Here is a 57,671-nt window from a genome sequence, read left to right as displayed (position 1 = left end):
GAGAACAACGGGTCTGGAACCGCGGCCCCGCTCGATGCGGCAGCCGCCGCAAAGGCAGCGTTTGCCGAGGTCACAGGCGAGCCCTTCCCCACAGACATCTACACGGCGCCGCAGCTCTCCTGGGCGGTCATCGGTTGCGGCGTGATTGCCAACCAGATGGCGACCTCGCTTGCTCTCTCCGGCCGCCACCTCCGCGGCGTTGCCAACCGCACGCGTGAGAAGGCCGAGGCCTTCGCCGAGCGCTACGGCGTGGAGCGCGTGTATAACTCGGTCGAGGAGCTCTACCAGGACCCCGACGTGGACGCCATCTACATCACCACGCCGCACAACACGCACATCCGCTACCTGCGCGGCGCCCTCGCGGCGGGCAAGCACGTCCTCTGCGAGAAGTCCATCACGCTCAACTCCGAGGAGCTCGACGAGGCCCGTGCGCTTGCACGCGAGAACAACGTGGTGCTCATGGATGCCACGACCATCCTGCACATGCCGCTCTACCAGGAGCTTCTCCGCCGCGCCAACGCGGGCGAGTTTGGTGCTATGAACCTGGCGCAGCTCAACTTTGGCAGCTACAAGGAGTACGGCGACCTCACCAACCGCTTCTACAACCCAAAGCTGGCGGGCGGCGCGATGCTTGACATCGGTGTCTACGCGCTCTCGCTCATGAGACTCTTCATGGCTAGTCAGCCCACGGAGGTTGTCTCTCTCGCCAACTTGGCGTCGACGGGCGTGGACCAGACCTCGGGCATCGTGTGCCGCAACAAGGAGGGGCAGATGGGCGTTCTTTCGCTCACGCTCCATTCTAAGCAGCCCAAGCGCGCGGTCCTGAGCTTTGATTGCTGCTATGTTGAGGTTATGGACTATCCCCGCGCCGACGTCGCGACCATCGTGTGGACGGAGGACGGCCGCCGCGAGGAGGTGCACGCGGGTCGCTCGGGCTATGCGCTGTGCTACGAGATCGCCGACCTCGAGCGTGCGGTTGCTGGCGACGCCCGTTCGGCTGGCCTCATCGACTATGCCGCGGACGTCATGCAGATCATGACCCGCCTGCGCCGCGAGTGGGGTGTGGTCTACCCCGAGGAGCGCGCATAGGTGCTGGCTGCAGAAATGCGCCCTTCGGCGAGAAAATGCCGCCTGAGCGAAGGTTTTGTACGGAATCCCGTCCAAAACCCATGCTCGGGCGAGAATTTCTCGCCCGAGGGGCGATTTCGTACGAAGTAGCTGCGATAACGTGCCTTCCGGCGCCAATTCCGCGCCGGAAGGGCGATTTCGTACGCAATCTCTGCGGTAACGCTGCTTCCGGCGCCCCGGACCCCCCGGACCAGCGGACCCCCGGACCCCCGGACCCCCGAGACCCCCCGGACCAGCGGACCCCCGGACCCCCGGACCCCCGGACCCCCGAGACCCCCCGGACCAGCGGAGAATAGCTCCTTTTCTTAAACGGCGGTTGCGTTTGCCCAGGTGGCGGCCAACTGGATTAAGAAAAGGAGCAAAACTCCGCGAGGCGAGATGGACCAAAGGCGGGGAGAGACACGCTATCCCCATCCAGAACGCCGCCATTAGCGAGAGCCCCTTATCAAAAGCGCGTCTCTAAGGACGGCACTGCTGCATCTCGGCAATTTATTGCGCGTTTCTCCTCGGCCTAAGTACGTTTGCCCAAATAAGCCCAAAATTTCCAAGAAATATCGCGCAATAATTTCGGAACAGAGGAACATGAAGTTAGGGTTTGGGATCGGACGAGAGCAATCGGGCGCTGAAGGCAAAGGCTCCATCTCCAATATGGATTCACACTCTCAGCGAACGCCATGTCTGACCTGGGCACATGTTGGCAACGGGCACCATTTCAACCCATGGCACTTCTCTGCGGCAGAACTTATTGCACGTTTTTCCTAGGTCTGAGCATATTTGCCCAGATAAGCTCAAATTTTCGAGAAATAACGCGCAATAATCCCGCGCGAGAGCTTCGATGGTGAGGCGTGCGCCCCGCCCGCCGAGAACCCTTGGACGAGAACCCCGCCCGCCGAGAACCCCTGGACGAGAAGCGCGGACCCGGGGGAGCAACGGCACCCAGACCGCCACCCCAGCCGGGCGTCAACCCCTATACTTGATGCAGTTGTCACCAAGAGCGAAGGAGGGACGAATGCCAGACGAGACCACCGGCCAGACCATGCGGGACGCCGAGAGCCGCGACCGCGTCCCCGACATCGTGATCATCACGGGCATGTCCGGCTCGGGTCGCACCCAGGCTCTGCACTGCTTCGAGGACATGGGCTACTTCTGCATCGACAACCTCCCTCCGCGTCTGGTCCCACAGCTTGCGGACCTCGTGGGCATCAACTCTGGTGTGGGCCGCCACCTGGCCGTGACCTGTGACCTGCGAAGCCAGGGCCTCTTCGACGAGCTCACGGACACCATCCGTCAGCTCGGCGAGCACGAGCTCTCCTGCAAGCTCCTCTTTCTGGACGCCTCCGACGAGGTCCTCATGCGCCGCTACAACGAGAACCGCCGCCGCCACCCGCTTGCTGTGCCCGGCGAGTCCGTCGAGCACGCCATCAAGCGCGAGCGCCGGCAGCTCAAGGACGCCCGCACGATGGCCGACCTCGTCATCGACACCAGCCGCATGCGCACCGCATCCCTCAGGGCCCGCCTCAACGCGGCCTTCTCCGAGCTCACCGAGCAGCAGCTCCTCGACGTGAACGTCTTCTCGTTTGGCTTCAAGCACGGCATGCCCTCCGAGGCGGACCTCATGATCGACGTGCGCTTCCTGCCCAACCCCTTCTACGACCCAGAGATGCGCCACCTCACGGGCAATGACGAGAAGGTCGCGCGCTTCGTGATGGACAACAAGATTACGCGCGACTTCATGGACGCATGGCTGCGCCTGCTCGACGTGGCCATGCCGGGCTACGTCGCCGAGGGTAAGGCGCGCCTGTCCATCGCCGTTGGCTGCACGGGCGGCCAGCACAGAAGCGTTGCCATCGCCAATGCCACGGCAGCCCACCTCAAGGCGCAGGGCTATCGCGTGAACCTCTTTCACCGCGACCTTCCGGAGGCGGTCGCTGCGGCTGCGCAGGACGCGGCCACAGGCGAGAGGTAGCCCATGTCCTTCACCGCCCAGGTAAAAGACGAGCTCTCGCGTATCGAGCCCACCACGCGCATGGCCGAGCTTGCGCAGCTCTCGGCACTCGTCCGCGTCTGCGGCACCATGAGCTTCCACGGCTCGGGGCGCTACTCCATCCGCATTGCCACCGAGACGGGCGCCGTGGCCCGCACCGTCATCAAGCTCACGCACCGCGTGTTCGACCTCGAGACCTCGCTCACCGTGCGCCGCTCGGTTCTCCACAAAACGAGAAATTACCTCATCGAGATGCCCGAGCAGGACCGCCTGGCCAACGACCTCACCAGCCTGGGCATTCTCGTCCCCGGCCATGGCATTGCGCTTGGGGTTCCCGAGGGGCTTCTCAAGACGCGAGAGGCGCGCTGCGCTTTTGTGCGCGGTGCCTTCATGGCGGGCGGCTTCATAGCCGACCCCCGCGGCGACTTCCACCTCGAGATTGCGGTGACGGGGGAGGAGTTCGCCCGCGGCCTGGCAGACGTCATCTCCACGCTGGGCGCCTCCGTCCGTATTAACCGGCGCCGCGGCGCGTATGCGCTCTACCTCAAGAGCTTCGACGATGTGCTGTGCCTCCTGCGCGTGATGGGCGCCCAACGCATGGCGCGCGTGGTCGAGGTGGCGCGGGCGAGAAAGTCGGTCAAGAACGACGTCAACCGTCGTGTCAACGCCGAGGTTGCCAACCAGGCGCGCTCGTCTTCGGCTGCCGTGGCGCAGCTCGAGCTCATCGACCGTGCGGACGAACTTGTGGGTATCTCGCACCTCCCCCCTGCGGTGCGCGAGTTCTGCACCGCGCGCAGAGAACATCCCGAGCTCTCGCTTGCGGCGCTTGGCGAGACCTTCGACCCGCCTGCGTCAAAGTCTGCCATGTACCACCGGTTGCTCAGGCTGGAGCAGATCGTGGGAGACGAGGGGGCTTCCGAGAAGAACTGAGAACGTTTCCACATCAGAAAATCGACGTTCTATCTCATAAAAGCCAAGGTAGATTGCATCCCATACTATATTTTGCGCAGGAAAGCTTCCACAATTTTGCCAGCGTTGCGGATTAGTCGTTTTAGATTGGCAAACGTGCGGTAGAATGTCCCTAGCAATGACGTTTCGGCGTTGTTACATGGTCAGTCGGGGGGAGGCCCCGTCGGCCACTCGAAAGGAGAAAGCATGGCAGTTAAGGTTGCAATCAACGGCTTCGGTCGCATCGGTCGCCTGGCGTTCCGTCAGATGTTCGGTCACGAGGGCTCCGAGATCGTCGCCATCAACGATCTTACCTCTCCCGAGATGCTCGCCTACCTGCTGAAGTACGACTCCACGCAGGGCAACTACTCCCGCGATCACGAGGTCACCGCTGGTGAGGACTCCATCACCGTCGACGGCAAGACCATCAAGATCTACAAGGAGGCAGACGCCAACAACCTGCCTTGGGGCGAGCTCGGCGTCGATGTCGTCCTCGAGTGCACCGGCTTCTACACCTCCAAGGCCAAGTCCCAGGCCCACCTCAACGCTGGCGCCAAGAAGGTCGTCATCTCCGCTCCCGCGGGCTCTGACCTCAAGACCATCGTCTACAACGTCAACCACGAGACGCTGACCGCCGACGACGACATCATCTCCGCCGCTTCCTGCACCACCAACTGCCTCGCTCCTATGGCCAAGGGCCTGAACGACTACGCCCCCATCGTCTCTGGCATCATGACCACCATCCACGCCTACACCGGCGACCAGATGATCCTCGACGGCCCGCAGCGCAAGGGCAACTTCCGTCGTAGCCGCGCCGGCGCGGAGAACATCGTCCCCAACACCACTGGTGCTGCCAAGGCCATCGGCCTCGTGCTCCCCGAGCTCAACGGCAAGCTCATCGGCGCCGCTCAGCGCGTTCCTACGCCCACCGGCTCCCTCACCAACCTCTACGCCGTGGTCAACAAGGAGGTCACCGTCGAGGGCGTTAACGCCGCGATGAAGGCCTACTCTGAGCAGATCCCCGAGACCTTTGGCTACAACGAGGACCAGATCGTTTCTCGCGACATCGTCGGCATGACCTACGGCTCGCTCTTCGACGCCACCCAGACCATGGTCAACCCGCTTGGCAACGGCCAGAGCCTCGTCCAGGTCACCTCTTGGTACGACAACGAGAACTCCTTCACCTCTCAGATGGTCCGCACCATCAAGTACTTCGAGAAGTTCGTCGCCTAGTCGACGCTTCGGTGAGGTAACTATGGGGCGCGGTTTGCAGCTTTCGGGCCGCGGCCGCGCCCCTATTTTTTGCACGTATCGACAATAAGGAGTGAACATGGCTTTCACCAAGAAGACCGTTCGCGACATCGACGTCGAGGGCAAGCGCGTCCTCGAGCGCGTCGACTTCAACGTGCCCCTGAAGGATGGCGTTGTCACCGATGACACGCGCATCAAGGCCGCCATCCCCACCATCAAGTACCTCAAGGAGCACGGTGCTGGCATCGTGCTCATGAGCCACCTCGGTCGCCCCAAGGGCGACGGCCCCGAGCCCGAGCTCTCGCTCAAGCCTGCCGCCGAGAAGCTCGCCGAGCTCACCGGCTATGACGTGAAGTTCGTCGACGACACCTACGGCGAGAAGGCCGCTGCTGCCGTGGCCGCGGTCAAGCCTGGCGACATTCTGGTGCTCGAGAACGTCCGCTTCGACAAGCGCGAGAAGAAGAACGACCCCGAGATCGCCAAGAAGCTCGCCTCCTACGGCGACATCTTCGTGCTCGACGCCTTCGGCACCGCGCACCGTGCGCAGGGCTCCGTGGTCGGTCCCGCCGCCTACATCCCCGCTGTCGCCGGTTTCCTGCTCGAGAAGGAGGTCGACACCCTCACGTCGATCTTCGCCGAGCCCGAGCGTCCGTTCGTCGCCATCGTGGGTGGCTCCAAGGTTTCCTCCAAGATTACCGTGCTCGATCGCCTGATCGACTCCGCCGACACCCTCATCGTGGGCGGCGGCATGGCCTACACCTTCTTCCTGGCCAAGGGCTACACCGTGGGCACCTCGCTACAGGAGCCTGACTACGTCGACGAGGCCAAGAAGCTTCTCGATAAGGCCAAGGACAAGGGCGTCAAGCTGCTTCTGCCGCTCGACAACGTGGTCACCGACGACTTCGACAACCCCACCGTTAAGGAGGTTGTCGACTCCGACAAGATTCCCGATGACCGCATGGGCATGGACATTGGCACCAAGACCCGCGAGCTCTACGCAGATGCCATCAAGGGCGCCAAGACCGTCTTCTGGAACGGCCCCATGGGCGTCTTCGAGAAGGACGAGTTCGCTGACGGCACCAAGGCCGTTGCCGAGGCCGTGGCAGAGGTCAAGGCCAACGGCGGCACCTCCATCATCGGTGGTGGCGACTCCGTGGCCGCAATCAACAAGTTTGGCCTGGCTCCTAAGATGAGCTGGATCTCCACGGGCGGCGGCGCCTCGATGGAGCTCGTCGAGGGCAAGGCTCTTCCTGGAGTGGAGGCGCTTCTCGATGCGTAACAGGATGATCGCTGGCAACTGGAAGATGAACAAGACCTACGACGAGGGCGTTGTTCTCGCGCAGGGTCTGGTCGACGAGCTCAAGGACGGCACCGGCTCGGTGGACGTTGTTGTCTGCCCGCCTGCCATCGACGTCAAGGGTGTCGCCGAGGTCATCCAGCAGGCCAATGCCCCCATCGCCGTGGGCGTCCAGAACGTCTACTGGGAGGAGAAGGGCGCCTACACGGGCGAGACCGCTCCCGACATGATCACTGCCGTGGGTGCCACCTACTGCATCATTGGCCACTCCGAGCGTCGCGGCTACTTTGGCGAGACGGACGATGACATTAACAAGAAGGCTAAGGCCCTCATGGCCCACGGCATTGTCCCCATCTCCTGCTGCGGCGAGTCCCTCGAGGTCCGCGAGGCCGGCAAGCACGTCGAGTTTGTGGTCGAGCAGATCAAGAAGGACACCGAGGGTCTCACGATCGATGACCCCTCCAAGTACGTTGTTGCCTACGAGCCCATCTGGGCCATCGGCACTGGTAAGACCGCCACGGCTGACGACGCCGAGGAGGTCTGCGGCGCCATCCGCAAGACCCTGGCCGAGATCTTTGGCCAGGAGACGGCCGACGGCATCCGCATCCTCTACGGCGGCTCCGCCAAGCCCGAGAACGTGGGCGGCTTCCTTGAGAAGGAGGACGTTGACGGCGCGCTCGTCGGCGGTGCTTCGCTCAAGGCCGACAGCTTCGCAGCCATGGTCCGCAGCGCCATGGCGTAGTGAGACAAAGGGAGTTTCCCTTTGTCTCATTCAGCCCCGGTGCGCCTGTCGCGCCGGGGCCTTTTCTAGATAGGGTGGTTCTTGTCCCGAAAGGTGGCTGAAGTTGCTTCTCGAGAAGTCGACATGGCCTGCAGTCGAGATGTACTTTGCAAGCAATGATCTGGTAGTCCTTGGGTTTGGCAGTACGGAGAACCACGGACGACACAACCCACTTGGAACCGACTGGATGGCCCCCCAGAGGATATTGGACCTCATGGATGAGCGCAGGCCCAAGTTTCTCTACGGGCCGACGCTTCGCCTTGGGTCTGCTGATCACTTCATTGACTACCCCGGAACGCTCTCGCTTGGGGATGACCTCCTCCATCAGGTGACCGCACGAATCTGCGGGCAGCTCTACCACTACGGCGCTCGGCACTTCTGCTTTGTCAACGGTCATGGGGGAAACACCCGAGCCCTCACCATGACCGGCTATGACCTCAACGACCGTGGCTGCCAGGTGGCGCTTCTCAACTGGTGGAAGCTGGCGGGCGAGCTTAACCCTTCGTGGGGTGGAGGCCACGGCGGTGCTCAGGAGACCTCAGCCAACCTCTGGATAGACCCAAGCTCCGTGGACACTTCCGCATTGGGCCCCATGGACCTTGTAGATGACGGCGGTAGCGATATCAAGACAAAGGGATTTGATGTCGTCGAGTTTGAAGGGGTTCACCCTTCGCTAATCCGTCGCGCTCGCAGGTATGCCTCGAACGGATGGATAGGGAAAGACGATCCCAAGCAGGCGTCTGCAGAGTGGGGAGAGCAGATGCTCACCTCCTTTGCGGATTGGGCCGTAAAGTTTCTCGACGCCTTCGCTCAGTCTCCGCTGCCGGGCCAGATAGAGCGCTAGGCGAGAACGTCGAGGCTTCTCTCCACGATTGCACGGAGACCTTCTCTGCAGAAATGCGCCTTCCGGAGAGAAAATGACTCCCGAGCGGTTGTTTCGTGCGGAATCCCGTACGAGATACGCCCTCCGGCGCCCTTTTAGCGCCGGAAGGGTCGTTGCCGCAACTATCGCGTACAAAAGAGTTCTTCCGGCGCCGTTTTGGCGCCGGAACGTGAGATATGGCAGCGCATGTGTCTGCGGTCTTCTCGTAGAAAATGATCTGGGCCCATCGGCATCAACCGGTGGGCCCAGGACTACTACATGATGACAAATGCAACTACTGCGCGGGCGTTGCGTCCCTTAGCTCGGGCAGGCGTGCGGCATCGACCTTGATGCCGGTGAACTTGTTCGAGGTCACCTTGTTCAGGGTCTTGTGGAGCATGGGGATGATGGGCATGTCCTCGGCAGCAATGGCGTCCGCCTCGTGCATGAGCTCGACGCGCTTGTCCTCGTCCACGGTCTTTCTCGCCTCGTCCAGCTTGGCGTCGAACTCGGCGCTGGAGTAGTGGGAGACGTTGTCGCCCACGCCGGTGTACATGAGTGGCTGCAGGAAGTTGTCCATGATGGGATAGTCTGCGGTCCAGCCACGAGATCCAAGCTGGAAGGTGCCGGCAACGTAGTCGTCGAGCATCGACGCGTATTCCTTCTGGTCGATGGTCACGTTGATGCCCACGGCCTTCCAGTCGCCCTGCAGGACCTCGAACTCGTTTGTCTTGTTGGACGAGGAAACCATGATGGTGAGGTCGATGCCGCGCATACCGTCTGAGCCGGCAGGATAGCCTGCCTCGTCGAGGAGCTGACCAGCCTTGTCAACGTCATAGGCGCAGTACTGCCACGTGGTCTCGTCGTTGCCCTTGATTCCCGGCGGGACAATGTCGCCTGCGGGCTGCGCAAATCCTTCGTAGAGGGTGTCGCAGAGGTTCTGGCGGTTGATGGCAAGAGACATTGCCTGGCGTACCCTCTTGTCGGAGAGGATGGGGTCGTTCACGTTGTACGCAAGGTACTCCGTATACAGAACCTCGCCAACCATCGTCTGCTTGTTGGGGGTGCCGGTGTAGCCGTCGTCCGACTGCCCGTACTTCTCGACCGTCTCCTTGACGCGCCCCGCGGGAATGTCGCAAAGGTCGAGGTTGCCGGCCTCAAACTCTCGGAATGCCGTGTCGGTGTCCTTGTAGATGTTGAAGTGTACGGCGTCGACCTTGGCGGGGTTGTCACCGGCATAGTCCTCGTAGCGCTTCATGTTGATGTACTGGCCATCGTTCCAGGTACCATCCATCTGGAAGGGGCCGTTGCCAACCGGTGCCTTGGAGTAGGTGTCGTAGTTGTCCTTCGCGCAGTCCGGGATGGGCGAGAGGGGCGTGCAGCACACCACAAAGGGGAAGTCTGCGTAAGGGCCGGTGAGCTCCACCTTGAGGGTGTAGTCGTCGGGGCAGGAAAGCCCCTCAAGCTCTTCGACGTTTCCGTTGACCACGTCGTCATAGCCCTTAACCATGGCAAGGTGGTACGAGACCACAGACGGCGCCGTGGTGGTCTTGGGGTTGCAGATGCGGTTCCAAGCGTACTGGAACGACTTGGCCGTGACGTCGGTGCCATCGTGGAACTTGAGGCCCTGCTTGATGTGGAAGGTCCACGTCGCGGCGTCGTCAGATGACTCCCAGGACTCGGCAACGCTGGGCTTCAGCTCCTCTGTGTCGTAGTCGTAGACCGTGAGCTGGTCAAAGAGCTGAGAAGCAACAGCCGCGCCGTTGAACTCCTCGATATCAAAGGGGTCGATTGACGTGGGGTTCGTGATTGCATAGTTGATGGTTCCTCCCGACGCCGCCTCCCCACTGGATGACTCTCCGCTGCTGGACGAGCGCTGTCCGCAGGCACCAAGTCCTGCGGCTGCCATCGTGGCAGCTCCGCCCTTGATGAAGGTGCGACGATCCATCGAATGACCCATCTTTTCCTCCCGCCGTCTGTCCCCATGCGGACACGGCATGACCGCAGCGTCCGCTTTTCGAGAAAGATGTTCGTCCTGTTGGAGGAAAGTGGCGGAGGACTGAAACACGCCTGAAGCAAATTTTTGCAGTATTGATACTCCTAGCCTGATTTGCCCACCGCTCGCCGACTGCAACTCGAAAGTCGCATGGTCGCACCTCGCTCGCGAACCTCACAAGAATGGGTGCGAGCATGACTGCCCGCACCCATCAAGAGGCACTGTCTCCAATGACGAGAAGCCCCATCCGTTCTGTGCGCTATTCCAGCGCAAGGAAGGCGCAATAGCCCTTATAGGCCTCCCAGATGTCCGCCTTGCTCGTGACCTCCCAGGGGGAGTGCATCGAGAGCACGCCAATGCCGGAGTCAATCACGTTCATGCCATAGGTGGCCAGGATGTAGGCGATGGTGCCACCGCCACCGGCGTCAACGCGGCCGAGCTCGGCGGTCTGGAAGCGGACGTCTGCGTCATCCATCACGCGACGGATGAGGGCAACGTACTCGGCGTCGGCATCGTTGGAGCCAGACTTGCCGCTGCCTCCCGTGTACTTGTTGAAGGTGAGGCCGCGCCCAAGGAAGCACGAGTTCTTTGCCTCGAAGACCGAGGAGTAGTTGGGGTCGAAGGCTGCGGAGACGTCACTCGAGAGCATGCGAGAGCGCTCGAGGCAACGGCGCAGCGCCAGGGGAGTACCCTGTCCGGCTGCCTCGATAAGCTCGGCCATGACATCCTCAAAGAAGCGGCTGCTCATCGAGGTAGCACCGCGGCTGCCAATCTCCTCCTTGTCAACAAGGATGGTGACGGCGGTGCGCTTGGGCGCCTCGCACGCAAGCTGGGCAAGAAGCGAGGGATAGGCGCAGGAGCGGTCATCCTGGCCATAGCCCAGGATCATCGAACGGTCCAGGCCCATGTCGCGCGCCTGGCCTGCGGGCACAATCTCAAGCTCGGCGGAGAGCAGGTCCTCCTCGGTGATATCGTACTTCTCGGCGAGAATATCAAGGACGGTTGCCTTAACCGCTTCTTTGTCTTGGTCCTTCTCGGCGCCGTCGCTAGCTGCCCTGGGGCGGTTGCCCACAATCACGTCGAGAAGCTCGCCCTCAATGAGCTCGGACGCCTTCTTCTGCATCTGCTCACGGGCAAGGTGGGGGAGAAGGTCGGAGACGCAGAAGACGGGGTCCGAGGGGTCCTCGCCAATCACGACCTTGATGACACTCCCATCCTTCTTGGCAACAACGCCATGGATTGCCAGAGGCAGGGTTGCCCACTGGTAGGTCTTCACGCCGCCGTAGTAGTGCGTGTCAAGCGTGGCGATGTCGTTTCTCTCCTCGAGCGGGTTCTGCTTGACGTCAAGGCGGGGCGAGTCGATGTGAGCACCAAGGATGTTGACGCCCTGCTCGAGAGGCTCCGTGCCCAGTTCGATGAGCATGAGGCTCTTGCCGCGAACCGACGCGTAGACCTTGTCGCCGGCCGATAGCTTCTCGCCTGCCTTGACAGCCTCCTCAAGCGGGCGATACCCATGTGCCTCCGCAAGCTCGATGGCGGTTGAGCAGCACTCTCGCTCCGTCTTATTCTCAGAGATGAACTTTCGGTACCCCTCGCAGAATTCAGTGAGCTGCGCCAGGTCCTTCTCGCCGTAGCCCTTCCAGGCATTTGGTCTCTCCATTCCTGCTCCCTTCCAGAGTCCTCGGGTAAGCTCCGGAGAAGACTGTATCACCCATGGAACTCGCGCCGTTCATCGCGCCGCTCGCCGGATGTCATCTGAGTTGTGAAATGAGAAAAACGATAAAACGCTCGTATCACCATATGCTATGCTAAATAGCATTGCGTACAGCCCATCCGCTCTCGAAGGAGCCAGAATCCGTGAACGTCCTCAACGTCATTCTCCTTGTCCTGCTGTTCATCTCCGGCCTGCTCACCGTGGCTCTTGTCCTTATGCACTCGGGCAAGGGCACGGGCGTCTCTGACATGATTGCCTCCTCGCTCTACAACGCCTCCGCCGGTTCGGGCATCTGGGAGAAGAACCTCGACAGGCTCACGGTCATCACCTCCGTCATCTTTGTGGCGTGCGTCATCGTGATGGCGGTGACCTTCCCCACGGGAACCATCGGCTTGGCCGGCTAGGCCTTCTCGAAAAAGCGCTTTCATGCGGGACGGAGTGGCGTGTGCCCCCCGTCCTTTTTTGTCTGCATGCAAGGGTTTGGTTAACAGGTGGGACATTGAACCATCGAGTTGGCATCCTTAAACGCTTGCAAGCCTATGCTGGTGACATAAAGGCTTGTCGCAAGGAGGATGCCACATGTACATGGAGAGAAGCACCTGGACGCAGGTTCGTGACTACTTCAAGGAGCACGACCTGGTGATTATTGGAGTTGGCTCGACGGAGTGCCACGGCAGGCACAATCCGCTGGGCACCGATACTATGGCGCCAGACAAGATCCTTGAGCTGCTGGAACAGCGCGACGGGACGTATCTTGTGGCACCAACACTTCCCTATGGCGCAACGGACGACCTCGTTGGGTACCCTGGCACGGTGAGCCTTGGTGTCCAAGGGCTCTACGACGTCCTGTCGAGCATCACGAGGCAGCTACGTGCCTACGGTGCGCGCCGCTTTGTCTTCCTCAATGGCCACGGCGGTAACGTCAAATCTCTCTCTATGGCGTCGATGGACCTAAACGATTCCGGTTGCCTTGCGGCTGTTGTCAACTGGTGGAGGTTGGCCCCGCAGCTTAATCCCGCGTGGGGAGGCGGGCACGGTGGTGCCATGGAGACCAGCGCCAATCTCGCCATAGACCCGGCCTCCGTTGACATGTCGCAGGTGACAGACGAGAACCTGCTCCCCGACATTGGGGATGACATGCCATCCACGGGATGGAACAGCGTGAGCTTTGGCGGTGCCGAGGTGGAGTTCCCGCGAAGGCTCGCCCGGTTTGCAAGCTCCGGCTGGGTTGCCGAAGGCCACGAGGACCATCCGCGCGGCGCAAGCGCCGAGCTTGGGAAGGCGATGCTCGAGGGCACTGCGGCGTGGCTACAGGAGTTCACGCATGCCCTCGAGGCGGAGACGCTGCCCAAGCCAATCGACTTCTCTCGGGCAACGGAGCACCTCGACCAGTAGCGCAAACGCGCCGCACGGCTGCATCTATACCAGACGCTCCCGCCCTGCCGAGGACGGGGGGCAACAAGGAGGAGAAATGCGTATCGAGCTGAGTACCTGGCCTGCTGTGGAAGACTACTTTGCGCGGGGAAACGACCTCGTCGTCATGGCCATTGGAAGTACGGAGGAGCACGGAAGGCACAACCCGCTGGGAACAGACACCCTTGCACCCAATCTTCTGCTGGAAAAGATTGATGCTGCCCTTGGCGAGGACGTGCTCATTGCGCCCACGATTCCCTTTGGCAACGCGGATGACCTCCTGGGGTTTCCGGGAACGCTCTCGATAGGCTATGACCTTCTCCGTTCGCTTGTCCGGACGCTCAGCATGCAGCTCTACGACTATGGAGCAAGAAGGTTCCTCTTCATCAACGGCCACGGCCCCAACATCAAGCCCATCTCAAGCGTGTGCGAGGAGCTCAATAGGCGAGGGTGCCTTGCAGCCAGGGCGGATTGGTGGCTCATGGCAGGCGAGCTCAACCCTGCGTGGGGCGGTGGCCATGGCGGGGCAGAGGAGACGGCTGCCGTGATGGCGGTTGACCCCTCGCTCGTTGATGCCTCCGAGCTTGGCCCCATGGCGCTTGCAAACGACATCTCGGACGAGCTTCCCACCTCGGGATGGGACAACGTGGAGTTCAAGGGAGCCCATGTTGCCATTCCGCGTGACGCCTGCCGCTATGCCGGTAACGGTTGGATTGGCCCCGATGACCCAGCGAACGCCAACCCGGAGTGGGGAGGCCAGATGATGGACGGTGTGGCCAGCTACCTCATCGACTTCATCGGTGCCCTCAGGCGTGCCCCGCTTCCAGCACCCATGCCCGTCCGCACCATCAAGGCGTATGGCGGCAACAGCGACAAGTAACGCTAGCTCGTTTTCGATTCAACTCCTAGGAGAGAGGCAAGTGGCAATGGATTTCAATGACGGCGAGGTTGTGGAACTTCTCGGCAGGCTTTCTAACGCAAAGTCCCCCTCGGGCTTTGAGGACGAGACCATAGACGTCGTGCGCGACTTCTGCCAGGGGTGGGGAAAGGTAGAGACCAACAGCGTCCACGACGCCCTTATCACCCCCAAGAACTTCACAGGCGAGAAGCCCGTGCTCATGTTCGATGCCCACGGCGACGAGGTTGGAGGCATGGTCAAGTCCATCCGCTCCAACGGCACGATGACCTTCGTTGAGCTTGGACGCTTCTCTCCCAACGTGCTCACCGGCCAGGATGTGCTGGTGAGAAACACGCTTGGCGAGTGGGTCCATGGCGTGATTGGCGTGAAGCCGCCCCACTTCATGAGCGCTGTCGAGCGCGCCTCCGGAGAGCTGCAGCTCATCCTGGACGTTGGCGCCACCTCCAAGGAGGAGGCGGTAAACGTCTTCCATATGGGTATGGGCGAGCCTTTTGTCCCGGCCACCAAGTTCGTGTACAACGAGAAGACTGGCGTTGCGTTGGGGAAGGCATTCGACTGCCGCGCAGGAGTCACCGCAGAGCTCCTCGCTCTGCGCGAGCTTTCTAGCCGCACGGATCTACCCTTTGACGTTGTTGCCTCGGTGAGCTCGATGGAGGAGGTGGGGGAGCGCGGCGTGCTGGCAGCGGCGCTGCACTTCGATCCCATGGTCGCCTTCATGTTTGAGGGCTGCCCGGCAGATGACACGTTTACCATCCCCGATGACGTCCAGACTGCCTTTCGCCATGGCCCCATGTTTCGCTACTTTGACTGCTGCATGATTACGAACCCTCGCTACCAGCGCTTTGTCCTCAAATGTGCGGCGGAGGCGGGACTTGTCTGCCAAACGAGCGTGCGGGAGGGCGGCGGCACCGACGGCGGCCCCACCCACATGCTTGACATTCCCTGCGTGGTCGCTGGCGTTCCCAGTCGCTACGTCCACTCGGGAACCGCGCTGTGCACGCTCTATGACGTAAAGATGACGGCGGAGGTTGCGGTTGCCGTGGCCGAACGAATGACCCCCGAAGACGTTCGCACCTTCTAGGGGAAGAGAAGAATCTTGTGGCTGCCCTGAAGATATTAACGGTACGTTACGGTGCTCTTACAGAATCATTGCCAGATGCGTTCCCAACGTTACATATGGTCCGTTCGGCCATAACGAACATTAATTAGAAACAATAGCCCGCTACCCTGTTTCACAACATCAAGGTGGGACTTGATGCTTTGACAGTCAAATTGGTGTGGAAGAGGAGGAGCATATGGAAGACAGATTTGGCGGAGTCTCTCGTCGAGGCTTCATCAAGGGTGGCGTTGCAGCCGCCGCACTGGCCGGTCTCGCGGGATGCGGCAAGAACAGCTCTGGAAGTGCGACTTCGGGTGGCTCTTCTTCTGATGCGGGAGCCAGCACGGGCGGCGTGTTGAAGTACTACATCAACGACCCCGTTGCCATCGACCCCTACAACACGCAGGAGTCCGAGGGCACCCAGGTCGCGAAGTGCCTGTTCGATTCCCTCACCAAGTACAACTACGACACCAAGGAGCTTGAGCCGGCGGCGGCCGAGTCCTGGGAGTCCAACGACGACGCGACCCAGTGGACCTTCCACATCCGCAAGGACTGCAAGTTCCACAACGGTGACACCGTGAAGGCAGAGGACTTCAAGCGCGCCTTTGAGCGCATCTGCGACCCAACGATGAAGACCCCCTCGGACGTTGCCTACCACCTCGACCCCGTCAAGGGCGCCAAGGAGATGCAGGCGGGCGAGGCAGACGAGCTTTCTGGTGTCACCTGCCCGGATGACTACACGCTCGTTTTTGACCTGACCACGCCCATGTCCGAGTGGCCGCTCGTCTGCGCCCACCAGGCACTCGTGCCTGTTCCCAAGGCGGCGCGTGACGATCCCGACAGTTTCCTCGTTGCCCCCATCGGCAACGGCCCCTTCCAGATGGACGGCAGCTGGGTCTCCGGCCAGTACATCAACGTCAAGAAGTTCGACGGCTACTATGGCACCCCCGCCAAGCTCGATGCCGTGAACTTCTCCATCCAGAAGGACCCGGACACCGCCTTCAAGGAGTTCCAGGCCGGCAACATTGACTTCTGCTCCGTGCCCTCCGGCCGTCTTGCCGAGGTTGAGCAGCAGTATGGCACCTCTGACGACGGCTATACCGTGACCCCCAAGAAGCAGGTCCTTACTGGTGCTGAGGCCGCAACCTACTGGCTCATCTGCGAGATGGGCGACGAGAACCTTGGCAAGAAGGAGGTCCGCCAGGCGCTCAGTCTTGCCATCAACCGCCAGAACATCTGCGACACGCTCTTCGAGGGCTCCCGCAAGCCTGCCACAAGCTGCTTCCCGCCGCTTATTGATGACTCCTCTGATTCCACGTGGGAGTACTGCGACTACGACCCCGAGAAGGCCAAGGAGATTCTTGATAGCGCCGGCTACACGGCAGACGCGGACGGCAAGCGCAACCTCACGGTTAAGCTCTCCTACAACTCCGGTGGCGGCCACGAGGACATCATGTCCATCATCCAGGGCGACTTCGAGGCCATCGGCGTGACCGTTCAGCAGAACTCCCTGGAATGGGCTGCCTACCTCACCGCGCTCGATGACGGTGGCTTCCAGCTCGGCCGCATGGGCTGGATCGCCGACTACCCCAACATGGACAACTTCCTGTACCCCAACTTCTACAGCACCTCGTCGAACAACTACGGCAAGTACTCCAACCCTGAGTTCGACAAGCTGGTCGAGGACGCCCGCAAGGTCACCGACGAGGAGGAGCGCAAGTCCGAGTATCGCAAGGCCTGCAAGCTCCTGGGCGAGGACATGCCGGTCATCCCCATCATGTTCTACGCGCACGACCACATTGGCTCCGAGAGGATTCAGAGCCTGTACTACGACCCGGCAGGCATTGCCCACCTAGGCGAGGCTAGCGTCCAGGCCTAGTCCCCACGAGCTCGTGCGGGGCATCGGGTTTCCGGTGCCCCGCCCTGTCTTAATATCGGCATCTATTCGCTCGTCCCATGTGGTGGCAGGGGAGTGACCATGGGAAAATACATCATCAAGCGCGTTTTGCAGTTCATCCCGGTGTTCTTGGGAGTCACACTGATTCTGTTCTCCCTCGAGAACATCGTCCCGGGAGACCCAATCAGGTTGATTGCCGGCGACAAGAAGCTCGACCCCGTCACCGAGAACAACCTGCGCGCCTCGTTCCACCTCATCGAGACGAACGATGACGGAACCATTAAGTACGACGAGAATGGCAACACCATCGAGACCCCCATGTGGGAGAGGTACTTCCTCTACGTTGGGGGCCTTCTCCACGGCGACCTTGGCGTGAGCTACCAGAAGTCTGGCCAGTCGGTCTCGAGCATTCTGGCAGACAAGTACCCCTACACCGTGAGGCTTGCCATTGTGGCCATCATCCTCGAAGCCGTACTTGGCATAGGTGCCGGCATAGTGAGCGCACTCAAACGCTACTCATTCTGGGACATATTTGTCACGTTCCTCTCGGCCCTGTTCGTCTCCATGCCCGCATTCTGGTTAGGTATGCTCTTACAGCTGTTCTTTGGCGTGTTCCTCAAGGATGCCACTGGCGGCGCCTTCTACCTGCCAATATCTGGCGCCGGTGGCCCGTATGCCGAGTTCCAGGACTGGGTGTACTACATACTCCCCGCGTTCACCCTGGCCGCAATCTCGATGGCATACACGGCCCGCATCATGCGCTCTCAGCTGCTTGAGGTCATGAACCAGGACTACATCCGCACGGCCAAGGCAAAGGGCCTCTCGCGCAAGGACATCGTCATTCATCACGCACTCAAGAATGCGCTCATTCCCGTGGTCACCTACATTGGCATGGACTTTGGCGGCCTTCTTGCCGGTGCCATCCTCACCGAGACGGTCTTCAACTGGCCGGGCGTTGGCTACGAGACCTATCGCGCCATCACCCAGCGAGACTGGCCGCTGGTGCTTGGCTCGGTGACGGTCATCGTTGTTGTGGTCATGGTCATCAACCTGATTGTCGACGTGAGCTACGCCTTCCTTGACCCGCGCATCCGCTTTGGCGCACCCAAGAACGAGAGGTAGGCAGGCATGGCTGATAACACCGCACAGACGCAAGAGAAAGCCAATGACGAGAACACCCTGGGCATCTTCTCGGCAAAGGCTGCCGCCGCAGCCGTCAATGCCCAGACGTCGTCTCGCACTATGTGGGGCGATGCTTGGAAGAGGCTGAAGCGCAACAAGCTTGCTATGATCGGCATGATCTGGATTGGCTTCGTCATCGTTGTTGCCCTGACGGCAGACCTTTGGGTTCCGGGCACGCTTGGCAGCCCAACCGAGACCGACTCGGCAACTATGGCGCAGAACTCTAGGCTTGCGCCATCGGCCGAGCATCCCTTTGGCACCGACACGCTTGGTCGTGACGTCCTCTGCCGCGTCATCTACGGTTCGCGGATCTCGCTCGCCGTTGGCGTTCTTGCGACGGCCATCTCCACCGTGCTTGGCCTCATCATGGGTGCACTTGCCGCCTACTACGGAGGCATTTGGGACACGATCATCATGAGGCTGGCTGATATCTTCTTAGCCTTCCCCTACACGCTCTTCGTCATAGCCATGCTTGCGGTGATAGGGCCGGGCATCCAGAACGTTTTTATCGCCATCGGCATCCTGGGCTGGCCGTCGATTGCCCGCGTGTTCCGCTCTGCCATCCTTACCGTCAAGGAGAACGACTACGTTGACGCGGCGCGCGCGATGGGCGCCTCAGACGCGCGCATCATTGCTCGCCACATCTTCCCCAACTCTGTGGCGGTCATCGTGGTCTATGCCACGATGAACATCGGCTCCGCCATCCTCACCGAGGCGGCCCTGTCCTTCCTGGGCATGGGCGTCCAGGCACCCAACCCGTCCTGGGGCATCATGATTCAGGACGGAGCAACCTATCTGGCCACCCAGCCCTGGCTCATGATCATGCCCGGCCTCGCGATTCTTACCACAGTGCTTGCCTTCACCCTCCTGGGCGACGGTCTGCGCGATGCCCTCGACGTCAAGATGAAGGATGCATAAGCCATGTTCAAGAAGAAGACCAGAGTGCAGATGCACCTCAAGGACCAGCCCGTTCCCGAGGGTGCGCACCTCCTCGAGGTCGATGACCTCAAGATGTACTTCCACACGCAGGACGGCGTGGTCAAGGCCGTGGACGGCGTGTCTTACACCCTCGACCGTGGCGAGACGCTCGGTGTGGTGGGGGAGTCCGGCTCCGGCAAATCGGTCACGCACCTCACCATCATGGGCCTCATCGATATGCCCCCGGGACGCATCGAGGGCGGCGACGTGCGCTACCGCGGTCAGTCCCTGCTCAAGATGAGCGAGGAGCAGATGCAGGACATACGCGGCAACGACATCGCGATGATCTTCCAGGACCCCATGACCTCGCTGAACCCCGTCTACACCATTGGACGCCAGCTGGGCGAGGGCTTGCGCCTGCATCGCGGCTACTCCAAGGAGGAGGCCCTCAAGCGTTCGGTCGAGCTTCTCGACATGGTGGGCATCCCCAACCCCGAGCAACGCGTAAAGGACTACCCGCACCAGTTCTCGGGTGGCATGCGCCAGCGCGTCATGATTGCCATGGCACTTGCCTGCGACCCGGACATACTCATTGCCGACGAGCCCACCACGGCCCTCGACGTGACCATTCAGGCGCAGATCATCGAGCTCATGCGCGAGATGCAGAAGAAGAACGGCAACGCCATCGTGATGATCACGCACGACCTGGGCGTTGTTGCCGACGTGGCCGACAAGATCATGGTCATGTACGCGGGGCACCCCGTGGAGTTTGGCACGGCCGAGGAGATCTTCTACAACTCCACGCACCCCTACACCTGGGGCCTCATCCGCTCGATCCCAGACCCGGTCATGACCGAAAAGCACCCGCTCACGCCCATCAAGGGCAACCCGCCCTCGCTCGTGACGCTGCCCTCTGGCTGCGCGTTCTCCCCGCGCTGTCCGTACGCTACGGACAAGTGCCGCGCCGAGCGCCCGGGCCGCATCATGGTTGGCCCCAACCATTACTCTTGCTGCCACTACTCGCTTGACAAGGACTTTGTTGCCAAGAACGCGCCCAAGACCAGCAGGAGCAAGGCTGCGGCGCCCGCGCATGCCGAGAAGGGAGGCGAGGCGTAATGACAGAGCCCCTTCTCAAGGTCGAGCACCTCACCAAGGAATTCCCGGTAGACTCCAGCGTCTTCTCGCGCGAGAAGCGCAAGGTCTCTGCCGTGAGTGACGTGAGCTTTGAGATCTATCCCGGCCAGACCCTTGGCCTGGTAGGCGAGTCAGGCTGCGGCAAGTCCACCACGGGCCGCTGCATCATGCGCCTCATCGAGCCAACCTCCGGCAAGATCACCTTCGATGGCAAGGACGTCACGAAGATGAGCCGCAAAGAGCTCAAGGCCATGCGACGCGACATGCAGTACATCTTCCAGGATCCCTACGCGAGCCTCAATCCGCGCATGACCATCGGCGAGATTGTCTCCGAGCCTCTCGTCATCCACAACTTGATGCCCGACAAAGTCGAGCGCATAAAGTACGTGGCGTCCCTTCTCGACATGGTGGGGTTGAACCCCGAGCATATCAACCGCTATCCCCACGAGTTCTCTGGCGGTCAGCGCCAGCGCGTGGGCATCGCGCGCGCATTTGCCCTAAAGCCAAAGCTCATCATTTGCGACGAGCCGGTCTCGGCGCTCGACGTCTCCATTCAGGCGCAGGTTTTGAACCTCCTGGCCGACCTTCAGCAGGAGTTTGGAACGGCGTATCTCTTCATTGCGCACGACCTCTCGGTGGTCCAGCATGTCTCCGACCACGTTGCCGTGATGTATCTGGGCAACCTCATGGAGTACGCGGACTGGAAAGAGCTGTACGAGAAGCCCTGCCACCCGTACTCGCAGTCGCTTCTCTCGGCTGTGCCTGTGCCCGATCCAGACATCCAGCACTCGCGCAAGCGCATCATCCTTGCCGGCGACCCGCCTTCGCCCATAGACCCGCCCTCTGGCTGCCGCTTCCACACGCGCTGCCCGCTTGCCACCGAGAAGTGCTCCAAGGAGCACCCCGAACTGCGCGATCTTGGTGGAGGACACTTCTGCGCCTGCCACTACGGCCAGCCGTTCCCCATCAAAGATTCATCCATCGAGCTATAATTTAGTATCAAACTTCAACGCTTTTCGCCCCGTGTGGTGACCTAAGGTCACTGGCACGGGGCGTTTTGGTCGTTTAGTTTGCATACTGTTTTCTATTGTGTAACCAAGCCATGGTGCTAGACTACCCCATGTTGTGTCGTGCCACGCCAGACCCACATGGCGTTGCGTGGCACGCGACATGTGGGTGGCCGTATGGTGAATTTCGTCCCCTTTCGTTGTGCCAGGGGGACTCTTGCTCCGTATGGCTCGGGCGAGCGGAACCCCCAAGAGGTGCGCAGGTGCAGGTTAGCCGAGCATCCTCTTTGGTTGCGCGAACGGCACAAAGGAGTTTCGATGGCACGATTTCTAGGGTACCTGGCCAAGAGGATCGTCAACTACATAGTGATGATCTTCGTTGCGACCTCGCTTACCTACTTTCTCGCGTGCGCTTTCATGAGCCCGCGCTCGAACTACGAGTCGCGCACGCCGCGGCCCTCCCAGGAGTCCATCGAGGCCTCCCTGGACAAGGCCAACCTCAACGACAAGACCCCGGTTACCGAGCGCTACCAGCGTTGGCTTACCAACATCGTGACCGAGTGGAACTGGGGCCTCTCGCCTGCGGGCGACTCCGTGAACAACGAGATCTCCAGCCGCATTGGCGCCTCGGTCAAGTTGATGCTCCTCTCGACCATCCTCTCCATCGTGATTGGCGTGAGCCTGGGCGTCTACACGGCGCAACGGCAGTACCAATGGCAGGACAGGTTCTGGAGTGGGCTGGCCTCGGTCTTTCTCGTCATCCCCACGGTCGTTCTTGCCATCCTCATCGTGTTCTTTGCCATCGAGATAAACCAACAGACGGGACAGCGCATCTTCTACGTCACGGGCCTTTCAAGCTATGACGGCCCAAACTTCTTCATTGGCCTCATCGACTTCCTGCAGCACATCCTGCTGCCCACGATCGTGCTTACCATCATCAGCTCTGTGGGCTACCACCTGAACCAGCGTACCTACCTCTTGGACGAGATGCACGCGGACTACGTGCGCACGGCGCGTGCCAAGGGCCTCACCAAGAAGCAGGCCATCCGCAAGCACGCCCTGCGCGCCAGCCTCATCCCCACCTCGGTGAACGTTGCCTTCTCCATCGCGAGCATCTTCACCGGCGCCGTCATGACGGAGAAGATCTTCGCCATCCACGGCATGGGCGAGTACTTCATCAACTGCATCAATAACAACAACATCAACGGAGCCGTTGCCGTTGCCGCCTTCTCGGGCGCCTGCACGCTCCTGGGTGCCCTACTCGCGGACCTCTTTGCCGCGGCGCTCGACCCCCGAATCAAGATGAGCTAGGAGATGGCAATGGAAGAGCAGAACAACAAGGACGAGCAGCTCACCAACGCCCAGCTCGAGCTCCAGGCCGACGCTGCCGGTCCCGGCGAAGTCAAGCGCATTAGCTACGCAGGCCTCATCGCACGCAGGTTCTTTAGGCAGAAGAGCGCCGTGGTGGGCCTCACCATCTTGGCCATCCTGGTGCTTCTCGCCATCTTTGGGCCCTTTATCTGCAAGTACGACTACACCGACCCAGACTTCACGGCCATTAACGTGGCGCCCAACGCGCGCCACTGGTTTGGCACCGACGGCGGCGGCTTTGACCTCTTTGCCTGTGTCGTGCACGGCCTTGGCCGCTCCCTGGTGATTGGCCTCACCTACGCCATTCTCACCACCGCCATCTCGGCCATCGTGGGCACGGCCATCGCCTACGCCCGTGGCTGGGGCGAGAAGATCGGCATGTGGCTTCTCGACATGCTGCTCGTTATCCCGAGCTTCCTGCTTGTGGCCATGATCGTGCGTGCCGCCTCCGGCACGCAGGGCTGGATCATGCTCATCCTGGGCCTCACCGCCTTTGGCTGGATCGGCTACGCCCGAACGCTTCGCACCATGGCCCTCTCGCTGCGCGAGCGCGACTACGTGCGCGCCGCCAAGTACATGGGCGTGCCCTCGATCAAGATCATCCTGCGCCACCTGATTCCCAACCTGGGCTCGATCCTGGTCATCGACACGGTCCTGTGCGTCATCAGCGGCATCAACTCCGAGACGGCCTACAGCTTCCTGGGCCTGGGCATCAAGGCACCCGACACCTCGCTGGGCTACATCCTCTCCCAGGGGTCCTCTGCCATGCTCTCCGCCCCGTGGATCGTCCTCATCCCCTCGGTTGTCCTCATCATCCTGTGCGTGAGCATGCAGCTCATTGGCGACGGCCTGAGGGACGCCTTCGACCCCTACTCCCGCGCTGCGGGTGAGGTGGCCGACGAGGAGTCCAAGAAGGACGAGGCCAAGAAGGCCGCCGCTGCTGCCGCCGGCAACGCTGCCGGGTCACACCACGAGTAGACGGAGACGTACGCATGTCTGACACCACCAGCACCACAACCATGGACGACACGCTCCGCTACGAGCTGCTCGAGGGCAACGGTCCCAAGGGCGCGCCTACCGGCGACCCCGTCATGAGCGTTCGCAACCTGCGTGTCTCCTTCAATACCGAGGCCGGCGTGGTCCACGCCGTGCGCGACGTGAACTTTGACCTCTGGGGTGGCCGCACCCTGGGCATCGTAGGCGAGTCCGGCTCGGGAAAGTCCGTCACGGCGCTCTCGCTCATTGGGCTTCTCGATGACAACGCGCACGTCTCGGGCTCGGTCAAGCTCAACGGCGAGGAGCTCATCGGCAAGAGCGACGAGGAGATGTCCAAGATCCGCGGCGCTCGCATCTCGATGATCTTCCAGGACCCGCTCTCGGCCCTGACGCCCATGTTCTCCATTGGCGACCAGCTTGCCGAGGCGCTGCTCATCCACAACCCCGACATGACCAAGGACGAGGTGCGCAAGCGCTGCATCGAGCTGCTCACCCTGGTGGGCATCACCGATCCGGAGAACCGCCTGGACGCCTATCCGCACGAGTTCTCCGGCGGCATGCGGCAGCGCGTGGTCATTGCCATCGCCATCGCGAACAACCCAGACATCATCATTGCCGACGAGCCTACCACCGCCCTCGACGTGACCATCCAGGCGCAGATCCTGGACATCTTGAAGGTTGCGCAGAAGGAGACCGGTGCTGCTGTCGTGCTCATCACGCACGACCTGGGCGTTGTTGCTGGTACGGCGGATGACGTGATGGTCATGTACGCTGGCCGCGCGGTTGAGCGCGCGAGCATCGACACGCTGTTCGAGCGCCCCTCTCAGCCCTACACCATGGGCCTTCTCGGCGCCGTGCCCAAGCCGCACATGCCCGCCGAGCACCGTCTGGTGCCCATCAAGGGCAACCCGCCCTCGCTTGCGGCCATCCCTGCAGGCTGCCCCTTCTCGCCGCGCTGCCCTATGGCAACCGACGAGTGCCGCGTGACCGAGCCCGAGCTCCTGCCCCTCGAGGAGGGGGAGGGCCATCTGGTCTCCTGCCACCACATGGACGAGATTCGCGACAAGCACCTCACCTACGCCGACGTCTATCCCGCGCTCGAGCCGCTGCTGCCCAAGTGGGCCGATGTCCCGCGCGACCAGCGTCCCGTGGTGCTTGAGGTTAAGGACCTGGTGAAGACCTTCCCCATCCAGGGCAAGGGCCTCATCCGCAGGAACAAGGGAACCATGACGGCGGTCGACCACGCCTCGTTCACCATCCACGAGGGCGAGACGCTGGCGCTTGTCGGCGAGTCCGGCTCGGGCAAGTCCACCACGCTCATGCAGATCATGGACCTCGTGGTGCCTGAGGAGGGCACGATAACCGTCCTGGGTAAGAAGACGTCCGAGCTGAAGAACGCCCGCGATCGCCGCGAGCTGCGCCGCAACCTCCAGATCATCTTCCAGGACCCCATGAGCTCGCTCGACCCCCGCATGCCCATCTACGACGTGCTGGCAGAGCCCCTCGAGGCCCAGGGCTGGGACAAGACCAAGATAAACAAGCGCATTGGCGAGCTCATGTACCTCGTGGGCATCAACCCGGACTACGTTGACCGCTTCCCGTCGCAATTCTCCGGCGGCCAGCGCCAGCGCATCGCCATCGCACGCGCACTCGCCACAAGCCCCAAGCTGCTCCTTCTCGACGAGCCCATCGCGTCGCTTGACGTGTCGATCCAGGCGGGCATCATCAACCTGCTCGAAGACCTGCAGGTGCAGCTCAAGATTTCCTACCTCTTTGTTGCGCACGACCTTGCCGTTATCCGCCACATCTCCGACACCGTGGCCGTCATGCACCTGGGCAAGATTGTGGAGTACGGAGACACCGAGGAGGTCTTCACCAACCCGCAGGACCCCTACACTAAGGCGCTTCTCTCTGCCATCCCCATCCCTGATCCCAAGGTCGAGCGCACGCGCGAGCGTCTTGTCTACCGCGACGGCAAGCTCATCCCGGCATCGAGTCTGCTTCCCAAGTCGCTCAAGTAGCGGGCGAGAATGGCTGCGATTCTCTGTTAGCAAAACCCTATGGGCCCGGGATTCCCCGGGCCCCTCTTTGTGCATACGGTGAACATTTGTGTGCGGCAGATTGCTGGGACATTTCTAAACACTTTTCAATGTCATTGCGATTTTATTAACTTGTGTTCGTCTGATACCATTCTTACTGGTTCATTACGAACCGGTATCATCCGAGAGAACGGGAGAGAACATGTCTGTTTCCAACCTTTCGCGTCGTGCCTTCCTGGGCATGAGCGGCAGCGCCGTCGCGCTGGCCGGCCTGGGCCTCGCGGCATGCGGGTCCGACTCTACGTCCAGTGACAACGCCAACGCCACCGGCACCGCCAACAGCACTGACGTCACCGGCACCGAGCCCCAGAACGGCTCGCCCGCAACCACGCCGCTTGACCAGCTGCCGCTTCCCGAGAAGGGCAAGGTCTACAACAACCCGCTCGACCGTGACCAGATCCAGGACGGCGGCACCCTCACCCTTCCCGCCGGCGAGATTGGCCCCAACTGGAATTACCTCTCCATCGAGGGCAACACGCAAGAGATGCACAACATGTGGGACTGGTACATGCCCACCAACCTCTTCACCTCTGACGCCACCGCCTCCAAGTTCGAGCCTAACCCGAACTTCGTGACCAAGGCCGAGACCACCGATGAGGGCGGCAAGCAGACCCTGACCCTCGACCTCAACCCCGACGCCAAGTTCAACGACGGTACCCCCATCGACTACCGCGCCTTCCAGGCCGTGTGGACCGTCATGAACGGCACCAACCCCGACTACACCCCCGCCGCCACCGACGGCTACGACCGCATCGAGTCCGTCGAGAAGGGCGAGTCGGACAAGCAGGTTGTTATCACCACCTCCAACCCGGTCTATCCTGCCGAGGCCCTCTTCAACCTGGTCATTCACCCCGATGCCGCCGACCCTGAGGTCTTCAACAACGGCTGGAACAACAACCCCCACGCCGCTGAGTGGGGCTATGGTCCCTATACCGTGGACTTCTTCGACACCACGCAGGTCACCTTCGTCCCCAACCCCAACTGGTGGGGCGACGCTCCCAAGCTCGAGTCTGTCACCTACAAGCAGATGGACTCCCAGGCGCTCTTCAACGCCTTCAAGAACGGCGAGATTGACGCGACTGGCACGGCCCAGAGCGGTTCCCAGGAGATGCTCTCCAACTTCTCCAGCATGGACAACGCCGAGATCCGTCGCGCCAACAGCCTCTCCATTGCCAACATCGAGATCAACTCCACGCGTGGCGTGCTCGCCGACATTGCGGTGCGTAAGGCCTTCGTGCAGTGCCTCGACATCCCCACGCTGCGCTCCGTTATGTTCCAGGGCGTGAACTGGGAGGAGGACGTCCCGGGCTCGCTGCTCACCCCCGTCTGGGCTGACGGCTACGAGAACAACATGCCGGACGACGTCACCAGCCTCACCACTGCCGACGAGCGTACCGCTGCGGCAAAGAAGACCCTCGAGGACGCTGGCTACGCTCTCGACGACGACGGCTACTACGCCAAGGACGGCACCGAGGTCGCTTTCTCCTTCACCACGTTCGGCGACTCCAACACGGTGAAGAACCGCGCTGCCGCCATCATCAAGATGGCCAAGGACGCCGGCATCAAGATCGACCAGGACGCCAAGCCCTCCTCGGAGTTCTCCACCACGCTTACCAGCGGCTCCTGGGACATCTGCCTCTTCGGCTGGGTCTCCACGCCCACGTCAGTCTGGAACGGGCCGCAGATCTACGGCTCCGACTCTCCGTCGAACTTCACGCACCTGGGCAGCGCCGACCTCGACGCCGAGCTGGCCAAGATCATCTCGATCGAGAACCACGACGACCAGATGAAGGCCCTGAACGCCGCCGAGAAGAAGGCCCTTGCCTCCTACGGCTTCGTGCCTCTGTACGCCGGCCCCGACGTTGTCGTGACCAAGCAGGGTCTCGCCAACTACGGCCCCGCGCTGTATCTCACCGTGTCCAACGAGAACATCGGCTGGGCCAAGTAGTTCTGGGCTAAGTAGTTTCGCTGTCGCCGGAAGTGCTATTCCTGAGACGTTTTGCATCACGCAGGCCCCTCCGGAGACATTTCGTCTCCGGAGGGGCTCTTCTTTCGGGACTTGCAGCGGCAGCGCCCCAAGCTGCGGATGCCGAGAGCTCCTCGGGCAGGGAGGGAGGATCTTCTCGGGAATGCCGCACCTTGTCGCCAATGCCGCACCTTGTCGGCAATGCCGCACCTTCTCGGCATTTAGGAATTTTCCGAACGGTTAGGGGTGATTAAATGGCGAGAACGCGCGGCATCACGGGGGTGCCGCGCATTTCGAACGGTTAGACCGCCTTAAACGTTCGGATTTTTCCTAACCGGTGAAATCGCGCGCCATTGGCGAGAGGGTCGGACCGTCTGACGACAGGAGTAAGTCCTGTCCTTTTCGGCGCATTTTTGGTCTGGCGAGAAAAACTTGCGATTTGCGCTTGCCACTGTGCGAGCGTGTGTTAAGATACTCCTCGCGTTCAAGGCGCACGTCGGAGTGGCGGAATTGGCAGACGCGCTAGCTTGAGGTGCTAGTGACTGACTAAAAGGTCGTGCGGGTTCAAGTCCCGCCTCCGACACCACGAGCGTTCGCGGGTCCCCGGAAACGGGGACCCGCTTTTTTATGTCACGACGTCCCTTGGGGCTGCGATAACCTTCGCTCCGCATGAGACAAAGGGACAGTCCCTTTGTCTCATGCGCCATTCGTAGCCCGCTCGCAACCAAGATGAAAACTGAAAGCGCGACCATGTCCCCCATAGTTCCTTGTCGGCCGTGATGCCGTCGCAGGCGTCGCGGCACTATCGGGAAGGGGAGCGCCATGGAGAGCGCGATGATCGACCAGCTGACCGTCTGCCTGCCCAACGAACCGGGAAAACTCGCCCAGATGAGCCGGGCCATGGGTGCGAACAACATCCAAATTCACGCGCTTATGGTGGCGGACACCACGGACTTTGGCATCATACGCATCGTGTGCGACCGCCCGCAGGACGCCCTCTCGCTGTTGCTCGGCCTTGGTTACGATGCCACGCTCACGCAGGTCGTTGGCATCGAGGTCTCAGACGTCCCTGGTGGCCTTGGGGTCCTCCTCGACCATCTGGCCTCGGCCGACCTCAACGTGGAGTACGCTTACACCTGTCCCATGGGCGGTCGAACCGTCGACATTGTGAAGGTCACGGGAGAGCCGCTTGCCATCAAGCTGCGCGAGAGCGGCCTTATGATGGTCTCGGCGGAGGAGCTCTGCACCCCGCGCCAGATCGTGTGAGCAGGCCTGCCGCCCGGGATTGTGGTTTCGAGGAAGGGGCGGCACGTGGCAAAGAACGCACTCAGCACCAAGCGCGTGGAGGGCATCGGCGAGGGCAGCCTCGCTGCCACCTTCGCGCGGCTCCTGCAACTCGCCTCGGAGGCTGTGGTGGCCTTCGACGGGGCGGGGAGGGTCCTTCTCGCCAACGACCAGGCAATGTCCCTGCTGCCGCACGGAGAGACCGAGGGCATTGTCGGCGCCGACGTGCGCACGCTCTTCCCGCCGGCGGGCAGCTTTGACCCCGAGGCGCCCTTCTCGATAGACGCGCTGCCGTTTCCCGTCGATGGGACGCCGGCGGTGGTGACCATGGCCTCTCACGTGGGCGAACCCATGCGCCTGAGGGTCCGCTGCGACCGGGTGCAGGCGGCAGGCGAGACGTACGTGGCGGTCGCGCTTCCGGCCGAGAGCCAAAGCCTTGAGGAGCACCAGGGCGAGAGGGACCTCGAGGACCTGCGCCGAGCAAACAAGCGCCTGGCAGGCGCCCTGCGCATCGTTCTCGACACACTGGACTCGCGCGACGTGGCAACGCTCTTCTCGCGCGTGCTCGAGGAGATCACGCAGACCATGGACGCCGACGCCACGATTGTCTACCTGGCCGAGTCCGACGGCTTTCACCTGCGCGGCATTTCAAAGTCGCTCGAGGGTGCGCGCGTGCCGCACTTCATGTCGTACGGCAAGTCGGTCGAGACCCTCGCCACGCGCGCTGGCCACGCGCTGCGCCTGCGCGTGAAGCCCCCGGAGCCACAGACATTGCGTCAGGGCAAGATCCGTGTGAGCGAGGTCGTGGACGAGGAGACCCGTGAGATCCTGCGCATTCGCAAGAGCCTGCTGCCGCCCTTCGCGAGCTTCTTCGCCGTGCCGGTGTGGTTTGGTGGCCACGTTATTGCCATCATCGAGGTGGGCTGGTCTCGCCCACGCCCTCTAGACACAGACGATGCGCGCCTGCTCGACTCGGTTGCGCACTACCTCTCGGTGCAGCTTATGGGGGCTTTTTCGACCATGCGCCAGCAGAGAGCGGAGCGGCTCAACCAGCGCGGCTCCGAGCTGCGAGAGGAGCTCCTGGATGCCTCCGAGGGCGACGAGGACCTTGTCGTGCGCGCCGAGCAGGCTTTCGTGCAGGCGGCCGAGGAGCTCGACGCCGTCTACGTGCGGCTTGAGCAGAACGTCCACCAGAGCGTGCTGGTTGCCGAGCTTCCCGTTGCGGGCATGCGCGCCGTGCCCATAGACCTTGACGCCATCGAGGAGGGCCACGTAGAGGACGACTTGGCCGTGGTGCCCGTGCTTGCGGGCACGGCAGTCTTTAACGTCCTGCGCGACCTGGGGGAGCCTTGCGTGGGCGCCCTCGTGGACGCAGGCAAGCTTGCTGGCGAGAGGCGCTGCTGCCTTGTGCTGCGCCCGGACGGCGCCGAGCCCCTGGACGCGGGGGAGCTCTCGTTTCTCGGCACGCTTGCCGGCGACGTGCGCGACATCTTCCTGGGCGAGGAGAGGCGCGAGAAGGACAAGCGCATCTCCCAGGCACTACAGACGGGCATGCGCAACGTCCTGCAGCACGTGGATGGCCTCACGGCCCAGGGAATCTACTCCTCGGCAACCGAGTCCGCCTTCGTGGGCGGCGACTTCTACGACCTCATCCGCCTGCCGGGGCGACGCGCCTGCGTGATCATGGGCGACGTCTCGGGCAAGGGCGTGGAGGCGGCCTCGGTCTCGGCGGCCGTCAAGACGGCGCTGGGGGCGTACTCATGGGAGGGCCTCGCGCCCGCGCGCATGGTGCGCTCGCTCAACGAGTTCCTTCTCGGCTTCTCTCGCATCGAGACCTTCGCGACGCTCTTCGTGGGCATCGTGGACCTTGCGGCGGCAACGCTCACGTACTGCTCGGCGGGGCACCCGCCCGCGGTGCTCGTGCGGGCGGCAACGCGCCAGATAGACCTTCTCGACGTGCAGTCCGGCGTCGTGGGCGCCTTCCACGACATGGAGTACCGCGATGGCGTGGCAACGCTTTGCGAGGGTGACATCCTCTTCCTCTACACCGACGGCACCACAGAGGCGCGCTCGCCCTCCGGTGCGTTCTTTGGTGACGACGGCCTGCGTGACATGGTGTCTGCCGAGACGGCTGGGGACTTCGACGGGCTTCTCGACCGCTGTCTGGCGCGTCTGGACGACTTCACGGGGCGCAATCTGAACGACGATGTCTCGATGGTCGCCGTGCGCTTTGACGAGCTTGGTACGGGCGCGTAAGGTCTGAGACGCTGCCGTGTCGTTCGCGCACTTCTCGGCATATACCGGAAGTGTTGTGGGAAGCATTCCCGTATGGAGAGGATGCCGGACATAGCCGTTGTGAACGTCGCGGGAGACCTGGACGTGACGAGCGTGGGTGCGCTGAGAAGGACCATCGACGCGCTCATCACTGATGGCTGCCGGCGCATCGTGCTCAACATGGATGACGTGGGCTTTGCGGACTCCGCGGGGCTGGGGCTCGTCCTTACCGAGCTGCGTCGCATGAGGTCTCTGGGTGGGCTGCTGTCGCTCACCAACGTGCGGCCGCGCGTGTACATGAGCCTGGCGCTCATGCGCATTGTGGACTACATGCCGGTCTCGCGCGCCGGGAGCAAGCGGACCGTCTCGGAGCTCGACCCTTCCGTGCTGCCGTTGTGGCGCACCACGTTTCCCGTGGATGCCGTACACCTTGGCGAAGCCCGCGACCATGTGGGCGAGCTCATGCGTGGCATGCCTTTCTCGGAGGATGAGATCTTTGATATGACGCTTGCGTGCGGCGAGGCCCTGGGCAACGCCGTTGACCACACGTGCGCCAGGGGCGTGCTGGCTACGGTCACTGCCTATGACGACCGTATTGAGGTAGACGTGGCAGATTGCGGCGAGGGCTTCGAGCTTGGCGCTGACGAGGAGCCGCCCGATACGGGCCCGGGCGCCGAGCGTGGGCGCGGCATTCGCCTGATGCGCCTTCTCACCGATGCCGTGTCAATCAAGCGCAAGCCCTCGGGGAAGGGGACCGTGGTGCGGCTGGTGAAGCTTGTGCCCGTACGCGAGAAGATCGGTGTCGTGGGTGGCGCTGGCGCGTAGACGCACGGCGGTGAGAAAAACGCGCCTCGGGCGAGAATCTGGCGCCTGAACTGTGGTATCCGACGGGATTTCGTACGAGACGATGTCTCCGGTGTCATCTGGGCGCCGGAAGGGCAATTTTGTACGTGATTGCTTCGATAACGGCTTCTCGGGCGTCATTTTCTCGCCCGAAGTGCGATTTTAGTCACAGGGCTGCAGGAATCTCTCCTCGGGCGGCATTGGGCGACACCGGGCTTCATCAGGCAGTGCCAGGCAACCTCGGGCGAGGAGCCGCGGGCGAGAGATCCTGCGCAACAAAAAAGGCACCCGCTCTCACGGGTGCCGTTCTTTTCTGGAGGCGAAGCCCGGATTCGAACCGGGGGTAAGGGCTTTGCAGGCCCGTGCCTTACCACTTGGCCACTTCGCCATATGAAAAAGGCCGATTTGCACCGGCCGGAAATGCATGGAGCGGGCTACGGGGTTCGAACCCGCGACCTCCACCTTGGCAAGGTGGCGCGCTACCAACTGCGCTAAGCCCGCGACGCAGGGGATAATATACGGGAACCGTCGCGCCGATGCAAGCGAGAATTTGAAATTTTTTGAGGGTCTTGTAAACACCGCAGGTAGAAGCCACAAAATGACGAGAAGAATCTCTGGAGACGTCGCTGGCGGTCGTGTCGTATGCTAAGGGGGCGCGTGGTCACGCATCCAAGACCGCCGCGGCGGCAGCCCTCGGGTAGTCGCGCCTGACCGCCCACCCAAAGGGAGACGCCCCATGATTCTCAGCCTTCTCACGCTTCTCCTCATTGCCCTTATCGTCGAGGGGTTCGTCCGCGTGATCCGTTACTTTGCGGACTGGCTGCGCCAGGGCAGGAAGCTCGACGCGTCAGAGGTCTCGGAGGCGCACGAGGCAGAAGAAGCTGCCGAGAAGGTCGCCGAGCGTGACCTCAAGGGCATAGACGACAAGGCCGCGCCGCAGCGTCGCGCCACCGTCATGCGCACCGAGCACGACGCAATCGAGGCGTATCTCGACGAGATGCACCTGGGCTTCTACCAGGTCATCATCGTCTTCTTCCTTGGCTGCATCGCGGGCCTCTTCGTCGAGGAGGTCTGGATGTTCGTGACGGCGGGCCTCACGCAGAGCCGCGTGGGCCTGGTATGGGGGCCCTTCTCGCCACTCTATGGCTTTGGGGCCACGTTCCTCACGCTCATCTGCTTTGAGATGCGCCGCCACCACGCCAAGGGCTGGCAGATCTTCCTCATCTCCATGGCGGTGGGTGGCATCCTGGAGCAGGTCACCGGCTGGTCGATGGCAACGCTCTTCCACGCCGAGTCCTGGACCTACGAGTATCTGCCCGACCACATTACCCAGTGGGTTGCCTGGCGCTTCCTCTTCTTTTGGGGCATCCTGGGGCTCACCTGGTGCCGCGTGGTCATGCCGCCCCTGCTCTACCGCATTGGCATGCCCACCTCTCACCGCCAGCTGGTCTTTGTGATCCTGGTGAGCGTCTACCTTGCGGCGGACATCTGGATGACGCTCGCATGCTTCAACCGCAAGACGGCGCGCGACGCCGGCGTCCCCGCGAGCAACGCCTTCGAGCAGTGGGTGGACGAGCACTACACGGACGAGTTCATAGCCAACCGCTTCCAGAACCTCGTCATTGGGGGCGACGAGCAGTGACGCCCGACCGCATGGTGCCACGGTCTGCCGCGCAGGTGCAGGCCACGAGCGGCGCGGGCGCGCCTGCCCCTGCCCGCGATGTCTACCTGGACTACGCTGCCGCCACTCCGCTAGACCCCAGGGTCCTCTCGGCCATGGAGCCCTACCTCACACGCTGCTTCGAGAACCCCTCGGCCCCGTACGCCCGCGCCCGCGCGGCGCGAGATGCCGTTGAGGGAGCGCGGGCGGACATTGCGCACCTCATGGGCGCCAAGCCAGATGGCGTCATCTTCACCGCTGGCGCCACCGAGGCCAACAACCTTGCCTTTGCGGCAGCGGACGGTGGCGTTGTGACCGACGCCGCCGAGCATGAGTCCGTCCTCGCCTGCGCCCAGGCACGCGATGCCGTGGTGGTGAGCGTGGGCGCCGACAGCCGCGTTGACCCGGAGCGGCTGTGCGCGGCCATTGGCCCCACCACGCAGCTCGTCTCGGTTGAGCTTGCAAATGGCGAGGTGGGCGCCGTGCAGCCCGTGCGAGAGATTGCCCGCAGGGTCGCCGTGGTGCGCCAGCAGCGCCTGGCCGAGGGGAGCCGCGTGCCCCTGTGGCTGCACACGGATGCCTCGCAGGCCGCCGGCTCGCTCTCGTGCAACGTGACCTCGCTTGGGGCCGACATGGTCACCCTCTCTGCCGCAAAGGTCTACGGGCCAAAGCAGGTGGGCGTCCTCTGGGCGGGGGAGGGTGTGCGCCTGCGCCCTCTGGTCCTCGGCGGCGGCCAGGAGGGCGGCGTGCGCTCCGGCACCGAGAACGTTGCCGGTGCGGTGGGGTTCGCTGCCGCGCTCTCAATCGCGCAGGGCTGCCGCGCCGAGGAGTGCCGCCGCGAGGAGGCGCTGCGTTTGCGGCTTGAGCGCGCCCTTGCGGACGAGTTCCCCGGCATGGTGGTCTCGGGGCCGAGAAGCCCCAAGCACCGCCTTCCCGGCCTTCTCCACGTGAGCTTTCCCGGCCTCGAGGCCAGGCGCCTGGTGGTGCTTCTCGAGCGCCGCGGGGTCTCTGTTGGGACGGGCAGCGCCTGCGCGGCCAGCCGCATGCGCGAGAGCCACGTCCTTCACGCTATGGGGCTGCCCCCGGAGGTCTCGGCGGGGAGCCTCCGCATCACGATGGGTCGGCAAACCAGCATGGACGACATCGACTACGCCGCGGAGCAGATTGCAGACGCCGTGCGCACGGAGATGCAGCGCACGGGCATCACGCAGGAGGACATGCTCAACCGTGCCGGTGGCCTGGCAGTGGGGAGGAGACGCTAATGGGCGAGAAGGTCTTTCTCGGCCTCTCCGGAGGCGTGGACTCGGCGCTCTCTGCCGCGCTCCTTGTGGAGCAGGGCTATGACGTCACGGCCGTCTACATGCGCAACTGGTCGCGCGACCTGCCGGGGTACCGCTGCCCTTGGGCAGACGACCTTGCGGACGCCGAGCGCGTTGCTGTGACCCTGGGCATTGGCCTCGAGGTCTGGGACTGCGAGGAGGAGTACCAGCGCACCGTTGTGGACTACCTGGTGGACGCCTACGCGCACGGCCTCACACCCAACCCCGACGTGATGTGCAACCAGACCGTCAAGTTTGGCACCTTCGCCGACCGTGCCTTCGCACGCGGCGCGGACCTCATCGCCACGGGACACTACGCCCGCGTGTACCAGGACCCCGCGACGGGTGCCACGCAGCTCCTGCGCGCTGTGGACGAGCACAAGGACCAGACCTACTTTCTCTGGCGCGTAGGGGAGGAGGCCTTCTCGCGCACGCTCTTCCCTGTGGGTGAGGTGCGCGACAAGGCCGAGGTGCGCCGCATGTGCGCCGAGAGGGGCTTGGGCGTGGAGTCCAAGCCGGACTCCGACGGCATCTGCTTCGTGGGACCCGTGGGCATTCGCACCTTCCTCCTGGACACGCTCGAGCGCCGTGCTGGGGACATCGTCGAGTGGGAGACGGGTCGCGTCCTGGGTCATCACGACGGCGCCTTCCTGTTCACGGTGGGCCAGCGCAAGGGGCTCGACCTGGGCGGCGGCCCCGCTCGCTATGTGGTCTCGACGGATACCGAGAAGAACGTGGTCTACGTGACTGCCAACCCGGCCTGCCCCGGCCTCTGGTGCACACAGCTCGACCTCTCCGACGTGCACTGGATTGCTGGCGAGCCCCCTTTGGACGGCACTTATCTTGTGAGGACGAGACACACGGGCGAGCTTCGAGAGGCGCGCGTGGAGGTGCTTGACGGCGGGCGCGCCCGCGTGAGCTTCCCCGAACCCGTGCGCACGGTGGCGCCGGGGCAGTCTGCCGTCATCTATGGGGGTCTCGTCTGCCTGGGCGGAGGAATCGTGGAACCAGACCCGGTGGCCTATAATCGATAGGCTAGCTCTAATGATGTAGTCGGTCGACGCCCACGGCGCTTGCCTGGGACTGGCGGGTCGGAGGGGTTTGTGGCAGAGGACGCCGATAAGAATGTCCCTGCGGCGCAAAAGCGCCCCAAGGCTCCAAAGCCACAGGTCGTTGGTGCCAAGGTGAGCCCCGCCAAGTCCAAGGCAAAGCTTGCTCCCAAAGCCACCGGTGCTGCCCCCAAGGCCGCCGCTGGCAGCGCCCCCAAAGCGGGCGCTGGCGCCAAGGTCAAGTACCGCGTCAACGCCGTGAAGGCGGTATCTGCCCAGGACCGCGAGGCCGACAAGCAGAGCATGGGCCAGGTGCACAAGAGCCTGGTATTTCTCGGCATCGTCACGCTTGCCTACCTGGCGTACCTTATCTTCTCCGGCCAGATGGACGTGTTTCTCAGCAGCCTCTCGCAGGTCGACAGCTCCTGGATCCTGCGTGGCGCCCTCTGTTACCTGGTCTACTACGCCATAGGCGTCTCTGCCTACGTGCTTTCGGTTGTCGCAGATCCCAACTCTCCCGTGGGCGTACGCGACCTCATGAGCGTTGAGGCGGCAGGCATCTTCTTCATGAACCTCACGCCCAACGGCATGGGTGCCGCACCGGCGCAGATCTACCGCCTTACCCGCTCGGGCCTTTCCGTTGGCGGCGCCGGCGCGCTCCACTCCACGCGCTTCATCATGTACGAGGCGGGCGAGGGCATCTTTGCGGCCATCATGCTCATCTTCCGGCTTGACTACTTCCTCAACTCCTTTGGCGACTTCATCATCATTGGCATCCTGCTCTTTGCCTTTAAGATTCTGGAGTGCGTGGTGCTGTTTGCCATCTGCGCTTACCCCAAGTTCTTCTCGAGCATTGGCAACTGGGTGCTGCGCTTTGCCAACAAGCACGGTTGGGTGAAGGACTACGACCACTGGTACCAGGTCGTGAACAACCAGATCATGGAGTTCTCCGACGGCTTCAAGTCTGCCGCCAAGAACAGGGGTGACCTCATTGGCGTGCTGGTGCTCACCCTGCTGCAGCTGGGCTGCCTCTACGCACTGCCGTGGTTTGTGCTCAATGCCTTTGGCAAGGAGGCTGACCTCATCACCTGCCTGGCGTCCGGCTCGATGCTCGAGCTGCTCACTTCCGCCATCCCTCTGCCCGGCGGCACCGGCGGCGCCGAGGGCGGCTTTGCCCTGCTCTTTGGCAAGATGTTTGGCGCGCAGGCCTCGGCGGGCTTCGTGCTCTGGCGCGCCATCGAGTACTTCCTGCCCACGCTGTGCGCGGCGCCGCTTCTGGGCCTGCGCTCGACCAGCGGCGAGAGCATCAACCACCGATTCAAGCGCTACGGTGCGCGGCTGCACGGGCTCTTCTCGCGCAGGGGCGGCGGCAAGGGCTCTGGCGGCATCAAGATCACGTTCAAGTAGAGAAACGGCGGGAGCGCATCGTGGCGCCCCCGCCGTTTTCGCAACGCCTTCCGGCTGCGTGGCCTACCAGGAGACCTTGACGATGTTCTCCTCGATGTGCTTGCAGCTTGCCTGCCAGCGCTCCTGCTCGTGCGGCGTCATGGTGGGGACGATGACCTTCTCGACGCCGCCTGCGCCAATCACGCAGGGCAGCGACGCATAGTGGCCGGATACGCCGTAGACGCCCTCGACCAGTGTCGAGACGGGCGTCACGAGTTTGGTGTCGCCCAGGACGGCCTCGATGATGGCGACGGTCCCGTTGGCGATGGAGTACTCGGTGCAGAACTTGCCCACCATGGTGGCGTAGCCGCCGCGCACGGCCTGCATCTCAAGCGCGTCGCGGTCGAGCGCGACGCCCGTCTGGGCTTCCAGCTCCCCGGGCGTGAGGCAGCCAAAGGTGACGTGCGACCACAGGGCAAACTCAGAGAAGCCGTGCTCGCCAAGCATCCAGGCGTTGATGGATGCCTGGTTGAGGCCGGTCGCGCCGGCAAGCGCATGCTTGAAGCGTGCGGAGTCGAGCGTGGTGCCCGAGCCCAGGACGCGGCGGGGGTCGCAGTCTGCCAGGTCGCGTATCTCGGTGGCGATCACGTCGTTGGGGTTGGCGACGCTCACCCAGATGCCCGTGAAGCCCGCGTCCTCGATGCGGCGGACGAACTTCTTGGGCTCCTCCGTGGTGGGGACAAGCTCGCCGTCGCGGTCGGTGCGGGCGGCGTCTACGTGGCCTGCGGCGTTGACAATGACGTCGCAGCAGGCAAGCTCCTCGTAGCGGTCATCGCACTCGACGACGCGCGCGGGGCGGGGATAGAAGCTCATGGCGTCGAGGAGGTCGTTCGCCTGTGCGCGGCAGAGCTTCTCGTTTGTGTCCGATAGGCGAATCTCGTCCGCAAGGCCCTGTGCGAGCAGCGCGTTTGCGACGTGCGCTCCCACGTGGCTGCAGCCGATGATGCCGATGGTCGTATGTGTTGCCATGTCCTGTGCTCCTGCTCCTTGTGTGATGGTTGTGTTACGCGGCCCATTGTCTCACTCGGTGCTGGGGCTTGCGGTGTCCATAGCGAAGCGGACCTCGTCCACGCTGGGCACGTGCACGCGTACGAGCGCCTCGGCGCGGTCCTGTTCGTCTTTGGAAAGCGTTCGGCTACTGGTGACCGTTGCCACGATGCGCTTGGTTGGTTGAGAAGGGCCCGCGTCAAAGCCGTACTCGGTTCCCACGGAGTAGCGCTCGACTTCGGGCTGGACCGCCTTGAGCTCCTGCGTTGTGAGTGCCGTCTCGTACTGGTCCGAGGTCTGGGAGATTGTTGCGGCGGTATCGGCCGAGCTCTTGGTATGCTGCTGGACGGTCTCCTGGACAACGCCTGTGGTCACTATGAGGCAGGGGATTGCAAAGACAAGCGTCCCGATGATGACGTGTCTGCGCAGCCGATGCGAGATGGCAACTGCCTCCTCGCTCTCCTGCGGGGTCACTATGCCGTCGTCGTTGACGTCTCGGTGGAGTGGGACGTGCAGGAGGAGCAGCACAACCTCTGCGGCAAGCGCAATGAAGACCACGTTGACACCAAACTCGTAGAGCGCGCCGGCAAAGCGCGGAAGGCTCTGCTGCGCGATGCCGTAGCCGGCCGAGCATAGGGGCGGCATGAGGGCAGTTGCCACGGCAACGCCCGCTATGAGGGTTGATGGCTCCTGCTTGCGGGAGTTGCCCAGCCCGCCCGCAAAGCCGCCGGCAAGCGCGATGAGCAGGTCCCAGATGGTGGGGGTCGAGTTGTCGAGGAGTGCGCTGGTCTCGAAGGGTATGGGCGTGAGGAGGAAGTAGATGGTGGAGGTTGCAAGGCAGATGACCATTTGGAGCGCCAGGCCGGCGGCGGCGTGGCGAAGAAGCCGCACGTCGGCCGTGGCAACGGAGTAGGAGATGGCGAGCACCGAGCCCATAAGCGGGCAGATGAGCATGGCACCTACGATAGCCTCGGTGGAGTCCGTGTTGAGGCCAATCGAGGCTATGAGCATGGCGACAATGAGGATGCACATGTGCGTGCCATCGAGCTTCGAGCCACCTACGAAGCGTTTGCGGATCTGCGGCCAGGAAGCGCGGCCTTCTCGCACGTCAAAGGCGCGCCTGAGCGCCGTGGCGCCTCGACGTGCCCAGCTTTCGTCTGCGCTCGTGCCTGCCGCTTTGTCCTTCTCGGCCATCGCTGCACCTCGAAATCCCGGTTCGACCTATCCATATGTCAGCCTCGTTCACTCTTGTGCCCCAAAGGTGGGACAACAACGCTGTACGAGGGTGCGTGGTGGCAACATTTTCGGTAGCTTGGCACGGATTGGTGGTTGGGATACGGTTTTTCGGGGGAGCCCCGAGTACAAATCGATTAAATAATTGTTGAACCGCAGGTCAAGTAATTGCTGTATGTAAAGTGATATATAAGCAATGCAACAAAAACTACTGCCAACCGGAAGTTTGATTTTCGTCGCAGCCCGATGCCCTCCAAAAGCCGGCCTTTACGCCCGAGAGCATCCTCCACACACCCAAGTAATTCGTAAAAGGGGCTACTGTGGAAGCAGACCTCCGGTTGTCAGCAGTTTTTGCTAAACTCTTTATATGCTTGAAGGCCAGTGTCAAATCGTCTACCTGCAGTTAAACAATGCTTTAATTAGTTTGTACTCGGGGCTCCCCCGAAAAACCGTATCCCAACCGTTAGATTGTGCCAATACGGCGTCTCGGGTAGCGCTCCCGGCGGTCCGGTAGGCGCTCTAATTACGCACGGCTGAGGATGAGACGAGCAAAAGCCCAGGTCGACACAAACCTTAATCCCGACCGTGCGTAGTTCGGGAACGAGAGCAGCTCCGGCAAGTCAGTTTCGATGGGGCTTGAGCTCTCCGGTAACGTTACCTGCGCACAAATCAACGTACACGTGTTCTCATTCTGCTCGCGAGGGAGTAGAATGGTTAGCCACGAATGGTGCGTCGCGCGGGGAGGTGCGAGTTGGACGGGGACGGTACGAGCCACTCAACAAATCGCACGCGCTCGCGTGCCGAGGAGGTTATTGAGCAGATTCTTGCCTCGAAGGACGGGCGCTCCCTCACTAAGATGAGCCAGAATACCTACTCTGAACAGCCAATCCTTCGTACGGGCGCAGACTTTGCTCGCGAGCGCGCAATGCGGCGCCAAGAGGGGCGTGAAGCCGCGCGCAATGCCCGCGAGCAGCGCGTCGAGAGGCGGCACCAGCAAGCGAGCGTCTCTTCGTCTACTTGGGAATCGTCCGCTGTTCCCGAGTCTGCGCAGCCTGCATGGCCGTCGTTCTCATTTGTAATGCCGTCCTTCTTCGCGGAGGACAGCATGGAGCTTGCAGATTCCGAGCTTCCTCCCACGCTGCAGGAGCTACGGCATCTGGAGAAGGAGAATCTGCGTCCGGGCGAGCTCTTCTGTCGTCAAGCCCGCCTTGCTGCAAAGTTTGAGGACAACCTGCCCTTTGAGGGGTTCCACCCTTATCGCTACCTGCCAACATACAAGGATCTTGGCAACCGAGAGCTTCGCGGGTACTTCACCTGGCGCGCTGCCTGGCGTCGCGGCATGACCATTGATGTGCCGGCAACCTACGTCACTATCCTTGCATTTGAGCTCATAAATGGCGTGGGAGCCACTCCGGGGCCCGAAGTTCTCGCCTGCCTACGTGCGCTCGAGCAGCGCTGCGCCGAGCAGGACGCGCACGGCATTGGCCCCAGCGTGACGATGGACCTCCGACGCTGGGAGCGCGACTACGCCATCTGCATGGGTCTTGACGTTCAGCAGACGGTCACGGAGACAGACCGTGCATTTGGCGCCGGCGTTGAGACGCTGCGGGCCATGGAGCGCGCCGAGCTCTCCGCCCGCGGGCTTCTCAAGGACCAGCAGGCAGAGAAGGTGCCCGCCCCAACAGACGATGAAGTCATGGTGGCGATGGGCAACGTCTCTACCATGGACATCTCTCGCTCGCCCTTCGTCCGTGCGCATCGTGAGTCCTTCGCTGCCGTTGCCGCCGCCGTGGCGCGACGCATGGCTGTGCACTGCAATCGTCGCCGGAAGACGGGATGGGTCGACGGCCTGGTGGGCTACCGCACGTCGTGGCCGTTCACGCCCCTGGCGGGCGTTCCGCTTGAGCACGGCTGGGAAGGCCCCGAGCGTACCGTTCGCGTTTGCCCCGGCCAGACGGTAAGCTTCCGCTTTGGTCGCTGGGTGGAGCGGCAGGCGTACTCCACCACCGAGCGAAGCCGCGAACTGGCGCGTCTCCTGCGGGCCATCGATCGCCAGATGCGCATCGACTGGGTCTTTGGCCATCCCCTCAAGGAGCAGGTGCTTCCTCGCTACCTCCAGAAGATGGTTGCGGAGGAAAGCCAGGCGCAGCACGAGCGCGAGGAGGAGGCCGAGAGGCGTCGGTTCAAGGTCGACCTCTCCAAGCTGGGCAACATTCGCAGCGCGGCGGCAGTCACACGCGAGGCGCTCCTGGTGGACGAGGAGCGCGAGGGGTACGTTCCTGGTGACGTTGCGGTGGAGCCCGCGGTTGCGCCTCCGACGCCGGCACCTGCACCCGCGCCGCAGGCTGCAGGGACGCCCCTCGGCCTCACCGAGCAAGAGCGTGCCCTTCTCGACGCGCTTCTCGCTCACAAGGAGGCCCCTGCCACCGCGGGAACGTCCCTCGACATGCTTGTCGACTCAATCAACGAGAAGCTTTTTGACCTCGTGGGAGACACGGTGATGGAGTTTGGCGACGCCGGTCCCACCCTTGTCGAGGACTACGAGCAAGACCTGAGAGGATATCTACAACCATGACGCTAGCAACCCCAGAGCAGGCACCGCGCGTTCCTCGGCGCATCGCGCAGGTGATCATCAACTCCCTGAAGGGCGGCGTCGTTCCGCGCGTGGGCCTGCCCTACATCACCGTGGGTCGCGACCGCGAGGTTGCCGCGCTCCTGCACGACCTCGACCTCGTTGCCGATGGTGGCGCCAGCTTCCGCTTTCTTGTGGGCCGCTACGGCAGTGGCAAGAGCTTCCTGCTCCAGACCATCCGCAACCATGCCATGGGCAGGGGCTTTGTTGTGGCAGACGCAGACCTCTCGCCCGAGAGGCGCCTGCAGGGCACGGGCGGCCAGGGTCTCGCCACTTACCGGGAGCTCATTCGCAACCTCAGCACCAAGACCAGGCCCGAGGGCGGCGCCCTCAACCTGGTGCTCGACCGCTGGGTCTCCAACGTGCAGTCGCAGGTGACGCTCGAGGACGGTCTTTCCCCGGATGATCTGGCGTTCGCCGATGCCATGGAGCGGCGCATCATGGGCACCATGGCCTCGGTGCAGGAGTTGGTTCACGGCTACGACTTTGCGCGCCTTCTCACCATGTACTGGCGCGCCCACCTCGAGGGTGACGACGAGACCAAGGCAAACGTCACCAAGTGGTTCCGCGGCGAGTACCGCAACAAGACCGAGGCCAGACGCGAGCTGGGCGTGGGCATCGTGATAGGTGATGACGACTGGTACGACTACCTCAAGATCCTCGCAACCTTCCTCGTGGGGGCAGGCTACAAGGGGCTTGTCATCCTCCTTGACGAGATGGTGAACCTCTACAAGATCCCCAACGCGGTGAGCAGGCAGTACAACTACGAGAAGGTGCTCACCATGTACAACGACACGCTCCAGGGAAAGGCGCACCACCTGGGCATCATCATGAGCGGAACGCCCCAGGCGGTGGAGGACAGGCGTCGCGGCCTCTACTCGTACGAGGCGCTGCGGAGCCGTCTCACGCAGGGGCGCTTCTCGCAGGACGGCCTGGTGGACATGCTGGCGCCAGTCATCCGCTTGGAGCCGCTTACCCATGAGGAGCTGCTGGTGCTGGTCGAGAAGCTTGCGGACATCCACGCGGGGCTCTTTGGGTACCAGCGCACCATCACCCAGGACGAGCTCGTGCGCTTCCTCGAGACCGAGTACGGCCGCGTGGGCGCGGACACCCACCTCACCCCACGCGAGGTCATCCGTGACTTTGTCGAGATGCTCGACATCCTCTCACAGAACCCCGGCGTTACGGTTGAGCAGCTACTTGGCAGCGGGCAGTTCACGTCGCCGGTGAAGGCGCCGGCAGAGCAGGACGCGGCGTCGTTTGCCAGCCCAGGAGGCGGACAGGTCCCAGCCGCGCAGGACGAGTTCGCTGAGTTCGACATCTAGGCCGCCATGGACGCTTTCGACCGCTACGCGCCATTCATCCAGGACTTCATCTACGACCACGACTGGCAGAGTCTGCGAGCCGTGCAGGTTGCCGCCGCAGACGCCATCTTCAACACAGACGAGAACGTCCTGCTCACGGCTTCCACCGCCTCGGGCAAGACCGAGGCTGCGTTCTTCCCCATCCTGACAGAGCTCTGGGAAGACCCGCCGGCCTCGGTGGGGTGCGTCTACATTGGCCCGCTCAAGGCGCTGATAAACGACCAGTTCCTGCGTCTTGAGGACCTTTGTGCTGAGGGCAACATACCCGTGTGGCACTGGCATGGCGACGTCTCCCAGTCGCACAAGGCAAAGATGCTCAAGCATCCCTCGGGCATCCTGCAGATCACGCCGGAGTCGCTCGAGTCAATGCTGCTGCACCGGCACAATGCCATCCCGCACATCTTTGGTGACCTGCGCTTTGTCGTGATAGACGAGGTTCACTCGCTCCTGCGGGGAGACCGTGGAGGCCAGACGCTTTGCTGCCTCGAGCGCCTCTCGCGACTGGCAGGCGTGGTGCCGCGCCGCATTGGCCTCTCAGCCACCATCGGCGACCCAGAGGCAACGGGCGCGTATCTCTCCGCAGGTACGGGGCGTGGATGCGTCATCCCCAGGCTGGAGGCCCCCAAGGAGCGCTGGCGCCTCTCGATGGAGCACTTCTACGTGAGTGGTCCGCAGGCGCCGGAGCGCGGCGAGGATGGGCTTGGGCACGGTGCTGGTGCGGAACCAGCGGAGGCAACGTACGAGACGCCCCAGCAGGTGGCTGCCGAGGAGCGCGTGCCCAGCCGAGAAGAGCGCGCGGAGGACGTCTCGCCAAGCGTCGCTGCGCCCCAGACGGAGCAACCGGAACCCGAGGCTCCCACTGACAGGGCGCCCGTCTTCGCGGATCCTGGCCTTGCCTATGTCTTCGAGCACACGCGTGGCCGCAAGTGCCTGGTCTTTGCCAACTCTCGCGAGGAGTGCGAAGCCGTTACCACAACGTTGCGCCAGTACTGCGAGGCGGTGGGGGAGCCGGACCGCTTCCTCATCCACCACGGCAACCTCTCGGCAAGCTTCAGACAGACGGCCGAGGAGCTCATGCGTGACGAGGATGCCAACCTCACCACGGTTACCACCTCGACGCTTGAGCTGGGTATCGACATCGGACGCTTGGAGCGGGCGTTCCAGATCGACGCGCCGTTTACGGTGAGCTCGTTTCTGCAGCGCATGGGGCGCACCGGCAGGCGCGGCCAGCCAAGCGAGATGTGGTTCGTGATGCGTGAGGACGAGCCTGAGGCCAGGGCGCTTCTGCCCGAGACCGTGCCTTGGAAGCTCCTGCAGGGTATCGCGCTCGTGCAGCTCTACGTGGAGGAGCGCTGGGTTGAGCCCCCACGGCTGGACGGCCTGCCCTACAGCCTCCTCTACCACCAGACCATGGCGACGCTTGCCTCTACGGGTGAGCTCTTGCCCGCAGACCTGGCGCGCCGCGTGCTTACCCTCTCGCCCTTCCATCGCGTGACAGCAGATGACTATCGCACGCTGCTGCGGCACCTCGTCGAGACCGACCAGATCGAGCGCACCGAGACGGGCGGGCTCATCGTTGGCCTTGCGGGCGAGCGCGTGACGAACGACTTCCGCTTCTATGCAACGTTTGCCGAGGACGAGGAGTACACGGTGCGCTCGGAGTCCCAGGAGCTGGGGACCATCGTGCAGCCGCCGCCCGTGGGGGAGCGCATTGCCATTGCGGGCGCCGTTTGGGTGATCGAGGAGATCGACTACAAGCGCCATCTCATCGAGTGCACGCAGGTTAAGGGCAAGGTCCCCGCGTACTTTGGAATATGCGCAGGAGACGTGAACACCCGCGTGCTCGAGCGCATGCGGGGCGTTCTCCGCGAGACGTGCGACTATCCCTACCTGCGCACGAATGCGCGCGCCCGGCTGGCGCAGGCGCGTCATGTGGCGTCGTTAGCCCATCTGGCGTCAGAGCCGCTCGTGTGCCTGGGTGGTACCTCATGGTGTCTTCTGCCCTGGCTGGGGAGCTACGCGTTTCTCGCGCTCGAGCGCTTCCTCAAGATTCGCTGCGCCGACAAGCTCGGGCTCAAGGGGCTGGACTCCTCGCGCCCATACTTCATGCAGTTTACGATGAGCGCCGATGCGCATACGTTCTACCGCGTGGTCAAGGAGGAGGCCGCGCTCCCGCTTGACCCCATGGAGCTGGTCTATCCCGGTGAGGTTCCTCGCTTCGACAAGTACGACGGGTTTGTGCCCGACGAGCTGGTTCGCAAGGGCTTTGCCTATGGCGTGCTAGACGTTGAGGGCATGCTGGCACGCGTGCTTTCGTGGCCGGATGCGCCCGGATATGACATTCCCGCCTTGCCTTGCACAAATCTGTCAGGAATCTGACGAGAACAAATGTTCTCATACATGGTACGATATTATCGCAAGGGATGAAGCCACCCCGGAGGCCCCCACTGGCACGTGATGGCGCACCTCTCCCTTGCAAACAACGCTCGAGCGTGGTCGGCGACGGCCGGCCTCCTGTTGGCTGCTTGAGGTTTGGGGGCAATCATATGTCTGGATACCAGGAGAGTTTGGTCAAGGTCGGCTGCTTGGCGGAGGCGGCTGGCATCCGCAAGGCGTTTGACGAGTGGAAGGTCCCGTTCTTCCGCATGTATGGGGTGGAGCGTGCAGTACGGGATGTGAGCCCAGACCTCCCCTCCAGAGAAGGTGACATGCTCTGCCTGCCCCGCATTCCCATAAGAGAGGGAGATCTGTTCGTGGTGCTGTGTGGGGATCGGCATCCCTATCAGTGCTGTAGCGGAAGATGGTTCTACATCGATGGGCTCGCAGACGCCGTGCACGAGAATTACCGCTCCTACCTTGTTCCCGTGGACGAGGACAGGGTGCGTTCCTCTTGGGGTGACAATGCTCGTCTCGCCCAGCGCTCGTATGTGAACTGGAAGGACTACCTAGCAAATGTCGAGGCTACCTGGGACAAAGACGAGGTCGATCCCAGGGCGCGCTTCGCAGAGGTTGTCTATGGCATTGACGCAACGGCGCCTGCAATTATGGGGATAGACCCAGATCCCATCTACGCCATCGCGCGGATGCTTCGAGAACGTGGAATCACGGGAGCAATTGTCAACGGCAAGGTTCCGATGGAGGACATTATGTAAGTGTTTGGGTGGTGTTGCGTGGAGGGCCGCTTCAGTGGGCGGTTCCTAGGGCCGCCTATTCGCGTTGGCGCTTCTTGTCCTCTCGCTTTGCCTCCATCTCGTCAAGACGGCGCTCGTTCTCTTGGTACTGCTCTTGTGGCACTGGCCTTACGTGCAGGCCTTCCGCCCAGTTGCCGCTCTCGTTCCTCTTGAGGTGTCGGTAGCCAATTACAGAGAAGACCAGCGCGCCGGCAAAGTTCACGAGCAGGTCCTTCATGGTGTCGATGAGCCCAATGTCCAGGTATCCGTTGATGGTCGTCGTGTTGCCGGCGGCGGTGGTAATGGCGGTTGTCGCAATGTCGTGTATCTGGACGCGGTTCCCTTCGTTTGCAGGGTCAAGTGCCACAGAGGAGATGCTTGTGACAAAGGTGTCCTTCTGCATGTCCATTCCCAGGAAGGTGTCGAAGCCAAACTCAACGAACTCCCACAGCACGCCGATGGTCATCGAGAAGCAAAAGGCAACAATTGTCACGTAGATGGGGGAGAGGCTGATGTTTTTGCTCGAACGGTTAAGGAGGTCAACAAGGGAGAATCCTATGGCAGCGCACAGAAATCCGTTGAGCGTGTGCAGGACGGTGTCCCAGCCGGGAATCAGCACGTAGTAGTGGTCGATCTCGCCGAGAATCTCTGCGGCAAAGATGAACGTGTAGATGATTGCCTGGAATAGGCCGGGTATCTCGATGTGTGCCTTGTCCTCCACGATGGAAGGTACCAGAAAGAGGACAAGCACCAGGATTGAGATGGCCACGCCTTCCCAGCGCTGGGTCATGATGCAGCGGATGAGTGTGAGGAGGACGAGCACCCTGAGAATCGAATAGAGGATGAAGGTGCGACGGTTGAGCGCTATGCGGTCCTTGAGGCGTCGCACAAACGCCCGGAGCTTGCTCATTGCCATGCGTGCGTCCTTTCACGGTTCAATATGTGATGAAAATTATCGTAGTCCACCCAAGGTTTGTTCAGGGACGAGAAGGTCATCCTCTGCCTTGCTAATCCTCGACAATCATCATGGACGTGCCGAGAAATGCTGGAGCCCGTGAACGACAAGCGCATTCGATGGGTAACATCCGGTTGCACGATTTCGCGTATGGTGCCAACGAATGCCTCACGAGGGGGTACATCCATGGAAGACAACGTCTCAGAGCCCATCGTGGTCCCTACGACTGCGAAGAAGGAGGCCCCAATCATTCAGGCCAGGCTGCGCCACAAGATTCTCAAGATGCCGGAGGAAGCCTGGAAGGCGAGCGGTATCAGGATATTTGGCCGCAAGATTCGCGCGCTTGTCTACACTACCGATCTCGCGGTCATCAAGAATTGCGATGCTGACGCCGTCTTTGCGGTCTACCCCTTCACTCCGCAGCAGTCCATCTCCGAGGCTATCATCGACGCCTCGAGCATCCCAGTATTCTGCGGCATCGGCGGTGGTACCACGCGTGGCGTTCGCACGGTTACGCTTGCGCACGACGTGGAGTGCCAGGGAGCCATGGGCGTGGTACTCAACTCACCTATCTCGAACGTCAACCTCCGTGCCGTCTCCCTTGCCATTGATATTCCCACGGTCATCACCGTGGTGAGTGCCGATACCGACATCGCTGCACGTATCGACGCCGGTGCGGCCATCATCAACGTCGCTGGCGGCAAGGACACCCCGGCCATCGTGAGCAAGATTCGCGAGAAGTTCCCTGACGTGCCCATCATCGCGTCGAGCGGTGGCACGGAGGAGTCCACGCGCGCCACAGTCGAGGCCGGTGCCAACGCTATTACGTACACCCCGCCTGCGCCAGCCATTCTCTTCAAGCAGATGATGGCCCAGTACCGCAGTCCCACATCCACTGCAGAGCAGCCCCAGCACACCGCGCTCGAGGTGCTTCAGGCCGCAGGTCTCTGGCACGACCAGCACGACCAGCAGCTGTAAACCAAACCACATTGGCTGGCTCGCCCTTCGGGGCAGCTATCTGGAAAGGTCGGGGGCATCGCCCCCCGACCTTTTCAGCTTTCGCGTAACGTCGTGCCCATGGGATGGTGTGAGACCGTAGGGGGGTTCCGCGACCCATCGTGGGGAAGACTCTTCCGCAAGGCGGCGTCACGGCGTCGCGCAGGCGGAAGAGGGGAGTCTCACATGCGCGAGGAGACATCGACCGAAACCAAGCAGGTCCCAACGGAGGTCCTGTCGGACGAAGCGGTTGCCGCTTCGCGAGTGGCGCGCTGGTGGAGGCGCCCCGTCGCTGCAACATCTCGCACCTCCAAAGCCGTCTGCATGCTCGCAGCGGCGTTTGCCCTCACAGCAGTCTTGGGCGTAACCCCGTCGAGGGGTGTCGCCGAGGAGCTAGACCACGCGGGGGCTATCCAAGAGGAGGCGCAAGGGGAGTCTCTTCCCAGTGAGGGGTCTTATCAGCAGGCCTTTGAGCAGGATGACTCCGATAACCGCAATGCGACGCAGGCCGTGGCAACCGTACCAGACCCCATTGAGCCCCACATGCAGCCCACGGTGGATTCGTCAACGTCTCTCTCGCTTGCTGCTGCCTATGTCTCAGAGGAACAGGGCGAGTCCGCGGATGGCTCCGGCGACGATGACGCAACGAGCAAAGACGCAGCCAGCGAGCTCAACGGCGAGGTCCTCACCTCTACGAGCGTTGGTGCAGTCGTTCAGGTGGGCGCTGGCGAGTCCCTTGCGGCACGGGGGGTCGACCATCATCTCGCTTACCCCCGAGGGATCCTCTGCGTTGAGCGTAGCTGACGGTGGTTCTGCAGGCGTCACGGCTGCCTCGACGCTCTCTGTGCGCGGAGTGAACTCCACTGCGCTTGCATGTGCTGGCACGGGCTCCGTTGCCCGCTTGAGCGACTCGTCTGCCTATGCCTCTGGCGAAAACTGCACCGCTATCGCCGCATCTGATGGCGCAGCCGTCTCGATGGAACGCGGAAGCCTTGAGGCCACGTCGGGTACCGTGGTGCACGTAGAGGGGTCCGGCAGTAACGTCTCGCTTGCCGACGTACAGATTCTCTCGACAGGCTCCCTTGCTGAGCTCTGCGGCACCGCGACCCTCTCGCTTGACGGCGTCACCTTCGCAAGTTCGCATGCGGCGGCAATCTACGTTACCGCTGGCATGCCAACCTTGCGGCTCACCAATGGATCCGTCGTGCGAGGGACCATCGTGATTGCGAATGGTGCGGACCTCGACATCCAGACCGACGCAACCTCGCGCATCGACGGTCGCATCGTGTACCTCTCTGCCGCGAACGTCGCGTAGTCCTTGGGCGCTATACTTGCAACCCGAACATGGTCGCGGAAGGCGGCGCTTGGATGCGCCGTTCGTGGCCGCGACCAGATGCGCCCGAGCGGCGCGGAAGGAGCATCACATGGCACAGCGGGTTCAGGGAACCGAGGACCTCTTTGGCGGCTACATGCGCGCCTGGCAGCACATGCAGGACGTGGCGCGAGACCTCTTTGGCGCATACGGCTTTGACATGGTCGAGACACCTGCAATCGAGCAGGTAGACACCTTTGTCCACGGCATTGGCGAGTCCACGGATGTCGTGCGCAAGGAGATGTTCCGCGTGGTCTCCGGTGCGCTCTTCGAGAACCTGTTCGAGCAGGGTTCTGAGGCAGGCCTCAAGCCCAAGCAGCGCCTTGCCATGCGCCCCGAGGGGACGGCCGGCGTGGTGCGTGCTGCCGTGGAGAACAACATGGTGCCCCAGGGCGCTGCGCCCGCAAAGCTTTGGTACGCCGAGGCCATGTTCCGTGGCGAGCGACCCCAGAAGGGCCGTCTGCGCCAGTTCCACCAGGTGGGTGTCGAGTGGCTGGGCGCCGCGGACCCGGCGGCGGACGCCGAGTGCATCATCATGCTCATGGAGTACTACAAGCGTCTTGGCTTCGACCCCTCTCGCCTTAAGCTCTCCATCAACTCGATGGGCGATGCCGCGTGCCGTCCCGCTTATCGCGAGAAGGTGCGCCAGTTCATTCTCGACCACGCTGACGAGATGTGCGAGGACTGTCTCGAGCGAGCGGAGATCAACCCGCTGCGCAGCTTCGACTGCAAGAACGACCACTGCCGCGAGGTCATGCGTGACGCACCGCTTGCCAAGGACAACCTCTGCGACGATTGCGCCGAGCACTACGCACAGGTAAAGCGCTACCTTGATGCGGCAGGCGTTACCTACGTCGAGGATCCCACGCTCGTGCGCGGCCTTGACTACTACACGCGTACGGTCTTCGAGGTAGAGGCCGTGGACGGTGGCGTTGGCGCCATCGGAGGCGGTGGCCGCTACGACGGTCTCATGGAGCTCGAGGGCGGCAAGCCCACGCCGGGCATCGGGTTCGCTGTGGGCTTCGAGCGCATTGCGCTTGCGCTTGCAGCGCAGGGCGGCTCGCTCGAGACGCCCCAGCCTGGATGCGTCTACGTGGCAGGGACCTCGGCAGACGAGCGCGAGGCGGTCTTCTCGGCTACGCTTGCGCTGCGTCAGGCGGGCGTGCGTACCGAGGCCGACTACCAGGGCCGTTCGCTCAAGAGCCAGTTCAAGCAGGCCGACAAGCTCGGGGCGCGTGTCTGCGTGGTCATTGGGCCAGACGAGGTAGCTGCCAATGCGGTGACCCTTCGCGACATGGAGACGCACGAGCAGACCCAGGTTCCCGCTGCAGAGCTTGTCTCTGCGGTGACTGCGCGTCTGGCCAAGTAGCGCGGCTGCGACGCATTTCTTGGCCCGTTAGGCTGTGCCCTCCGGCGTCTACTGGCACGGAGGGCACATTCCTTCTCGCGCTCCGTGGCCTGTCTGGTCTCCCCCGTGCACCTTCGCAGAGAATAGCTCCTTTTCTTAAACGACAGTCGCGTTTCCCCAGGTTGTGAGAATCAGTTATAAGAAATGGAGCTATTCTCCGCTTGCGAGGAGCTGCGAGAGGAGAGATGCGTCACCCTACGCGAAGCGCTTGTCGTGCTTGGCAGCCGACCGCACCACGAGGAACACAATCACATAGATCAGGGCAACTACCAGGAGAAACGTCCCATCTCCGTAGTCAGCCAGCGTTGCCGTGGCATCGTAGAGCCCGTGCAGCAGGGCTGAGAGCGCAAAACCAACGACAACGCACAACGCGGACCCAATGCGATGACCGCGAACCGCAAGGCACTTGGCCTCTCCGTAAAGCATGCCAAACAGCACGGCAAAGCCCATGTGAGCGGGAATGGCCATGACCGCTCGGCTCATGAGCACGCCCGTACCGTAGTCGAGTCCGTACATGACGTTCTCCATACCGGCAAATCCCAGCGAGGTGAAGACCGCATACACCACGCCGTCGTAACGGCAGTTGAATGCGGGGCTGTTCCATGTGGCGCGACTCATGAGGATGTACTTGCACGCCTCCTCGATGACGCCTACCACCACAAAGTCCGAGAGCAGCTCAAAGCCCAGGGTGTTCTCGTCAAGGCCGGACAAGAGGCCAAAGACTGACATCCCTACCTGCTCGAACACACCGGCGAGAAAGGCAGCCAGCACTCCCCGTAGAATCAGGCGCGAGAGAAGCCCCGACGGCTCCTTCTCCAGGGGGTCGAGGTAATAGACGTAGCGCATGAGAGCAACAGCCGGCCCAATGGCCAGGATGAGAAAGAACAGCAGGTAGAGTGTGAAGCCGTTTGCCAGGAGAAAGAACATGGAGAACCTTTCCGCGAAAACTATGCTGGATGGAAGGTTACCCCATTGCTGCGGGAATGCGCTCTTCGGCGAGAAACCGGCGCCGGAGGGCGCTTCTCGTACGGGATGGCTGCGGCAACGTGCCCTCCGGCGCCAAAACGGCGCCGGAGGGGCCATCTTGTATGGGATTCCGTCGGAAACCCCTGCTCGGGCGTCAAATCGGCGCCGGAGGGCGCGTTTTGGCAGGGAGTGCGCACGAAACCCTCGCTGCGGCGCCGGCCTGCGAGCCGGCGTCAACCTGTAGGGCCGCCGTCAGCCTGTGGAGCCACCGTCATGCCGACGCCTCCGTCCCTACGCTGCGGCGCGGATGCGCCGCACGTCGTCGGCAGGCGTGAGGCCCAGAAGCTGTGCCGGCCTGCTGTCGGGGAACTCCGGGCGCCTGCGCTGCCAGACGCTTATCGCCAGGGTCCACAGCGGCAGAAGGTAGCAGAACGTTGCCGTCACAATGCTCAGCGCCGGTGCGCCCACGCTCGAGAGCACTGCCACGTTGGAGATGGACCACGGCACAAGCGGGCTCACGATGACCACGCTGTTCTCGAGGTCAAGCGCCAGGGCGCTTCCGTTGTTCTCGGTGCGGCGGCACAGCTGGTCGGTGAGCATGATAGCAAGCGTCTGGTTGCACGCGACCATGCACGAGACCACGCTTGTGGCAAGCACGCCAATGAACGGGGTGGACTTGCGCGAGAAGCCCGTGACCAGCCCAACGGCACCGTCGAGCAGGCCAGTCTTCTTGAAGATGCCCGCATAGGTGGAAGAGATGGCCACCACAAGCGTCACGTTGGCCATCGAGACAACCCCGCCTCCGTCGATGAGCGGCGCCACCGCAGGGTCTGCGACGTGGTAGCCAAAGACGAGGAGCTGCGGCAGCTCGGCAGGCGAGACGCCCTGCACTCCAACGCATACCATGCACGCGGCACCCAGGCTCGCCGCCATGGCCACCAGCACGTTCACGTGGGCAAGCGAGAGCGCAACAACCAGCACTGCAGGAAGGATCGCCAGCCAAGAGAGCGAGAACTTATCGGCAAGCGCTGCCGCAACGCCCGCGGCATTGGCGCCTCCCTTTGCCTGCATGCCCATTGCGAGATACGCCACGCAGGCAACGAGAAACGGCACGAGTCCGGTCCGCAGCATTCGACGAACGTTGTCGTAGAGGCTCGTGCCCGTGAGCTTGGACACCAGGATGGCGCTTCCCGAGAGGGGAGAGCAACGGTCGCCAAAGTAGCAGCCGGCAAGCACCGCACCGCCCGTGGCCAGCTCGTTTGCGCCCATTGCGTGCGAGACGGCCATGCAAATCACGCCCATCGTAGCTGCCGTGCCGAAGGCCGTGCCCATGAGCAGCGACATAAGGCAGCAGAGGAGAAACGCCGCAAGCACGGCGGCGGACGGCTGGATGAGCGACGAGGACCAGCTCACGATTGCCGCAATCGTGCCGGAGGCGCGCCATGCCGCGGCAAGTGCGCCGGCAACCACAAAGAGGGCGAGCATGGAAGCTACCGAGCGCATGGACGACGCACCTGCGCGAAGCAGTTCGGGAAGGCGGACCCTGCGGCGTATGCCATAGGCAAGGAAGAGTGCAAGGCCGGCGGCGAGAATCGCCACCAGGGGGATGCTCATGGCTGTGCCGGCTACGAGCATTCCTGCAAATACCCCAAGCGTTGCCGTCTCTGCCATGTCCCTCGTCCTTCTCAGCGTTTCCTTCCAAGGCACGAGAAACACTATGGACACATGAGAACCAAGTCAAACTGATTTATATGGTATGAATCACCAAATGAATTTGTAATATGGACTCAGCTGGAAAAACGCACAGCGGCAGGGCTGCCGTGTGCATGAATTGCGATGAGGGATGCTGAGCCGTGAACTTTCAGACCATGGACTACTTTGTTGCCGTTGCCGAGGAACGCAGCTTCACGCGTGCCGCTGCTCTCATGCACGTGAGCCAGCAGACCCTCTCGGCAAGCGTTGCCGCCGCCGAGCGCGAGCTTGGGGTTCGGCTGGTAGAGCGCACGGTCCCGCTTACGCTCACCTATGCGGGGGAGGAGTTTCTCGGCTACGCTCGGCGCTTCCAGGCCGAGCAGCGCACCATGGGTCAGGAGTTCCGCGACATTGCGCACAACGACCGGGGCAGGATTCGCGTGGGTGTAACGGCCACGCGCGGCCACATCATCATGCCGCGCGCCATTGCCATGTACCAGCGCGCGCACCCTCACATATCCATTGCGCTCTTTGAGGGCGAGAACGACGAGCTTGTGGACGAGCTGGGGGAAGGTCGTCTCGACATGGTGGTGGCGACCGTTGCGGAGCGCATGCCTGGGCTTGTGGTGCACCAGCTCTTTCGCGAGGAGGTCGTGCTCATCGTGGCACGGTCTCTCCTCGAGGATCTCTATGGCGAGGAGGCGGAGGCCGTGGCCGAGGAGTGCGAGGCTACGGGGTCGATTGCGGGGCTTGCCGCGTGCCCGTTCTTGATGATGGGCGAGAAGGACGTCCCAGGTGAGTTTTCGCGCCGCAAGCTCGCCGAGGCGAGTATCTCACCCGAGGTCCGCGTGGTGTCGAAGAACTCCGAGACGCTCATGGCCCTGTCGCTGCGCGGTGTGGGTGCGTGCTTCGTGCCTTCGGAGCTTGTCGCCACCACCTTTGCAGACCCCGCCGCGGCGGGCATGCGCGTCATTCATCTGGGGGAGGAGATGAGCTATCCGCTCTCGGTGGCGTGGCGCTCGTCAGCCCATGTGTGGTCGGCCATTCTCGGCTTTGACCAGGTGCTTCGCCAGCAGTTTGCCGATGGCTCGAGGATGACGTAAGCGCAGGTCGATACAGATTCGCCATACGAATGCATTGCAACGCCGAGGGCTGCGACTTGCAATGGCTGACCTATTTTCTACTGATAGAAGCGAGGCTCAATACCCTCGTAAAACTCCACCCATTTGCTAACGATGTAGGTGTGGTTCTGGACGATAAATCTTTGAATGTCTCGAAGGTCGCTCTTCGAGAGACCCCCTGGTCGGGCAACAATACAACCGCCGTCTCTGGTTAACCAGAATTTGGCGTCGCCATCCGCTGGGCGTCTTACGCCAACATGCACATGGATTGGCTCGTTATTCTCGCCAGCCCAAAAGTACAGCACGAATGTCCCAAAGACGAGAATTTTTGGCATTAGGCAATGTTCCTCTCCTCTGCGTGCCGCTCGGCAATGTCGAAGATGAGAGGGGCATTGTTATGCAAGAAGTCTGCGAGAAACGCAAGCTCGGCCGTCGAGAATCCGTCCACATCCTTCCAGCGGCACTGGGGGAGAAGACAGTCTGCTGAGTCGAGACCGCCGTCTCTGGGTCGCTCGACAACCACGCGAACCGTCCCGTCGGAACGTGTAGCTGAGCAGGCTATTCTCGTCTCGTCATCTAAGCGGGCATATTCCCACAGCATGGCTCTCTCCTTCCCAAGCTATTGAAAGCATACCCAATGTCTTACCGTATTTCCTGACGCCGCCGAATTGCCGCTACGTGCGTCACACATTCGCGCATGAACGTGTGACGCACGCAGGTCGATACAGATTCGCCATACGAATGTGTTGCGGTAACCAAGGCGGCGTGTCGCCAGTTGGGGGTGGACCAGCGCTACTGGTATCGCAGCGACTCCACGGGATCGAGACGCGCAGCGCGCCAGGCGGGATAGAACCCAAAGAGCACGCCGATGCCAACGCAGATGCCGCTGGCGAGACCAACTGCCGTCGGAGAGATGACGGGCGTCACCGACATCCCGCCTATCTCACTCGACAGACTGGCAAACTGCGCGAGAACGTTGGCGCCGGCATATCCCAGGATTATCCCAAACGCGCCGCCCACCAGGCACAGCGTGATGGACTCCAGCAGGAACTGCCACGTGATGTCTGCGCGGCGCGCGCCCAGTGCCTTTCTCAGCCCTATTTCGCGAATCCTTTCGGTGACGTTGGTGAGCATCATGTTCATGATGCCAATGCCGCCAACCACAAGCGACACGCCTGCCACGCAGGTCATGAGCGCCTGGAACGCGCCCATCGTCGAGTCGAGCTGCTCGATGACCGAGGCCATGGTCGTGACGCCGATGTAGTAGCTGGATCCATCGGGGCTCGAGGGATCCTCCTCCGGCAGGTTGAAGTAGCTCCTGAGGTGGGACTCCGTCCGCGCGGCAATGCCGTCCATGTCGGTGCCCTCGCGAGCAAAGCCGATGATCTGGCTTACGCCCGAGTTACCGCTCATGCGCTTCTGCATGGTAGAGAGCGGCACGAAGGATTGCCCGCTCATCATGCCCGAGCCCCCAACCACGCCCACCACGGTGTAGTCGTCGTTGCCAATGTGCACGCTTTGGCCCACTGCCGCGTCCTCCGACCCCCACATGCGGTTGGCTATAGTCTGATCAAGCAATATGACCCGCGAGCCAGCGCCCTCCTCGCTCTGCATGATGAGGCGCCCGGCAATGGCCTTGGTACCCATTGCCTCGAAGTAGTCGGGCTCCACGCCCAAGAGCGTTCCCTGCTCCTCGGTTACGCCGTTCGAGATCGTCCCCGAGTTGTAGGATGCCACGGTTATGAACTCGTAGTCGTCGGACATCCCTGCTTCAAGTGCGTCGATGTCATCCATCGTGACCTCACGACCAGGCCAGCAGTCGATCATGACCGTGCGTGACTGGGAAAGTCCCAGCTCGCCCACGAGCGACGCCTTGACGCCGTCTATGAGCGCTGTCATGGAGATGACGGCAGCGATGCCAATGACAATGCCCAGAAT

The 57,671-nt window shown here is 62.4% G+C and carries 46 protein-coding genes and 3 tRNA genes (2 of these 49 only partly in view); 37 read left to right on the top strand and 12 right to left on the bottom strand.

Annotation, left to right across the window (positions count from 1 at the left end):
* The 7 genes from AUL39_RS06800 to AUL39_RS06770 all read left to right on the top strand — a co-directional run.
* Positions 1–1,089, top strand: partial view of a Gfo/Idh/MocA family protein gene (locus AUL39_RS06800; protein ID WP_082667295.1) — the 3' portion only. It extends 6 nt beyond the left edge of the window; only the last 1,089 of its 1,095 coding nucleotides appear in the window; the start codon falls outside the window, past its left edge; the stop codon is at positions 1,087–1,089.
* A 1,048-nt stretch (positions 1,090–2,137) separates the two neighbouring features.
* Positions 2,138–3,094 (top strand): RNase adapter RapZ, encoded by a 957-nt coding sequence (rapZ, locus tag AUL39_RS06795; protein ID WP_059054811.1) that lies wholly within the window; start codon positions 2,138–2,140, stop codon positions 3,092–3,094.
* A gap of 3 nt (positions 3,095–3,097) precedes the next feature.
* Entirely contained in the window at positions 3,098–4,042 is a 945-nt protein-coding gene (gene whiA / locus AUL39_RS06790) for a DNA-binding protein WhiA (RefSeq protein WP_059054810.1), read from the top strand.
* Positions 4,043–4,267: 225 nt separating this feature from the next.
* On the top strand, positions 4,268–5,293 hold the full coding sequence (gene gap, locus AUL39_RS06785; protein WP_032111523.1) for a type I glyceraldehyde-3-phosphate dehydrogenase: 1,026 nt from the start codon (positions 4,268–4,270) through the stop codon (positions 5,291–5,293).
* 97 nt (positions 5,294–5,390) lie between these two features.
* A complete protein-coding gene (locus AUL39_RS06780) occupies positions 5,391–6,590 on the top strand; it encodes a phosphoglycerate kinase (protein WP_059054809.1) in 1,200 nt (399 codons plus the stop codon).
* Positions 6,583–7,350, top strand: a complete 768-nt coding sequence (gene tpiA, locus AUL39_RS06775) for a triose-phosphate isomerase (protein ID WP_059054808.1) — start codon at positions 6,583–6,585, stop codon at positions 7,348–7,350. The genes AUL39_RS06780 and tpiA overlap by 8 nt, the downstream gene beginning before the upstream one ends.
* Before the next feature lie 103 nt (positions 7,351–7,453).
* Positions 7,454–8,233: a creatininase family protein gene (locus AUL39_RS06770; RefSeq protein ID WP_059054807.1), complete on the top strand. Its 780-nt coding sequence runs from the start codon at positions 7,454–7,456 to the stop codon at positions 8,231–8,233.
* Positions 8,234–8,546: 313 nt separating this feature from the next.
* Here the strand turns inward: AUL39_RS06770 and AUL39_RS06765 are convergent, their stop codons facing one another.
* Positions 8,547–10,211, bottom strand: coding sequence for an ABC transporter substrate-binding protein (locus tag AUL39_RS06765; RefSeq protein ID WP_070807570.1), 1,665 nt, complete (start codon positions 10,209–10,211; stop codon positions 8,547–8,549).
* A 295-nt stretch (positions 10,212–10,506) separates the two neighbouring features.
* A complete protein-coding gene (locus tag AUL39_RS06760) occupies positions 10,507–11,907 on the bottom strand; it encodes an aminopeptidase (RefSeq protein ID WP_032111528.1) in 1,401 nt (466 codons plus the stop codon).
* 197 nt (positions 11,908–12,104) lie between these two features.
* Between AUL39_RS06760 and secG the strand changes: the two genes are divergently transcribed.
* From secG to AUL39_RS06675, 17 genes are all read left to right on the top strand, one after another.
* Positions 12,105–12,365, top strand: a complete 261-nt coding sequence (gene secG / locus AUL39_RS06755; protein WP_059054805.1) for a preprotein translocase subunit SecG — start codon at positions 12,105–12,107, stop codon at positions 12,363–12,365.
* A gap of 175 nt (positions 12,366–12,540) precedes the next feature.
* Positions 12,541–13,356: a creatininase family protein gene (locus AUL39_RS06750; protein ID WP_059054804.1), complete on the top strand. Its 816-nt coding sequence runs from the start codon at positions 12,541–12,543 to the stop codon at positions 13,354–13,356.
* A gap of 76 nt (positions 13,357–13,432) precedes the next feature.
* Positions 13,433–14,254, top strand: a complete 822-nt coding sequence (locus AUL39_RS06745) for a creatininase family protein (RefSeq protein ID WP_059054803.1) — start codon at positions 13,433–13,435, stop codon at positions 14,252–14,254.
* A 46-nt stretch (positions 14,255–14,300) separates the two neighbouring features.
* On the top strand, positions 14,301–15,374 hold the full coding sequence (locus tag AUL39_RS06740; protein WP_070807583.1) for a M42 family metallopeptidase: 1,074 nt from the start codon (positions 14,301–14,303) through the stop codon (positions 15,372–15,374).
* Between the two features lie 214 nt (positions 15,375–15,588).
* Positions 15,589–17,271 (top strand): peptide ABC transporter substrate-binding protein, encoded by a 1,683-nt coding sequence (locus AUL39_RS06735; protein ID WP_059054801.1) that lies wholly within the window; start codon positions 15,589–15,591, stop codon positions 17,269–17,271.
* A gap of 99 nt (positions 17,272–17,370) precedes the next feature.
* Positions 17,371–18,411 (top strand): ABC transporter permease, encoded by a 1,041-nt coding sequence (locus tag AUL39_RS06730; protein ID WP_059054800.1) that lies wholly within the window; start codon positions 17,371–17,373, stop codon positions 18,409–18,411.
* Positions 18,412–18,417: 6 nt separating this feature from the next.
* Positions 18,418–19,389 (top strand): ABC transporter permease, encoded by a 972-nt coding sequence (locus tag AUL39_RS06725; protein WP_082667292.1) that lies wholly within the window; start codon positions 18,418–18,420, stop codon positions 19,387–19,389.
* 3 nt (positions 19,390–19,392) lie between these two features.
* On the top strand, positions 19,393–20,505 hold the full coding sequence (locus tag AUL39_RS06720) for an ABC transporter ATP-binding protein (protein WP_059054799.1): 1,113 nt from the start codon (positions 19,393–19,395) through the stop codon (positions 20,503–20,505).
* Positions 20,505–21,515 (top strand): ABC transporter ATP-binding protein, encoded by a 1,011-nt coding sequence (locus AUL39_RS06715; protein WP_059054798.1) that lies wholly within the window; start codon positions 20,505–20,507, stop codon positions 21,513–21,515. The genes AUL39_RS06720 and AUL39_RS06715 overlap by 1 nt, the downstream gene beginning before the upstream one ends.
* A 333-nt stretch (positions 21,516–21,848) precedes the next feature.
* Positions 21,849–22,841, top strand: coding sequence for an ABC transporter permease (locus AUL39_RS06710; protein WP_059054797.1), 993 nt, complete (start codon positions 21,849–21,851; stop codon positions 22,839–22,841).
* Between the two features lie 9 nt (positions 22,842–22,850).
* Positions 22,851–23,879 carry an ABC transporter permease gene (locus AUL39_RS06705; RefSeq protein WP_059054796.1) on the top strand — a complete coding sequence of 343 codons (1,029 nt, stop codon included), beginning with the start codon at positions 22,851–22,853 and terminating at the stop codon, positions 23,877–23,879.
* Between the two features lie 14 nt (positions 23,880–23,893).
* Complete coding sequence (locus AUL39_RS06700) at positions 23,894–25,918, top strand: dipeptide ABC transporter ATP-binding protein (protein ID WP_059054795.1); 2,025 nt, start codon at positions 23,894–23,896, stop codon at positions 25,916–25,918.
* A gap of 220 nt (positions 25,919–26,138) precedes the next feature.
* Complete coding sequence (locus AUL39_RS06695) at positions 26,139–27,944, top strand: ABC transporter family substrate-binding protein (protein ID WP_059054794.1); 1,806 nt, start codon at positions 26,139–26,141, stop codon at positions 27,942–27,944.
* A 513-nt stretch (positions 27,945–28,457) separates the two neighbouring features.
* Positions 28,458–28,548: transfer RNA gene (locus AUL39_RS06690), tRNA-Leu, on the top strand.
* 236 nt (positions 28,549–28,784) lie between these two features.
* Positions 28,785–29,228, top strand: a complete 444-nt coding sequence (locus AUL39_RS06685; protein ID WP_059054793.1) for a hypothetical protein — start codon at positions 28,785–28,787, stop codon at positions 29,226–29,228.
* 45 nt (positions 29,229–29,273) lie between these two features.
* Positions 29,274–31,502, top strand: coding sequence for a GAF domain-containing SpoIIE family protein phosphatase (locus AUL39_RS06680; RefSeq protein ID WP_059054792.1), 2,229 nt, complete (start codon positions 29,274–29,276; stop codon positions 31,500–31,502).
* 72 nt (positions 31,503–31,574) lie between these two features.
* On the top strand, positions 31,575–32,345 hold the full coding sequence (locus AUL39_RS06675) for an anti-sigma factor antagonist (RefSeq protein ID WP_059054791.1): 771 nt from the start codon (positions 31,575–31,577) through the stop codon (positions 32,343–32,345).
* 332 nt (positions 32,346–32,677) lie between these two features.
* Here the strand turns inward: AUL39_RS06675 and AUL39_RS06670 are convergent.
* Positions 32,678–32,751, bottom strand: a tRNA-Cys gene (locus AUL39_RS06670).
* Positions 32,752–32,788: 37 nt separating this feature from the next.
* Positions 32,789–32,864, bottom strand: a tRNA-Gly gene (locus tag AUL39_RS06665).
* A gap of 235 nt (positions 32,865–33,099) precedes the next feature.
* On the opposite strand from AUL39_RS06665, the gene AUL39_RS06660 reads away from it, so the two are divergent.
* From AUL39_RS06660 to AUL39_RS06645, 4 genes are all read left to right on the top strand, one after another.
* Positions 33,100–34,005, top strand: a complete 906-nt coding sequence (locus tag AUL39_RS06660; RefSeq protein WP_059054790.1) for a putative ABC transporter permease — start codon at positions 33,100–33,102, stop codon at positions 34,003–34,005.
* An 11-nt stretch (positions 34,006–34,016) separates the two neighbouring features.
* The gene (locus AUL39_RS06655; protein ID WP_082667306.1) at positions 34,017–35,285 is read left to right on the top strand and encodes a cysteine desulfurase family protein; all 1,269 of its coding nucleotides are present in this window, start codon (positions 34,017–34,019) and stop codon (positions 35,283–35,285) included.
* On the top strand, positions 35,285–36,376 hold the full coding sequence (gene mnmA / locus AUL39_RS06650) for a tRNA 2-thiouridine(34) synthase MnmA (protein ID WP_059054789.1): 1,092 nt from the start codon (positions 35,285–35,287) through the stop codon (positions 36,374–36,376). Before AUL39_RS06655 ends, mnmA begins: the two co-directional genes overlap by 1 nt.
* A 69-nt stretch (positions 36,377–36,445) precedes the next feature.
* The gene (locus tag AUL39_RS06645) at positions 36,446–37,798 is read left to right on the top strand and encodes a lysylphosphatidylglycerol synthase transmembrane domain-containing protein (protein WP_235810783.1); all 1,353 of its coding nucleotides are present in this window, start codon (positions 36,446–36,448) and stop codon (positions 37,796–37,798) included.
* 63 nt (positions 37,799–37,861) lie between these two features.
* On the opposite strand, the gene AUL39_RS06640 is transcribed toward AUL39_RS06645, so the two are convergent.
* Positions 37,862–38,806, bottom strand: a complete 945-nt coding sequence (locus AUL39_RS06640; RefSeq protein ID WP_059054787.1) for a lactate/malate family dehydrogenase — start codon at positions 38,804–38,806, stop codon at positions 37,862–37,864.
* Between the two features lie 51 nt (positions 38,807–38,857).
* Entirely contained in the window at positions 38,858–40,018 is a 1,161-nt protein-coding gene (locus tag AUL39_RS06635) for a DUF389 domain-containing protein (RefSeq protein ID WP_059054786.1), read from the bottom strand.
* 1,117 nt (positions 40,019–41,135) lie between these two features.
* Between AUL39_RS06635 and AUL39_RS06630 the strand changes: the two genes are divergently transcribed.
* From AUL39_RS06630 to AUL39_RS06615, 4 genes are all read left to right on the top strand, one after another.
* Positions 41,136–42,632 (top strand): TerB N-terminal domain-containing protein, encoded by a 1,497-nt coding sequence (locus AUL39_RS06630; protein WP_160327046.1) that lies wholly within the window; start codon positions 41,136–41,138, stop codon positions 42,630–42,632.
* Positions 42,629–44,014 (top strand): ATP-binding protein, encoded by a 1,386-nt coding sequence (locus AUL39_RS06625; protein WP_059054784.1) that lies wholly within the window; start codon positions 42,629–42,631, stop codon positions 44,012–44,014. The genes AUL39_RS06630 and AUL39_RS06625 overlap by 4 nt, the downstream gene beginning before the upstream one ends.
* A gap of 6 nt (positions 44,015–44,020) precedes the next feature.
* A complete protein-coding gene (locus AUL39_RS06620) occupies positions 44,021–46,432 on the top strand; it encodes a DEAD/DEAH box helicase (RefSeq protein ID WP_059054783.1) in 2,412 nt (803 codons plus the stop codon).
* 167 nt (positions 46,433–46,599) lie between these two features.
* Entirely contained in the window at positions 46,600–47,205 is a 606-nt protein-coding gene (locus tag AUL39_RS06615) for a hypothetical protein (protein ID WP_059054782.1), read from the top strand.
* A gap of 55 nt (positions 47,206–47,260) precedes the next feature.
* Here AUL39_RS06615 and AUL39_RS06610 read toward each other — a convergent pair whose 3' ends face one another.
* Positions 47,261–48,139, bottom strand: coding sequence for a hypothetical protein (locus tag AUL39_RS06610; protein ID WP_201783927.1), 879 nt, complete (start codon positions 48,137–48,139; stop codon positions 47,261–47,263).
* Positions 48,140–48,364: 225 nt separating this feature from the next.
* Between AUL39_RS06610 and AUL39_RS06605 the strand changes: the two genes are divergently transcribed.
* The 4 genes from AUL39_RS06605 (at position 48,365) to hisS (ending at position 51,915) form a co-directional block, all read left to right on the top strand.
* Positions 48,365–49,156, top strand: a complete 792-nt coding sequence (locus AUL39_RS06605; RefSeq protein WP_070807568.1) for a hydrolase — start codon at positions 48,365–48,367, stop codon at positions 49,154–49,156.
* Positions 49,157–49,360: 204 nt separating this feature from the next.
* Positions 49,361–49,978, top strand: a complete 618-nt coding sequence (locus AUL39_RS06600; RefSeq protein WP_059054781.1) for a hypothetical protein — start codon at positions 49,361–49,363, stop codon at positions 49,976–49,978.
* A complete protein-coding gene (locus tag AUL39_RS06595; RefSeq protein ID WP_059054780.1) occupies positions 49,965–50,489 on the top strand; it encodes a hypothetical protein in 525 nt (174 codons plus the stop codon). The genes AUL39_RS06600 and AUL39_RS06595 overlap by 14 nt, the downstream gene beginning before the upstream one ends.
* A 109-nt stretch (positions 50,490–50,598) precedes the next feature.
* Entirely contained in the window at positions 50,599–51,915 is a 1,317-nt protein-coding gene (gene hisS, locus AUL39_RS06590) for a histidine--tRNA ligase (protein WP_059054779.1), read from the top strand.
* Positions 51,916–52,149: 234 nt separating this feature from the next.
* On the opposite strand, the gene AUL39_RS06585 is transcribed toward hisS, so the two are convergent.
* Positions 52,150–52,881 carry a PrsW family intramembrane metalloprotease gene (locus AUL39_RS06585; RefSeq protein ID WP_059054778.1) on the bottom strand — a complete coding sequence of 244 codons (732 nt, stop codon included), beginning with the start codon at positions 52,879–52,881 and terminating at the stop codon, positions 52,150–52,152.
* Positions 52,882–53,211: 330 nt separating this feature from the next.
* Positions 53,212–54,591, bottom strand: a complete 1,380-nt coding sequence (locus AUL39_RS06580; RefSeq protein ID WP_059054777.1) for a Na+/H+ antiporter NhaC family protein — start codon at positions 54,589–54,591, stop codon at positions 53,212–53,214.
* Between the two features lie 182 nt (positions 54,592–54,773).
* On the opposite strand from AUL39_RS06580, the gene AUL39_RS06575 reads away from it, so the two are divergent.
* Positions 54,774–55,715 (top strand): LysR family transcriptional regulator, encoded by a 942-nt coding sequence (locus AUL39_RS06575; protein WP_059054776.1) that lies wholly within the window; start codon positions 54,774–54,776, stop codon positions 55,713–55,715.
* 77 nt (positions 55,716–55,792) lie between these two features.
* Here AUL39_RS06575 and AUL39_RS11645 read toward each other — a convergent pair whose 3' ends face one another.
* The 3 genes from AUL39_RS11645 to AUL39_RS06560 form a co-directional block, all read right to left on the bottom strand.
* Positions 55,793–56,068: a DUF4160 domain-containing protein gene (locus AUL39_RS11645; protein ID WP_059054775.1), complete on the bottom strand. Its 276-nt coding sequence runs from the start codon at positions 56,066–56,068 to the stop codon at positions 55,793–55,795.
* A complete protein-coding gene (locus AUL39_RS06565; protein WP_059054774.1) occupies positions 56,068–56,334 on the bottom strand; it encodes a hypothetical protein in 267 nt (88 codons plus the stop codon). Before AUL39_RS06565 ends, AUL39_RS11645 begins: the two co-directional genes overlap by 1 nt.
* 191 nt (positions 56,335–56,525) lie before the next feature.
* A protein-coding gene (locus tag AUL39_RS06560; RefSeq protein WP_059054773.1) for an ABC transporter permease crosses the window boundary here: on the bottom strand, positions 56,526–57,671 show its 3' portion. 72 nt of this gene lie beyond the right edge of the window; 1,146 of the gene's 1,218 nt are visible here — the last part of the coding sequence; its start codon lies beyond the right edge, outside the window; its stop codon occupies positions 56,526–56,528.

This window comes from Tractidigestivibacter scatoligenes (assembly GCF_001494635.1).
GTDB lineage: Bacteria > Actinomycetota > Coriobacteriia > Coriobacteriales > Atopobiaceae > Tractidigestivibacter > Tractidigestivibacter scatoligenes.
Note: the sequence above shows the minus strand (reverse complement) of the source record. Positions and strands in the feature narration are given on the sequence as shown.

Excerpts from the sequence above, each read along its gene's own strand:
- AUL39_RS06710 (WP_059054797.1), top strand. The coding sequence starts at position 21,849 with ATGGCACGATTTCTAGGGTACCTGGCCAAGAGGATCGTCAACTACATA.
- AUL39_RS06600 (WP_059054781.1), top strand. The coding sequence starts at position 49,361 with ATGCGCGAGGAGACATCGACCGAAACCAAGCAGGTCCCAACGGAGGTC.
- AUL39_RS06620 (WP_059054783.1), top strand. The coding sequence starts at position 44,021 with ATGGACGCTTTCGACCGCTACGCGCCATTCATCCAGGACTTCATCTAC.
- AUL39_RS06730 (WP_059054800.1), top strand. The coding sequence starts at position 17,371 with ATGGGAAAATACATCATCAAGCGCGTTTTGCAGTTCATCCCGGTGTTC.
- AUL39_RS06760 (WP_032111528.1), bottom strand. The coding sequence starts at position 11,907 with ATGGAGAGACCAAATGCCTGGAAGGGCTACGGCGAGAAGGACCTGGCG.
- AUL39_RS06605 (WP_070807568.1), top strand. The coding sequence starts at position 48,365 with ATGGAAGACAACGTCTCAGAGCCCATCGTGGTCCCTACGACTGCGAAG.
- tpiA (WP_059054808.1), top strand. The coding sequence starts at position 6,583 with ATGCGTAACAGGATGATCGCTGGCAACTGGAAGATGAACAAGACCTAC.
- AUL39_RS06585 (WP_059054778.1), bottom strand. The coding sequence starts at position 52,881 with ATGTTCTTTCTCCTGGCAAACGGCTTCACACTCTACCTGCTGTTCTTT.
- AUL39_RS06780 (WP_059054809.1), top strand. The coding sequence starts at position 5,391 with ATGGCTTTCACCAAGAAGACCGTTCGCGACATCGACGTCGAGGGCAAG.
- whiA (WP_059054810.1), top strand. The coding sequence starts at position 3,098 with ATGTCCTTCACCGCCCAGGTAAAAGACGAGCTCTCGCGTATCGAGCCC.
- AUL39_RS06725 (WP_082667292.1), top strand. The coding sequence starts at position 18,418 with ATGGCTGATAACACCGCACAGACGCAAGAGAAAGCCAATGACGAGAAC.
- AUL39_RS06580 (WP_059054777.1), bottom strand. The coding sequence starts at position 54,591 with ATGGCAGAGACGGCAACGCTTGGGGTATTTGCAGGAATGCTCGTAGCC.
- AUL39_RS06655 (WP_082667306.1), top strand. The coding sequence starts at position 34,017 with ATGGTGCCACGGTCTGCCGCGCAGGTGCAGGCCACGAGCGGCGCGGGC.
- AUL39_RS06630 (WP_160327046.1), top strand. The coding sequence starts at position 41,136 with ATGCCGTCCTTCTTCGCGGAGGACAGCATGGAGCTTGCAGATTCCGAG.
- AUL39_RS06740 (WP_070807583.1), top strand. The coding sequence starts at position 14,301 with ATGGATTTCAATGACGGCGAGGTTGTGGAACTTCTCGGCAGGCTTTCT.
- AUL39_RS06640 (WP_059054787.1), bottom strand. The coding sequence starts at position 38,806 with ATGGCAACACATACGACCATCGGCATCATCGGCTGCAGCCACGTGGGA.
- AUL39_RS06625 (WP_059054784.1), top strand. The coding sequence starts at position 42,629 with ATGACGCTAGCAACCCCAGAGCAGGCACCGCGCGTTCCTCGGCGCATC.
- AUL39_RS06660 (WP_059054790.1), top strand. The coding sequence starts at position 33,100 with ATGATTCTCAGCCTTCTCACGCTTCTCCTCATTGCCCTTATCGTCGAG.
- AUL39_RS06735 (WP_059054801.1), top strand. The coding sequence starts at position 15,589 with ATGGAAGACAGATTTGGCGGAGTCTCTCGTCGAGGCTTCATCAAGGGT.
- AUL39_RS06745 (WP_059054803.1), top strand. The coding sequence starts at position 13,433 with ATGCGTATCGAGCTGAGTACCTGGCCTGCTGTGGAAGACTACTTTGCG.
- AUL39_RS06750 (WP_059054804.1), top strand. The coding sequence starts at position 12,541 with ATGTACATGGAGAGAAGCACCTGGACGCAGGTTCGTGACTACTTCAAG.
- mnmA (WP_059054789.1), top strand. The coding sequence starts at position 35,285 with ATGGGCGAGAAGGTCTTTCTCGGCCTCTCCGGAGGCGTGGACTCGGCG.
- AUL39_RS06720 (WP_059054799.1), top strand. The coding sequence starts at position 19,393 with ATGTTCAAGAAGAAGACCAGAGTGCAGATGCACCTCAAGGACCAGCCC.
- hisS (WP_059054779.1), top strand. The coding sequence starts at position 50,599 with ATGGCACAGCGGGTTCAGGGAACCGAGGACCTCTTTGGCGGCTACATG.
- AUL39_RS06615 (WP_059054782.1), top strand. The coding sequence starts at position 46,600 with ATGTCTGGATACCAGGAGAGTTTGGTCAAGGTCGGCTGCTTGGCGGAG.
- AUL39_RS06705 (WP_059054796.1), top strand. The coding sequence starts at position 22,851 with ATGGAAGAGCAGAACAACAAGGACGAGCAGCTCACCAACGCCCAGCTC.
- rapZ (WP_059054811.1), top strand. The coding sequence starts at position 2,138 with ATGCCAGACGAGACCACCGGCCAGACCATGCGGGACGCCGAGAGCCGC.
- gap (WP_032111523.1), top strand. The coding sequence starts at position 4,268 with ATGGCAGTTAAGGTTGCAATCAACGGCTTCGGTCGCATCGGTCGCCTG.
- AUL39_RS06635 (WP_059054786.1), bottom strand. The coding sequence starts at position 40,018 with ATGGCCGAGAAGGACAAAGCGGCAGGCACGAGCGCAGACGAAAGCTGG.
- AUL39_RS06565 (WP_059054774.1), bottom strand. The coding sequence starts at position 56,334 with ATGCTGTGGGAATATGCCCGCTTAGATGACGAGACGAGAATAGCCTGC.
- AUL39_RS06700 (WP_059054795.1), top strand. The coding sequence starts at position 23,894 with ATGTCTGACACCACCAGCACCACAACCATGGACGACACGCTCCGCTAC.
- AUL39_RS06765 (WP_070807570.1), bottom strand. The coding sequence starts at position 10,211 with ATGGGTCATTCGATGGATCGTCGCACCTTCATCAAGGGCGGAGCTGCC.
- AUL39_RS06715 (WP_059054798.1), top strand. The coding sequence starts at position 20,505 with ATGACAGAGCCCCTTCTCAAGGTCGAGCACCTCACCAAGGAATTCCCG.
- AUL39_RS06675 (WP_059054791.1), top strand. The coding sequence starts at position 31,575 with ATGGAGAGGATGCCGGACATAGCCGTTGTGAACGTCGCGGGAGACCTG.
- AUL39_RS06685 (WP_059054793.1), top strand. The coding sequence starts at position 28,785 with ATGGAGAGCGCGATGATCGACCAGCTGACCGTCTGCCTGCCCAACGAA.
- AUL39_RS06695 (WP_059054794.1), top strand. The coding sequence starts at position 26,139 with ATGTCTGTTTCCAACCTTTCGCGTCGTGCCTTCCTGGGCATGAGCGGC.
- AUL39_RS11645 (WP_059054775.1), bottom strand. The coding sequence starts at position 56,068 with ATGCCAAAAATTCTCGTCTTTGGGACATTCGTGCTGTACTTTTGGGCT.
- AUL39_RS06610 (WP_201783927.1), bottom strand. The coding sequence starts at position 48,139 with ATGGCAATGAGCAAGCTCCGGGCGTTTGTGCGACGCCTCAAGGACCGC.